The following is a 57,671-nucleotide window of genomic DNA, read 5'->3' on the forward strand; positions in this document are numbered from 1 at the left end:
TGCCTTAACCAGACTGTCTTTGGTGTCCTGACTCAAATCAACTGCATAGTCCGTAACATTGTTGGCATCAGGTGTTCCTGCCGTGACGGTCACTGCATTTGACCCTGCTGACGCAGTGGTTCCTTGTGCATTTACCGTATAGATGTCCTGACCGTTACTGCCTGTCGTTTTAACTACATCGGCAACATTAGTGCCCGCTGCAACTTCCGTTCTTGATGCTGCTGTTTGGCTATCCACATAGGTTTTATTGGTGATGTGATCACCTTCGGTAATTGGACCCGTGTAGTAACTGCCACCGTTATTGACCGTGAAGCTGTCACCTAACTTGGTTTCTCCTGTCGCAGTCAGGTTGGTGGTGTTCACCGTATTGAAGCTCACATCCGCTGCCGTACCCACCGTGATACTGCCATCCGCATTCGCTGTTAATTCAACATTGTCTCCCGTCACAAAGTTAACCTTGTTGTCATCCTTGTTCACGGTCTTCACATCGACACCGTCAATCTGTGTCACCACACTTTGTAATGCCGTGTCTGCCTTAACCAGACTGTCTTTGGTGTCCTGACTCAAATCAACTGCATAGTCCGTAACATTGTTGGCATCAGGTGTTCCTGCCGTGACGGTCACTGCATTTGACCCTGCTGACGCAGTGGTCCCTTGTGCATTCACGGTATAGATGTCCTGACCGTTACTGCCTGTCGTTTTAACTACATCGGCAACATTAGTGCCCGCTGCGACTTCTGTTCTTGATGCTGCTATTGCTGAATCAATTGTATTTTGGCCAGTACCACCAATATTACTTATTGAAAGCGTACCGTCACTATTTAAACTCGCATTGCCCCCTAGAATATTTTGTGTACTATTAGCAACGTTACCTAATACGCTATTCGTTGCATATAACTGACTACCATTGATCGCATCTGTACTCGTAGCGGAAATATTCCCTGAACCTACATTTTTAATTTGACGTTCTGCTCCCTCAGAACCAACTGACAATTGCATCCCTGTATTTGTAACTTGTCCCGCAAAATCCCCATAAGTCAACCCATTTAAATTTGCCTCTGCTTCTTGTGTTGCATCTGTATTAGTATTTGCATTTGCACCTAAAGCAATTGAATTCTCTTTAGTAGCTCGAGTATTTGTTCCTATACCTACAACATTATTAGTATTTACACCTATATTAGAATTTGAACCTAGAATTACATTGTCGTTACCAACTGCTGAGTATGCTGCACGATTTCCAATTGCAATATTATTATTTCCTTGTAATCCAAAAGCTGCATAATTACCAAATACAGAATTATTGCTCCCTATTAGATTTCTACCTGCATTCAAACCAGTTAAAGTATTATTATCTCCCTCTAAGGCTCCACCTGAACCAGCACCAATAGCAGTGTTATTACTACCAGTAGAATTTAAAGTATTACTAATCCCTACTAGTGCATTACTACCCAAAGCGGTATTAAGGCTCCCAGTTCGCCATCTTGCTGCATTTTGCCCAACATAACTATTGTGTTGCCCAATACTATTACGACCAGCTTCATCACCAATATAGGTCGCATATAAATATTGAGAATTACGCCCAGCTTGGCTGCCTAACATAACACTATCTGAACCAAAATTATTTTTAACACCATCATCATAGCGTTGTGCATTTTGAGCAGCATTATTACCAATAATAACTTCGCTGCCCCCTACTGAGCGAGCATTTAGACCTATTGCTATAGATCCAGATAGGCCATTCACATCGTTAACATGGCTTCCCACAATTACTTGTGCATTATCGCCAATAGCAATACCGCTATTCCGACTATTTACTGTCGCATTAGGACCAAGAGCTACTGCAGTTCGTGCAGAAGTTACTGAACTTCCAAAACCTTGAGCAATTGACTCATAAGAGTTTTCATCCACATAAGACTCGCGACCCAAAACTAATGATCCAAAAGCTAATGCTTGAGCATAATCACCCAGTGCAATCGCTGCATCTGCATCAGCATTTGCAACACGTCCAATTCCAATCGCACTCCATCCATGAGCTTTTGCACCATCACCAATAGCTAATGCGGCATTACCAACAGCATCAGCAGTTGAACCTAAGGCTACTGCTCGATTTCCATTTGCAGAACTACTGTCCCCTAGCGCAATAGTGCCACTTCCAATAGCATTATTTATCCGACCTACTGCAACTGCACCATCACCCTCAGCTGTATTAGATGAGCCTATCGCTACAGCCCCGACACCATTAGCATCCTCACCATAACCAATAGCTACGGCACCTCCAGAACCTACAGTATATTGACTACCTTTTGTACTAGCTATACTGTTAGATCCAATCGCTACATTATTAGATAGGTCTTCATTTATATCAGAGTTATCTGCCGTAATATTTTTACCAATAGCAACTGAGTTTTTACCTAACGCATTAGCAGTTTCTCCAATTGCCACACTATTCGTGCCCGAAGCGGTTGTATCAATAAAACCAATTGCAATTGCTTCTTGCCCAGAAGCTCTTGCATCTAGATTTGTCTGAGCAACGTTTTGCGCATTGGCCTGCACACCATTTATGAGGGTAAAACCGCCTGTTGCAGTCTGACCAAGACATGTCCATGGAACAACACTAGTAAGATTGGTTGCCGCTTGACTCACACAGCTATTGCTCGGTCCGATAGCCGCAGTTATTGTTGGTATTCCTATGTCTGCATTACCTGCAGCAAAAGCACCAGTTGATATTAAAGCGCCAGAAAAGAGAGCACTCCTAGAAAAAACAATAAATTGATTATGTTTAACTTTACTAGATGTATGACTAATACCCACATTTGTAATATTGCTACCTGAACTACGCTTGCCTTTGGCTTTAGATAGCTCAGATGCAGTAACCCAAATTCCCAAAACCTCATTCCAGATTAACCGATATATCTTATTCATTTTAATTTCCTTTTTTGCATATGTTGGTTGGAAATATCCTTGTGCTTGAGTTAACTGCAAGAGGTATAACAGCCATAACTACAGCAACAATTTTTCTATTAGTGTGATCAAATTATCACCAAGTCTCAAAATGTGCAATATGCACATTAAAATTAAATCAAACTATAATTATCCTTTTAAAAATCAATATCGTATTGATTTAAAAATAATTTATTATTTTTAAATTTTAGTAATCAAGGACAAGTTTTAATAAATTCTTTTAATTCCCCCTCTAGACTTTGAATTACAAAATGCTTTCAAAATCTAGGGGGGTGGACTCTATCTAATAATTAAATTGTAGGACTATCTAAAGTTATAATTTTCTAGAGATGAGCAAAACACCAATACCCTTACCTTGGATTTATATAATAAAAATAAGTGGTTATTATAAAAAGTAAAGAAAAAGAAAGGATTAAATAAGTGTTTACAGTATTAAAACTTTTAATAAATTTCCAGATATTCATAAATTTACCCAGTTACCATACAAAACTACAGACGAAAAAAAAGCTCATAGCATTCGCATTGAGCCGTGCATAATACATGCAATATAGACCACACTATGCCTGAACAATGTGATTCTCATTTTAAAATACCAAAAAATGTTTAATTTGTACATAATTTATAAATTAGAAATAGATGTACTTTAGATGTCCTCTCGTGTACTAGTATTTCATGATAGTACTCTAAATGTACTGCCGACCTTCTAAAATTATCGTACTCACCTAACAGGTTATGTATTAATTGAACAAATAGATCCATATCAATAAAATTCTTATAAGCGAGTTTAACTGCGACTACATTTTTAACAAATGCATTAAACCCTAATATGTAGCTTTACAAGTTGATCACAGTGTCATGATACTAATGAAACGATATACGAAGTAAATTAATTCAGATGAGAATAAGAGAGGATTACTAAAATTTAGAATACTCCCAAAATTGCAATAAAAAAACGGAACCAAATTATACATTTGATTCCGTTTAAAAAATTTTGGCGGAAGCGGTGAGATTCGAACTCACGGAGGACTCACACCCTCGTCGGTTTTCAAGACCGGTGCATTAAACCGCTCTGCCACGCTTCCAACGAGCGCTATAATATAAATAAAAATTGAAGTTGGCAAATCTTTTATTTAATTTTTAATTCAACCGCTCAAAATAAACACAAATCTGTTTAAATTTCTGAGTTTTCCGTCTTTTCATAGCGAATTGTATTGATATACCACAGCTTTTTTCCAGATGGCGTGTGTACTTCAATCTCATCATCAACTTCTTTGCCGAGCAATGCGCGAGCCATAGGTGACTCAATCGAGATATGTTGAGGGTGATGATCATAAATTTCATCGATTCCCACAATACGTAAAGTTTTTTGCTCACCTTCTTCGTTTTCAATCTCGACCCAAGCGCCAAAATAAACTTTGCCGTCTTGCTCAGGAGAGTAATCAACAATTTTTAATTCTTCTAAGCGTTTTCCTAAATAGCGTACGCGTCGATCAATTTTTCGAAGGAGCTGCTTATTATATTGATAATCCGCGTTTTCACTGCGGTCACCTAAGCTTGCAGCCCAGTTTACTTTTTTAGTGATTTCCGGTCGTTCTTCATGCCAAAGTTGTTTTAATTCAGCAACTAATTTGTCATGTCCTGACCGAGTGATTAAGTTAGATTTCATGATAAAAAACCACTGTTCAACAACATATCGCTTACAAGATGTAGCATTTTATACCCTATTTTCTCACATCAGAAGTGTATAAATTTTCTTCCTTAAGAAATTCATGTGTTTATGATGATATATCGAAGTTTTAATTGTACAAAATTTGACATTACTTTTTTTCAATATTATGATGCGCGCAGTTTAAATGTTGAGCATTTTTTAACCCACTCGAAAACTATGTAGATTTTCTACACAGTTTGTTTTTTTCATTTCATGTCATTTTGAATGACGTCATGACTGCCCACCCCTTATTGAATTTATCAACTTTTAGAAGTTATGGCAGCTTTTTGTCTGACTTTTAGGGCATAAATTATCTGTAGCGGAGACAACATGCACAGTAATTCAAGTTCTGGGTCGAGGCTTTGCCTTAACTCTTTATTTTCTTCTCTCCCGTTAAAAGCTCTTGCACTCAGTACTATACTTCTCCCATTTCATAGTCTTAATGCAGGAAAAACCCTACAGTACAATACTGTAGTTAACACAAATACTTTAACTGTTGTTGCGGTAGAAAGCCCGACAACCGTTTTCAAAGAAGATCAGTTTTTACATGGTTTTGGTTACGACTTAGCACGTAACTATGCACAGAACCTAAATGTAAAGCTGGACTTTAAAATCGTGGCAGACAATGCCACTGCACTTAGATGGGTTCAGCAAGGTAAAGCAAACTTTGCGATGACTACAGCAGGTTTAAGCACAATCGAAAACAAAGGTTTAATGTCGTTTTCTGCAAGTTGTGGTGACACAGCAAACTTGCAAAAAAATGGCTTAAATCCTGAGTTAAGTTGGGTATTTAAACAGGCTGATGACCCACTCACACAGACCGCCAGCGGCTTTGTATGCCAAAGTAAGCAAAATGGTGTGACCCAACAACTTGCCTCTTTTTATAACCGCAATGTGGTGAAACCAGAAGCATGGTCAACCATTCAACGTGACTTAAGCACACGTTTACCGATTTACAAAGCGAGCTTTAAGCAAAGCGCAGCGAAGTATGATCTAGATTGGCATTTACTTGCTGCAATTGGTTATCAAGAATCATATTTAAAGCCAGAATCTGTTTCTCCCACAGGTGTGCGTGGCTTAATGATGTTAACCAATAGTACTGCTCGAGCAATGGGTGTAAGCAATCGTAGCGATCCTGCTCAGAGTATTCAGGGCGGCGCGAAGTATTACGATCTGATGCTAACCGAATTTGATAATATTCCGTTCCCTGATCGGAACTGGTATGCGCTTGTGGCCTATAACATGGGACCAGGTGCGGTAAGTCAGATTCAGAAGCGCTTGCAATCTCAAGGGAAAGATCCGAACAAATGGGTCAACCTCTATGACTATTTGCAAAGCAATAAAACGCGAAATGGTCGATATAAGCAAGCAGTTCAATATGTCACTCGTATCCGTGCTTATCTTGAACATATCAAAACGGCGCAAACACGAATCAATATCTAATTTTTATTTTTAAAAGTTGATAAATTCATTGTTTGTACAAATAAAAAGCTTACCTCTTTGGGTAAGCTTTTTATATGAATTCTTTTAAGTTTAAGCAGTATGCTCTAATACTTTCTTAAACAAATCTTTTTGTTCTTGGCTTGGCTTAGCTGTTTGTAAAGCCATTAATTGAGACATGTCGCCTTGAACTTTAATTTTACCAGTCATGAATGCCTGCATGGCAGCAGCCATATCAAACTCTAAGAATACTTTACGTAAAGTCTCAGCATCCATATTTAAAGTTGTTTTGGCATTTGAAGACAAACCTTTTTGGATTTTACCCCCATCTAAAGCTAATTCGGTATTTCCAGAAGCATCTGTCACTACTAAATTAATTGCCAAGTTCGCAAGAGCGGGCGGCAAATTAAGATCACCTGCTTCAGCAGTTAATTTTTCGACAGTCGCAAACCAATCTTCAGTTAAAAATGCAGGCATGATTCTTCCTCAAATTTATTTGTTCAATTTCTCTGGTTGTCTATCCAGACAACATCATGTGAAGCAATTCTGCTTGTGGCTTGTTATAGCATGTAATTTAAATTTTGGGCTATGACTTTTTGTACGGAACATTCATTTTTTAGTATTTTGATACATTAAAGGCACTTGTTTATAAAGTGCCTTTAACATTCTTGATGCTAGCGTTTATTCAGCAGCGAAGCTTAAGTTCACGACATCTAAACGGTTCTTAAGCTCTTCCGGATCTTTAATATCCAACTCGCGCTGAGAATCTAGAGCCTCGAAATCAAACAATTCGCGGTCTGCTAACTGAGACGGAGATACGTTTTGTAATGCCCCGAAAATGCTGTGTAAGCGTTTCGGATATTGTTTATCCCATTCACGTAGCATTTCATTAAGCATGGCACGTTGTAGGTTTTCCTGTGAACCACAAAGGTTACATGGAATGATTGGGAACTGACGAATCTCGGCATATTTAATAATGTCTTTTTCTTCAACATATGCCAAAGGACGAATCAAAATGTTCTTTTTATCTGACGATAAAAGCTTTGGAGGCATCGCCTTTAAGCTACCGCCATGGAACAAATTCAAGAAGAATGTTGCAATGATGTCATCACGATGATGACCTAAAGCAACTTTAGTCGCACCAATCTCTTGTGCAAAGCCATATAAAGAACCACGGCGTAAACGTGAACACACTGCACAGTAGGTTTTACCTTCAGGTGTTAAACGTTTAGTAATGGTATAGGTGTCTTTTTCTAAAATGTAATATGGAATGTTGTTCTCTTCCATATAACGAGGCAAAACATCTTCAGGAAAGCCTGGTTGTTTTTGGTCAAGGTTAACCGCAACCACCTCAAAATTAATCGGTGCGATACGCTTAAACTGCAACAAAATATCGAGCAAGGTATAACTGTCTTTACCACCAGACACACACACCATGACCTTATCGCCATCTTCAATCATATTGAAGTCACGAATAGCATGCCCAACTTGACGGCGAAGCTTCTTGAGCAAACGGTAATAGGCCGAGCTTGTTGGAAGTTCAGGCTTAAAATTAAATCCCTGATTGGACTCAACTGGCGCGTACATAGACGAGATATACCCATAAATAAAAATACCGCGCAATTTTATATGATTCAGAAGAGAATCGCATCAAAAGAATAGTTTCAATTCTTGAAGTCGTCACATTGCTCGTGCATGATGCAAAACACATGCTCTATTTTGACTGAAGCGTTCAAAATTTGTGCAAAATGCTTACTTTTTGGACTTTTCCACAGTTTTCCACAAAACCTGTGGATAAAATTGTGGATTTCTTCGTACTTGACAAACTGTTTTGGCCTTCTGTTAAGGGTTTTCTTTAAATTGATCATTTTTTAACCAATGTTTTTTGTTATTAATAATCAACAAGTTAACCATGTCAATAGAATCATTTTAAAAAAATTTTTTAATTTTTTTTGATGAGCATTCGAACAAATCAGCTTGATTTTTTGAAAGAGTCGAAATAAAAAAAATTACACAAATCTTCTTTAAGTAATATTTTTTGATAAACTCTTTTGCAAGTTTTGAGTACCTAAAAATTGTGAATAACATAAAATGAAAAATTCGGTTCAATTTCTTGTTTCTTGTTTGCTGGGGATGACCACTTTTACGGTCGGCACAACTTCGAGTTCAGCGGGTCAAATGTATATTTACCAAGATAAAAACGGTAGTACATTGCTCACCAACCGAAAAAGCTATGACCACTCTCTTAAAAAAGTAAAAGTGACCTATTACCCTGATAGTAATATTCATAGTTATACAAACTGGGGAGCATCAGAAGCTTCTGTTCTGCCAAGCTACAATAAAAATAAGAACGCTTTCGACCACATTATTAGACAAGCTGCACAACAACATGGTGTTTCAGAAGGTCTAATTAAAGCCGTTATGCACACCGAGTCAGGATTTAACGTAAGAGCTCGTTCGCCAGTAGGTGCTCAAGGGTTAATGCAGCTCATGCCTGCGACTGCCCGTCGTTTTAATGTCTCTAACGCCTATGACCCGCAACAAAATATTTTTGCAGGCGCTAAATATTTAAGTTGGTTGCTCAAGCGTTTTAATGGAAACACGCAAATGGCGCTTGCGGCTTACAATGCCGGGGAAGGTAATGTCGACAAATATGGCGGTATTCCCCCTTTCCGTGAAACACAAGATTATGTGCGCCGTGTAACAAGTCGATACCAAAACCTATATGCATCGGGTTCAGGTTTTTCATCTTTTACGAATGCTTCAGTACAAACCGTTTCCCATCCTTCTAATTTGGCAGAAAACACAACAGCTCAAATCACGACTCAATCATCTAAATATTCATCTTCTCGTCAAATCGTGACTTTATCTGACGGTACCTATACCGATGCACCAACTGGCACCTATGTCACCAATAATGCCACTGCAATTGCCCATATAAGAATTGAATAAACAGTAAAGAAGAACGGCGGCTCGCAGTTCTATTTAGGTTAGTTCAGATGTTTTAAATTGTAATGATCTATTACCTGATCTTTACCATTTTGACGAATTTAGCCAATTATTCTTTAAATTTAGGCACATTCTGCTAAATGAAAGAATGTATCAATTCCTTATTTTTTTCTTGAATTTTTTCCCCAAGCCCCGCATATTAGCTTCATGATTTCGAATTTGTAAATCAGATAACATTTTATTTATAAGAGGATTTTCTCAATGATGCGGATTGGTTTGTTTTTGCTTACCAACCTCGCGGTACTGGTTGTAGCTGGCATTATTTTGTCACTCTTCGGTGTCGGTAGTTACCATGGCGCGGGTGGCTTGAATCTAGGCAACCTTTTAGTGATCTGTTTTGTGTTTGGTATGGTGGGATCTTTAATCTCGTTATTCATGTCAAAATGGATGGCTAAGAAAACGACCGGTACAGAACTGATCGACCCGAATGCTCCTCGTAACCAAGCTGAAAGCTGGTTATTGCAAACAGTCGCTGAACTTTCTCAACGTGCTGGTATTAATATGCCAGAGGTTGGTATTTTTCCATCATATCAATCCAATGCCTTTGCAACAGGTTGGAACAAAAATGATGCCTTAGTTGCCGTTTCATCTGGTCTACTTGAACGTATGAACAAAGATGAGCTACGTGCAGTGCTTGCGCACGAGATTGGTCACGTTGCGAATGGTGACATGGTTACCCTAGCGCTCATCCAAGGTGTTGTGAACGCCTTTGTTATGTTCTTTGCTCGTGTAGTTGGTGACTTTATCGACCGTAATGTCTTTGGTCGTCAAGACGATGAAGCCCCTGGTATGGGTTACTTCATTATTACCATGGTATTGGATATCGTCTTTGGTATTCTCGCTTCTGCCATTGTGATGTGGTTCTCTCGTTATCGTGAATACCGTGCTGATGAAGCAGGTGCACGTTTAGCAGGTAAACAAGCAATGATTTCTGCATTATTACGTCTCCAAGCTGAGACAGAAATGCCAGATCAAATGCCAAAAGAAATGAAAGCCTTCGCAATTGCGGAAGGTAAAGAACAAGGTTTCAGCTTAGCTGCTTTGTTCCAAACCCACCCAACAATTGAACAACGTGTGGCAGCTTTACATCAATTAGATTGCCCATAAAACGTTTAATGTAAAAATAAAGCCTCCAAATGGAGGCTTTATTTTTTATTACATGGTTTGATAGAGACTCCAAAGATAGCTTGCGCCCCACCAAACAGCTAATCCAATTAAAAGCAGTACAAGCGCACCTACTAAATCGGGAATATGCAACCATAACCAACTGACAACAGGATTTCTCCAGAAAGCTGAGTTCTGCTGCTTCTTTTCGAGCTTTTCATGTAAGTAGGGATGAACGACATGAATATCACTTTGGATCTTATATTCTTCGCGTATATGCGTATGAACTACATCTAGTGCTTTTCGACTTGGTCTTATAAAAATATCAAAAATAGTCCCAGCCACAGGAACAAATCCGACTACAGCATCTACAAAGGCAAGTTTGATGACTGGAGTCAATTTATGCTGAGGCACACCAATTTGTTTAGCTTTATAGATGGCATAACAGGTCAATGCGAAACCAGCGACATCACCTGCAATTGGAATAGTACTCAGTGCAGCATCAGCACCAATGCCCTGCTTTGTAAAAGGTATGCGAACTGCACTGTCCATCATGGTTGCAAACTTGGCCAGATCTCGTTCTAGTGCGATAACCTGTTGCTCTGTTAATTTTTTTTCTTGAGGCATTTAAATCAAATATATAAAGAGAAAGTTAATCTTAATATACTTGATTTAAATGCCTCTTTTTAAATTGTTTACTTTTAACTAGTAGTTTTCGATCTAAATAGTGAACGTAATAACACATACATAACTGGAATAAAGAATAAAACCAGCACCGTACCAAACATCACGCCACCTAAAATACTAATACCGATTTCTTGACGGCTCACAGCCCCTGCACCTTGAGCAAACACAAGAGGAATCACACCTGCACCAAAAGCTAAAGATGTCATTAAAATCGGTCTTAGACGCAAGCTAGCGCCCTCTAAAGCTGCCTGAATGGCATTCCTACCCTTTTCTTGAGCCAAGGCTGCAAACTCAACAATTAAAATTGCGTTTTTACATGACAGACCAATTGTGGTTAACAGTGCAATCTGGAAATACACATCATTTGGTAATCCGAAAATATAAGAGAAAATGACACTTCCTCCCACACCAAGCGGAATAGAGGTCATCACAGCGGCTGGAATACTCAAGCTTTCATATAGAGCAGCTAAACATAAGAAAATAAAGCCTGCCGAAATTAAATATAACCAGACGGCCTGATTTGTCGACTTCTGTTCTTCAAAAGATAGACCTGTCCATGCCAAACCAACGTCTTTTTGCTGATTTACGAGTTGTTCAACATCTTTCATTGCCTGACCTGAACTGCTGCCGCTTGCAACATCGGCTTGAAGCTGTAAGGCACTATAACCCATATAACGTTTTACAATTTCAGGAGCACCACCCCAACTGAAATTAGCAAATGAGCTAAAAGGTACCATTTCATTTTGGTTATTACGTACAGACCAATTATATAAATCTTCCGGTTTTGATCTGAACTGGGCATCACCTTGAATCATAACGCGCTTGATACGACCACGGTCAATAAAGTCATTTACATACGTTCCCCCCCATGCACTCGACAAAGTATTGTTAATCGCGGGTAGCTCTAATCCATTTGCTAATGCTTGTTTCTGATCAATTTTGATATTGAGGTTTGCTTTACTATTAGTAGATTGCTTATCAAAGTTTTCAAAACTTGAATAGTTTTTGCTCTGTGTTTGCAACTGACGGAAGGTGTTATCTAGAAAATCTTGCCCTTGCCCATTCAAATCTTGAATCCATAAATCCAGACCATCGGTTTGACCCAAACCATTGACTGAAGCGGGTAATGTCACATTAATTTGTGCATTATTGAATTGACTAAAATATTTCATCGCACGCTTTTGTATAGCGTCAGCCGAATTTTCTTTACCTGTACGCACATCCCAAGGTTTTAAGGCAATAAATCCTTGAGCCAAGTTTTGGCCAGTACCAGAATAATTTCGGCCATAGCGAATCAAAACCAGATCTACATTCTTATCTTCTTGGGTTAAGAAATACTGACGGACTTGTTCTCCAATTTTCTGACTTTGCGAGATTGGCGCACTATCAACAAGTTTAATTTGAACACTTAAAATGCCTTGATCTTCTTTAGGAATAAATCCACTTTTTAAACCACTATAGAACAGTGCAAAAACAGCAATCAAAGCCACAAAAATCACGATAACCGATTTACTATAACGGATGCTTGTTTGAACGATCTTGATATATTGATTTTTAAGTTGATCAATTTTTTTATTAAACCAAACTGCCCAGCGCATAGGCTCTGGATTCGGTTTTAAAATTAAAGCGCATAACGCAGGTGTTAAGACTAATGCCACGACGAGTGATAATGCCATAGCCGCAACTAAGGTAATGGAAAACTGACGGTAAATCACGCCAATTGAACCACCTAAAAACGACATTGGAATAAAAACAGCAGTTAAAACCAATGTAATTCCGACTAAGGCACCACTAATTTCTCCCATCGACTCAATGGCTGCTTCTTTCGGTGTTAAATGCTGTTCATGCATGAGCCGTTCAACATTCTCAACCACCACAATCGCATCATCTACTAGCAAACCAATGGCGAGCACCAATGCAAAAAGCGTTAAGGTGTTAATACTAAAACCGAGCACATATAAAACAGCAAAGGTTCCTAAAATAACAACAGGAACGGTAATACTCGGAATGAGTGTAGCGCGCCAGCTTTGCAAGAACAGGAACATCACCAAAATAACTAAAATAATGGCTTCAATAAGCGTCTTTACAACTTCTTTAATAGACTCTTGAACAAACGGCGTATTATCTCGTGGATAAACAATTTTATAGCCAGCAGGTAGCTTGGTTGTAAGCTGATCTAGAGTTTGATGGATGAGTTTAGAGGTCTGAATCGCGTTTGCACCAGAAGATAGTGAAATGCCTAAACCAGCGGCCGGATAGCCATTAATAGTGTTAAAAGACTGATAATTTTCTGCACCCAACTCGACTCTAGCAATATCTTTTAAGTAGACATAGCTCGCTGTTTGATTTGCTTTCACTACAATATTTTTAAAATCTTCGACTGTTTTTAGTCGAGACCCTGCGGTGACTTTCGTATTTAAATATTGTCCATCAATGACAGGTAAATCACCGATTGCACCTGCGGCAACTTGTGTATTTTGAGCAGTGATTGCATTCGCTACATCACTTGGCATTAAATTATATTGTTTTAATTTCTCTGGATTTAGCCAGATTCGCATCGCATATTGCGAACCGAAAACATCAGACTCACCCACCCCTTCAATACGGTTCAGATCATCTACCACATGCGTAGTTAAATAGTCCGATAGCTCAATATTGCCCGATTTACCTGTAGAGTCATATAAGCCTACCACCATAAAAGTATCGCCGAGTGACTTACTCACGGTCACCCCTTGGCGTTGTACTTCATCGGGTAAACGTCTTATGACACCACTAATACTATTTTGTACTTGGACCTGTGCTGTATCTGGATTTGTTCCATTATCAAAACTAATGGTAATTCGGCTACGTCCTGATGAATCACTGGTAGAGCTGAAATAAAGTAAATTATCAATACCTTGTATTTGTTGTTCTAAAATCTGAGTAACACTTTGCTCAACCGTTTGTGCATCCGCACCGCTATAACTTGCCGAGACTGTAATTTTAGGAGGGGCAATATCAGGATAGCGCTCTACGGGTAAATTCAGCACCGAGAAAATACCAAATGCCATAACAATAATTGCGAGTACACTGGCAAAAATGGGACGCTGAATAAAAAATTTAGATAGCATGGCTGCTCAGAATTAGGTCGTCAATTAACAGATGGCAATACCAAATTTGCCCTCTTGATCATCAACGAGCGATATAAAAAAGACAAGTAGAATTAACACAATAAATGCAATTAGAACAAAAACAAAGCAAGAACTGGCATTTCCTACAAACCCATAAACAAGGTTTTAACAAGTGTCACTGAAAATTCATGAATTCTTCATGATCACGTCAAGTTCAATCATCAGACTAAATACGTTTCGACTAAAACAATATGAGTAGAATTATGTTTAAAAGAGCACTTTTATGCTTAAGTTTAATTAGCTTGGTTGGTTGTAATGATGACGATAAAACTGAAAACTCACCAACCACACCAGAATATCAACTTCCTAAAATTTTAGTAGTAGGACATCGCGGCGCGAGCGCTTTGCGTCCTGAACACACGTTAGCTTCATATCAAAAAGCGATTGATGATGGCGCAGATTTCATTGAACCTGATCTAGTCTCTACAAAAGATGGCGTATTGGTTACTCGCCATGAAAATGAGATTGGCGGAACAACCAATGTAAGCACTTTAAGCCAGTTTGCAGATCGTAAAACAACAAAAAATATTGATGGTAAAGACTTAACAGGCTGGTTTACAGAAGACTTCACTTTAAGTGAATTACAACAGCTTAAAGCGCGTGAACGCATTCCAGAGTTCCGACCAGCAAACACAGCCTATAATGACCTCTACCCTGTCCCGACTCTAGAGCAAGTGATTGAACTGGCTGAAGCAAATTATAAGAAAACGGGAAAAATTATTGGTTTATATATTGAAACCAAACATCCGACTTACTTTAAAAATCAGAAACTGGCAATGGAAGATACCCTTCTTAAAACCTTAGCCAAATACGAATATACACGTGATATTGCACCTGTCTATTTACAGTCTTTTGAAGTGAGTAATCTAAAATATTTAAAAGATCAGCTCGACCTTCATAAAACGATTAAACATGCACAAATCATTCAATTATATGATGCTAAAACCTCTCAACCAGCCGACTTCGTTGAATCTGGCGAAACTAAAACTTATGCCGATTTAGCCACAGCACAAGGCTTAAAAGACGTGGCTAAATATGCAAACGGTGTAGGGCCAAGTAAAGGCTATATTCTTAACTTTAATGACAGTGGCTCGGTTCAAACGACTTCGTTTATTACTGATGCACATACAGCTGGCTTGAAAGTACATCCTTATACTTTCCGCCCAGAAAATAATTATTTACCAACGCCTTTAAAGTGCAGTCAAGATAAACCAGCAGAGCGCTGTCCATCTGGTGCTTTAAAAGAGTTTGAAGCCTATTTTAAAGCTGGTGTTGATGGAGTCTTTACAGATGACCCGGCACTTGGCCGTGAAGCCGTTATTAATTATGAAAAAGCCACAAAATAAATAAAGTTTTTAATAAAAAAACAGGGCAATAAATGCCCTGTTTTTTTATTTCTCTACAACATTATCAAAATAGAGCGGGATCCACTGATATTGCTCAGCATTTACTTTATAAACATGGCCAATGCCCGGAAATGGTAAATGTGGTGCGGCAACCCATTGTTGCTTATTTGAAATTTCAGCAAACATTTTTAGACGGGTATTAATTGCCTGCTCAGAATTCACATCAAAATCTACCCCAGTTTTTGGAGCATCAAATTGCAATGAATGTGAGTGGACAATGTCTCCAACAAAAATGATTTGCTGATCATTACTTTTTAAGCGGAAGCTATGATGACCTGGTGTATGACCACGAGTATCGATTACCTCAAAACCTTGAATGACATCGCCGTCTTTAAATGTCTTGAATGCTTTTTTTGCTTGGTATGGAGCAAGAGCAGTTTTTACGTTTTTAACAGTACCCAAATAATTTTCTTTTTTGTCTGCTGGTACTGTTTTTTCAGAAGCTGGATTTAACCAGTAATCAGCTTCACGCTCATGTGCATATACAGTTGCATTTGGAAATACGGCTTTTCCATTTTGAGCAATACCGCACACATGGTCTGGGTGTAGATGAGTAAGTAAAACAGTTTTTACATCAGCAAGCTTATAACCAGCCAATTCAATATTTTTTGCAATCGAGCCAAGTTGCGGGCCAAAACAACTTGCTGCACCACTGTCTACAAGCGTTAAGCTTTTTCCATCATCAACTAAAAATGCATTTACCGAGGTTTGAATCCCTTTTTCATTAACAGCAGCATATTTCGTTAAGATTTTAGTTTTCTGGGCCTGATTTAAATTTTTGAATAAATCAGGATTTAAATAAATCGTACCATCAAGTAAAGAGGTTACGCGGTAGTTTCCAAATTGATGGTGATAATATCCTGGTACTTGCGGGGTTGCTGTTGGCTCAGCATAACTTGCATGGATACTTCCAATTGCAAGGCCCAACGCTACACATAATTTTTTCATCTTTTCTTCTCTATTAAGTTATAAAGTCGAAATCTTTAAAAAAGATTTAATAATTTTTTAAGACCCAAATTATATAATGCATGAAAAGTGTCAGAAATATAAGTATATGAATAGCTATTCTCCCTATAAGGGTAAAAGCGGTCTTAAGCGCATATTAAATGCAACGGGCTACTCTATTTCAGGATTTAAAGCAGCTTATAAAAATGAGGCAGCTTTTCGCCAAATTGTTTTGATTAATATTATTTTGATTCCGGTTAGTTTTTTTCTTGATGTGAGCCGTAGTGAGCATGTACTACTGATTATTGTATGTCTTTTTGCAATGATCGTTGAACTATTCAACTCTGCTATTGAGGCTGTGGTTGACCGAGTCTCCCTTGAAAAACATCAGCTTTCTAAAAATGCAAAAGATATGGGAAGTGCTGCGCAATTTGTTGCACTCTCTATCATTGCTATTACATGGTTAATTATTTTATTAGGCTAAAAAAAACCATGCCTACAAGTAAATAAGCATGGTTGTAACAAAAGAGGAACTTCTAGCTGCTGTTCCTGTTTTTAATATAAATAATGGAACTTAATTATTTCTTAAAATTACGTGAAAAATAAAAAAATCCCTGCATAAGCAGGGATTTTTTGGTTAAAGCGTTGATGCGTTATTACATCATGCCGCCCATACCACCCATACCGCCCATATCTGGAACAGCTGGTTTATCTTCAGGAATGTCAGTAATCATACATTCTGTAGTTAACATTAAGCCAGCAACAGAAGCTGCATGCTCAAGTGCAGAGCGAGTTACTTTAGCTGGGTCAAGGATACCCATTTCTAACATATCGCCATATTCACCAGTTGCAGCGTTGTAACCAAAGTTACGTTCACCACCTTTAACTGCATTGATCACTACAGATGGCTCATCACCAGCGTTTGCAACGATTTGACGAAGTGGAGCTTCGATCGCACGGCGTAAAATGTTGATACCTGCTGTTTGATCTTCATTAGCGCCTTTTAAGCCATCTAATGCATTAACCGCACGTACTAGAGCAACACCACCACCAGCAACAACACCTTCTTCAACTGCTGCACGAGTTGCATGAAGCGCGTCATCTACACGGTCTTTCTTCTCTTTCATTTCAACTTCAGTCGCTGCACCGATTTTAATTACAGCAACACCGCCTGCTAATTTAGCAACGCGTTCTTGTAATTTTTCACGGTCATATTCTGAAGTAGATTCTTCAATTTGAGCACGGATTTGTTGAACACGCTCAGCAATACCAGCAGCATCACCAGCACCATCAACAATAACAGTGTTTTCTTTAGAAACAGTGATTTTGTGCGCAGTACCTAAATCTTGAAGAGTTGCTTGCTCTAAAGACATACCAACTTCTTCAGAAATAACAGTTGCACCAGTCAAGATTGCGATATCTTGAAGCATTGCTTTACGGCGGTCACCGAAACCAGGAGCTTTAACAGCACACACTTTAATAATACCGCGCATGTTGTTTACAACAAGTGTAGCAAGCGCTTCACCTTCAACATCTTCAGCGATGATAAGAAGTGGTTTACCAGTTTTTGCAACTGCTTCTAAAACAGAAATCAATTCACGGATGTTGCTGATTTTCTTGTCAACAAGAAGAATGAACGGATTTTCAAGTTCAGCAGTTAAAGTATCTTGTTTGTTTGCGAAGTACGGAGAGATATAACCACGGTCAAACTGCATACCTTCTACAACGTCTAAAGCGTCTTCGAAGCCAGAACCTTCTTCTACAGTAATTACGCCTTCTTTACCTACTTTTTCCATCGCTTGAGCGATAAGTTTACCAACAGTAGTATCAGAGTTAGCAGAGATAGAACCTACTTGCTCGATCGCTTTGAAATCGTCAGCTGGTTTTGCATTTGAACGGATATTTTCAACTACAGTTTTTACTGCGATATCAATACCACGTTTTAAATCCATTGGGTTCATACCTGCGGTTACAGATTTGATCCCTTCATTTAAAATTGCTTGAGCAAGTACAGTTGCAGTTGTCGTACCGTCACCAGCGATGTCGTTAGTTTTGCTAGAAACTTCGCGAACAAGTTGAGCACCCATGTTTTCAAACTTGTCTTTTAATGAAATTTCTTTAGCAACAGTTACACCGTCTTTAGTAATGTGCGGAGCACCGAAAGAACGATCGATAACAACGTTACGTCCTTTAGGGCCTAAAGTCACTTTAACCGCATCTGCAAGTACGTTTACGCCTGCAATCATTTTTGAGCGAGCTGAATCACCAAATTTTACGTCTTTAGCTGACATATTAAACTCCGAATCTTTTTAAATACTGAATCTGATAATGAATTGAGTTATGGATTGATTAGCCTTCCAACACAGCTAAAATGTCTGACTCTTTCATGATTAAGAGTTCTTCACCACTTACTTTCACTGTTGTACCTGCATAAGTACCAAACAATACTTTGTCACCAACTTTAACATCCAAAGCACGTACGCCATTCTCAGTGATTTGACCATTACCTACTGCAATTACTTCACCTTGAGATGGTTTTTCAGCAGCAGAACCTGGAAGTAAAATACCACCAGCAGTTTTGGTTTCTTCTTCTACGCGACGAATTACAACGCGATCATGTAATGGACGAATGTTGCTCATAATTAACTCCATCAGACTAAGTCTTTTTGATTAATCGTTATTGCTTTAATCCAGAGCAATAACAAAATATTTAGATGTCACTTTTGTGGGGATGAAAAAAAAGGCTTCAAGGGGAAAATGAAAAAAAACTTATCTTTTTTGGTCATTTTTTAACAAGTTGTGAAGAGTTTTTATTAAATTTAAAGCACAAAATAAAAGAGGCTATTTTCATAGCCTCTTTTATAAAGATAAATATTAATGTTAAACAAAGAGTTGCTGGTTATTTAACAATTCATCTAATGTTGTATTTACCTGATTTAAAGTTATCAATGAAACACTACTAAACATTGTACCTTCACCATCTCGGTCAAGACTAATAGTCGTGTTTCCAGCATCTTGCTCTACAGTAATAAATTTCGCTAATGTGCTCACGTCTTTAGAATAGTCAATTAATAGTTCACTTAAATCGATTTTGTCTGCTTGAGTATCAGTTCTTACATCACCTAAAGTAAAATCTAACACCGTATCATGTCCATTCCCACCAGTCGCATCTTGGCTATTTAGCAATTGGAACAGTATGGAATCAGTACCTTCATTAGTCATATAGGTATCGTTACCTTCACGCCCATTCAAAACGTTATTACCAGAGTTACCTGTTAAAAGATTATCTAAAGTATTACCTGTTGCATTTAGATGAGCAGAACCAACCAGCTCCAAATCTTCAACATAACGCCCGCTTTCTAGACCTGTCGACCAATCAGAATATCCAACCAGACTATAACTCACAGAGCTAACTATTTTATCGTGTCCACCAAAATCGACATCTCGGTAGCCTGATTCGATAAGCTGGTTCTCCCAATAGCCACTTTCTACCCAAACATCTTCATAGTGGCTAGTATCTACCCAAACATCATCATAACGGCTAGCATCCACCCAAACATCTTCATAATGACTTGTATCAAAATAGATATCTTCAAAATGACTAGTATCAACCCAGCCTTCTTCTGAACGTATATAGGTCAGTTCGTAGCCTTCTTGCCATTGTTCATTTACAGCATCATAATGTTGTTCTACATATCGACTATAGTCGCTCTCTGCCGTACCATTATCTATATAAGTTATATTATCTTGATTTATATATATTTTTTGTATAGTCGAATAACCACTTATGATCCACTGCTTTTCATAATATACATCTGTTATTAATTGTTGTTCATAATATCCATCAACAAGCCATATCTGTTCATAATGCCCTTCATTAATCCATTCTGGATACATATAGCTATTATCAATCCAAACATCTTTATATGTTGCATACGGCTCAACAGTATATTCTTCAACAAAATCACTTATGTGATCAACTATATACGTATTATCCGTAGCATCACCTTTAAATTGATCGACAGTGATTGTAGGTAAATCATTAATCGCTTTGCTGATAGTTTCACTACGATTTCCTGCACGATCAATAATGGTAAGGTCAAATGACATTGCAGTCCCATACACATAAGTAGAGAAAGTTCCATCTGCCATGACCGTAGTACTCGTTACGGAAGGTTCTTGATCAGCAAAATAATATGTAATTTCAAGAGTAGCCTTACTTTCTGCGTGTCCCGTGAGCTCTCCCCATCCATTTATGGCAAGCTGGGTGACCACTTTCGGTGCTGTTGTATCATTTGTAGCAATAATCGTTGTACCTACACTCACATTTTGATTGGCATCAACTACTTTTACCGTCAATGTTTCACCATGCCAATATTGTGACCATAAGTATGTTGTGAAACTTCCATCATTTCTGACAGTAGTTTGACCAACTAAATTATTATTAGCATCAAAAATATTAACTGTTGAATATGCTTCCGCTTGTCCTGAAAGTACATTTCCATCTTCTAAGACAAGCTGAGTTGCTGCATTTGGTGCGACAGTGTCTATAGGTGCCTTAATTTCGGTGTAAGCGCTTTGATAGCCATTTTGCTCCACAACAATGCGTAAAGTTTGCCCATTCGCCTGAGGTGAGTATAACTGGATATTAAAATGCCCTGTTTCATCTACAGAACCACCACCAATATAATTACTATACACATCAAAAATACGCACCTCACTATTGAGCGAAGCAGTTCCCTCAATAAAGAAACCGTTTTCAGATACAACGACCTGATCTGCTGTTGGTGGTGCATTAGTGTCTGGATTAAAAGTAATATTAAGTGGGGTACTTATATTTTTAGCTAAATCTATTGCCGTTATAAATAACTGCTCTCCACGTAATAATGGTGGATAAATACTAGCATTGAAATATCCAGCTTCATCCGATTGAAATTCTGCTCTAAAATCTCCATCCGCATCCATTACTTTAATGGTTACTTTCGGATCAGCTTGTCCCGTAATACCATAACCGTCATTACTAATCACCACATCATTAATTATTGGAGCAATATTGTCTAAAGGCGCAATAATTTCAGAGATTAGGCTATATTGATTCGTATTCTGGTCATAAACTCGAACTTGTAATGTCTGTCCCTGTAGATAGTAATCAATTAACTGAATAGCAAAACTACCATCTTCATTCACAACATTATTCCACCCTCCATTAATGATCTGACCATCAGTAGATGTAACAACAATCGACATTCCTGCTGTTGCCTTTCCTGTTAGAATATGACCATCTACATCCAGTTTTAGCTCTGTTGCAGTAATTGGTGAGTTCGTAAATACAGGTACTAACTGATGAGCAACTTCGCTTCGGTTGCCAGCAATATCTTTGACAACAATACTCAAATTTTGTGTCTGGTATTGACTCAGATTAATCCATTGATTAAATGTGCCATCGTACCAAACATAAGTTGTTGCGATAACTGCACCATATTGATCAATAATTTCAATCGTTGCATTTGGCTCAGCCTCACCAAAAAGCAATCCGTCAGAGGTTAATGTAATATTTGAAGCAGCTGATGGTGCAACATCATCAATTAAAGCATTATGTTTAACCTCAATACTTCGGTTACTTGCTTGATCAATTACAACAAATATAAGCTCTTCTCCATGTAAATAGACTTGATTAAAATAACCTGACACGTTACCAGTACTATCTACATAACCATAGCCTACAACCTCACCCGTAGCATTTTTGACTTCAATCCGAGTATTTACTTCTGCTTGCGCAGTAAAGTTTTGACCGTTTGAGTCGAGCACAATATTTTCAATCGGATTTGGCGAGATATCATCAATTAAGGCATTCTGTTTGACCTCTGTACTGCGGTTACCAGCTTGATCAACTACAACAAAAGTAAGCTCCTCTCCATGTAAATACACTTGATAGAAGTAACCAGAAACATTACCCATGTTATCGGTTGAACCAGATCCTACCACCTCACCAACAGCATTTTTAACTTCGATTCGACTATCTGCTTCCGCTTGCGCTGTGAAGTTTTGACCATTTTCATTTAAGACAATGTTTTCAATCGGATTTGGTGCAATATCATCAATCAAAGCATTTTGCTTAAATTCAATACTTTGATTACCTGCTTTATCTATAACGATAAAAGTGAGTTCCTCACCTTTTAAATAAACCTGATTGAAATAGCCTGTCACATTACCAGTGCTATCGGCATAACCATAACCGACAAACTCACCCGCAGCATTTTTGACACCAATAAAACTATTGGCTTCTGCTTGTGCTGTAAAATTTTGCCCATTTTCGTCAAAGATGATGTTTTCAATCGGATCTGGCGTAATGGTATCCACCAAAGCATTTAACTTAAGTTCGACACTGCGGTTACCTACTCGGTCTATAACAACGAACGTTAATTCTTCTCCTTGTAAATACACTTGATAGAAGTAACCTGTCACATTACCAGTGCTATCTGCATAACCATATCCTATAGATTCACCAGCAGCATTTGTGATTTCTATCCGACTATTTGCTTCCGCTTGTGCTGTAAAGTTTTGACCGTTCGTATCAAGTACAATATTTTTAATCGGATTTGGCGCAATATCATCAAATGGAGCCTTAACTGAAACAGCTTCACTCACATTTCCAGCTCGGTCTTTAACAGTGACTGTGAACTCTTCACCATGTAAATTGTAAGTACCGAAAGAAATAGTGAATGTACCATCAGCGTTTACTCTATAATCCCACGTATTCATCTGCTGACCATTTTGATCAAATATCTGGATGAAGGTATTTGGCTCAGCCACACCAGAAAGGGACGAACCATCTTCATTGAATGTAAGATTACTTGCAGCCGCGGGAGCAATATCATCAAGCGGTGCTTTTACAGTAACCCCACCACTCATATTACCAGCCCGATCTACTACAACTATCTTAAACTCTTCGCCATGCAAGTAGTTACTGTATAAAGAGATGTTAAATGTTCCATCCCAATTAACATTATTATTCCACTGATTTACCAATTGACCATTCTGATCAAATATTTGAATCGTAGCATTTGGCTCAGCCATACCAGTTAGATATGAACCATCTTCGCTAAATACTAAATTAGTCGCATTTTCCGGTGCCGTATTATCAAGAAAGGCTGTTTGTTTTACTTCAACGCTACGATTACCAGCTTGATCAATCACAACAAAAGTGAGCTCCTCACCTTTTAAATAAACTTGATTCAAGTAACCCGAGACATTACCAGCACCATCCACATAACCAAAACCTACAACCTCACCCACAGCATTTTTAACTTCAATCCGAGTATTTACTTCTGCTTGCGCTGTAAAGTTTTGACCATTTTCGTTAAAGATAATGTTTTCAATCACATTCGGAGCAATGTCATCAATCAAGGCATTCTGCTTGACCTCTATACTGCGGTTACCCGCTCGGTCAACGACAACAAAAGTGAGTTCCTCTCCATGTAAATAGACTTGATATAAGTAACCTGAAACATTCCCCATGCTATCGGTTGAGCCAGATCCTATGACTTCACCAGCAGCATTTTTGACTTCAATTTGAGTGTTTGCTTCTGCCTGAGCTGTAAAGTACTGTCCGTTCGCATCAAGTACAATATTTTCAATTGAATTTGGTGCAATATCATCAGTTAAAGCGTTTTGCTTGATCTCTGCACTACGGTTACCCGCTCGGTCAACGACAACAAAAGTAAGTTCTTCTCCATGTAAATAGACTTGATATAAATAACCTGACACATTACCAGCGCCATCTACATAACCTGAACCTATGACCTCACCTGCAGCATTTTTGACTTCAATTTGAGTGTTTGCTTCTGCTTGCGCCGTAAAGTTTTGACCGTTTGAGTCGAATACAATATTTTCAATCGGATTTGGTGCAATCTCATCAATCAAGGCATTCTGCTTAACTTCTGTACTACGGTTACCTGCTCGATCTACTACAACAAAAGTGAGCTCTTCACCATGTAAATGTACTTGATACAAATATCCTGAAACATTGCCCATGCTATCTGCGGAACCATACCCGATGACATCACCATTGGTATTTTTAATTTCAATCTGACTATTTGCTTCAGCCTGAGCTGTAAAGCTCTGACCATTGATATCTAATACAATATTTTCAATCGGATTTGGTGCGATATCATCAGTTAAAGCACTCTGCTTGACCTCTGCACTACGGTTACCCGCTCGGTCAACTACAACAAAAGTAAGTTCCTCACCATGTAAGTAAACTTGCGGGAAATAACCAAATACATTACCTAAGCTATCGGTATAACTAGTAGTAATCTTATTTCCATCCTGATCTAATATTTCAATAGAGCTTCCAGCTTCTGCCTGAGCTGTAAAGCTTTGGCCATCTTCGTTGAAGATGATATTTGCAATCGGATTTGGTGCAATGGTGTCAATTAAAGCATTTTGCTTAAATTCGACACTGCGATTACCAACTCGATCTATGACAACAAAAGTAAGCTCTTCACCATGTAAATAGATTTGATTGAAAAAGCCTGAGACATTACCAGCACTATCTGTAGAGCCCCAACCCGTCTGATTACCTAATGAATCAAAAACTTCAATCTGACTATTTGCTTCTGCTTGTGCTGTAAAGTTTTGACCGTTTGCATCAAGTAAAATATTTTTAATTGGATCCGGTGCAATATCATCAAGTGGAGCATTTATTGAAACAGCTTCACTCACATTTCCAGCTTGGTCTTTAACTGTGACCGTGAATGCCTCTCCATGTAAATTATTGCTACCTAAGAAAATAGTAAATGTACCATCTGAGTTTATGGTGTTATTCCATATATTCACGAGCTGACCATTATGATCAAAAACCTGAATCGTAGTATTCAGTTCTGCTACGCCTGTAAGATATGAACCATCTTCTGAGAAAACTAAATTGCTGGCTGGTGTAGGAGCAACCGTATCAGCGGTAATTACAGTATCGGTGCTTACTTGCCCACGAGCATCCTTAATTGATAAGAAAAACTGCTCACCATTAACAAGAGGGCGGTCAAGCTGGAGTTTAAAATAACTTGATCCATTCCAACCGTTATCTTCACCGACTTTAATTTCAGCTACGACTTCACCTTTGGCATCTTTAACAATAAGAGTACTATTATTTTCAGCTTGTCCACTTATCACTCCGTCCGAAGTAAAGCTATCTACATGGGGGGCAAAAGCATAATTAGGCGCCTGTATCTGCGCTGCTAAACTTACATTTCCATTCACATCGGTAGCCGTGACATAAACCGTCTCAGCATTAGTTAAAAACATACCTAGTTCTATCGAAAAACTTCCACTCTCATCAGTCCAGTTATTCCAGAACCATTTATTAAGAATGTTTCCTTGCCCATCTTTAACTAAAATTTCAGAGAAAGGTTCTGCATGGCCATAAACTAAATCACCAGCATCATTGAAATTTAAATCTGTTGGAACAGGTGGAGGAGTCAGATCTACAATGATATTCTGCTCAGGACTCATCAACCCTTTATTATCAATAATTTGAACGGAAATTTGCTCTCCATCAATTAAAGGTCGGTTTACACTCAAGCTAAAATGACTAAATTCATTCCAACTATTGTCATCACCTAATGTAACCTTTCCTAATTCATTACCGTCAGCATCACGCACGATTACTGTACTATTATCTTCAGCAAACCCAGAAATTAAGCCTTCTTGTGTAATACGTTCAACATATGGAATATAAGCAAAGTTTGGAACTTCGATTAGGGCTTCACTCGTATTTTGATTTTTATCTACTACTTGTACGGTAACCGATTCACCTTCTTTTAAAAATTGGAACACCTGTAAACTTGCAAAGCCTTGTTCATCGGTAAAACCTGTAGCAATTAAATTGCCCTCTCCAGAAAATGCACGAATAAAGCTGTTCGGCTCATTAACATGTACTGATAAAGTTTCACCACTGATATCAAACTGTGGAGTTTCTAAAAATACTGCGGGCGTATAGTCTGCAGTAATATATTGTGGATGGCCTGAAATATTATCTTTATCTGTAGAAATAATAATTTGAGTACCTTCCTCCAAAGGTTGGTCGAGAGACAAAGTAAATGGTCTGACTTCACCTAATGCCATTGCATTAAAAGGAGTAATACCTGAACCCTCAAATGCAATGGAGTTAAACTCTTGCAGAATATTTCCATTCTGATCTTTTACAATAAAATGACTGCCTTCGGTCGCATAACCAGTGATCACACCTTCTGGACTAATTCTTGTAATACTAATTGCAGGAACTTCAGTAACTTGGCCAATTGACGAATTTTCACTGCTGTATCCATTATAAGTAGCGACAGCATAAACTTCTTGATTTGAGTTAATTGAAAGGTCTTGTAAAGTAAATTTACCTTCGTCATTAGTTATGGTACTTGCAAGCCAATCACCACTTTTATTGTAAATATCAACTTTACTTCCTTTATATGCGCTACCTGAAATGATAGCTCCATCTATATTATTGAAAGTTAGTGAATCTAGAGTTGGCGAATTTGGAGTATGATCTACATTATAATTTTGGGTCTGTTTAATAATGGCTGTATTGCCAGCTTGATCAGTAAGACTAATATCAATTGATATATTGGTTTGCGATTCTTCTGACCACAAAAACTCTGCTGGAATTTCAGTAACCCACTCTTGGGTAACTTCATCAAAATGAAAGTTATACACAACATCGTTTAGAGTCGTATTTACTGATGTCAGTGAGCTATTTAAATCTGTTGGTAGATTATCTACTTCCAGTCTTATAGAAATAACTTGATCTTTTTCAGCTAGGCTTATTGTATTGTCTTCAGTAATCGACTTTACAGTTACTGTAGTTGATTCAATATTTAAAGAATTATCTATAATTACCTTTTCCACACCAGTTTCTGATGTGTTGCCTGCAAGATCCGTTACTACGGCTTTATAGAGATAACTACCATCAGCTAAATCTTTTTGTTCAGCTGTTGTCTCCTGCCAAGTTTTTCCTTCATCGGTAGAGACTTCATAGTGGTCTAATAAAGCAGCTTGCTCTCCGATTACAATCGGTTGAGCTAGCTTCAAAGTAAAATTATTATCTTGCGTAATTTGATCGGTTGCTGAAACACCTGTATCACTCAAATCAGATAAAGTTAGTTCACCTGCTTGTGGTGCGGTAGTATCTACAACGACTTTTTGTATAGCGGTTTCTGATGTATTACCTGCAATATCTGTAACTATAGCTTTATATTGGTAAACACCATCGGTTAAATCTTTTTGAGCTACTGTTGTTTCCTGCCACGTCTTTCCATCATCTTTCGATATCCAATAAGTGATTTGGCTATTTACTTCTTGTCCGCTAATCTTTAAATCAAAAATTTTATCTTGCGTAATCTGATCGGTTGCCGAAACACCTGTATCACTTAAATCAGATAAACTCAGTTCACCTGCTTGCGGCGCTGCTGTATCCACAACGACTTTTTGTATAGCAGTTTCTGAGGTATTCCCTGCAACGTCTGTAACTATAGCTTTATATTGATAAATACCATCAGCCAAATCTTTTTGAGCTACTGTTGTTTCCTGCCACGTCTTTCCATCATCTTTCGATATCCAGTAAGTGATTTGGCTATTTATTTCTTGTCCGCTAATCTTTAAATCAAAAGTTTTATCTTGCGTAATTTGGTCGGTTGCTGAAACACCTGTATCACTCAAATCAGATAAAGTTAGTTCACCTGCTTGTGGTGCGGTAGTATCTACAACGACTTTTTGTATAGCGGTTTCTGATGTATTACCTGCAATATCTGTAACTATAGCTTTATATTGGTAAACACCATCAGCCAAATCTTTTTGATTTACTGTCGTTTCCTGCCATGTCTTTCCTTCATCTTTTGATATCCAGTAAGTGATTTGGCTATTGACTTCTTGTCCACTAATCTTTAAATCAAAAGTTTTATCTTGTGTAATTTGATCAGTTGCCGAAACACCTGTATCACTTAAATCAGATAAAGTCAGTTCACTTACTTGTGGTGCGGTAGTATCTACAACGACTTTTTGTATAGCGGTTTCTGATGTATTGCCTGCAACGTCGGTTACTACAGCTTTATATTGATAAACACCATCGACCAAATCTTTTTGAGCGACCGTTGTCTCTTGCCAAGTTTTTCCTTCATCGGTAGAGACCAAATATGTTACTCGGCTGCCACTTTCCTGTCCCTCAATCTTTAAAGTGAAGTTTTTATCTTGAGTGATCTGGTCGATTGTAGAAGCCCCTGAATCCAAAAGATTTTTGAGATTCAAAGTACCTGGCTCAGGAGGCGTCGTATCTTTAGAATCGTTCCGAGACAATAAAGCAATTGTTCCTGCTCCTGCTAAAGCGCTGACTACCCACGACCAGAGGGGTACAGAAGATGGACTATCAATAAGCTTTGGCGTATCTTTTAATTCTAAATAATTAACAGTGGTCTGTCCGCTAGCATCTTCTCCCAGATTAGCAGCCCAATAACTCTGCCCTTCATTTAAAAGAATTTGCGGGTTTTCACTAATAAAATAGTTTTCTAAAACAATTTCAGTTCCATCTTTTAGATGAACAATTGCACTGTTTCCTTCTCTTGTTATTGAAGAAATTTTTTCTGGGTTTATATCGATTTTTGCGACTTCTTTAGGATTTAATACAATATTTTTTGTCTGGCCTACATTAATATCAACTGTATTATTTTTTGAAGCATTATTTGCCATTAATGATACTTGTACCATTTTTCCACCATGAAATTTTAAATATTATTAAGTTATTCTAAAATATTAAGATAAATAGATACTCATTTTAATTAAATATTATTAACTATCATAAAACACTAAACCCTTATTGTAGCTACTTTAAATCGCGGCTTTTTATATAGTTAAAAATTTTTTATGTATCCATTAATATTATTTTTAAAATGATAAAACATTTAGAATGTTTTCCTATTCCCCATATATAGAATTTAAAGCTTAGGCATTGTAATGGATAAAATTTTATCAATCTACTCTTAAGTTAAATGTCTTATAGAATTTTTATAAATTAAATTAATTGAAAAATCTTTAAATCGTAATTAAACCAATAATGATTAATTTTTCCTTCATTTGAAATGACATTAAAACTATTCGGAACATGATAATGCAAACGGCTAGAAGTCGCTGTTCCTGCATGAATATCATAAATAGGATGATCTATCTTTAACTGATAAATTTGCGTTAAATCATATACAGCAGTTTTATGTAAATGCCCGTGTAACATTCCAAATAGTCCCGTTGTACTCCATTTTTCGAGTGCCATTTTTCCTAATACAGGACAATCTTTAATACCATGCTCATCATCAGGTGGAGTATAAAAAGGTTGATGGAAAACAACTAATTTGATTTTATCCGCTGGCGCTTGCTGTAATCGCTCATATGTAGTTTGAATTTGCTCAATCGAAATATGTCCACGAGTATGATAACGACGGCGAATACTATTCACCCCAACAATATAAAAATGTTCAGTTTCTAAAGTTGGTTCAAGCTGGCCAAAAAAATATTGGTAGCGAGTAAATGGTGAGAAAAAACGGTTCCAGACATGGTACAACGGAATATCGTGATTACCAGGAACAACAAGATAAGGAATATTAAGGCTATCTAAAAACTGACGGCATTTATAAAACTGTTGATATCGGGCACGTTGAGTAATATCACCACTCACCACAATGACTTCAGGTTTATGTTGAGTGCAAAAAAGTCGGATTGCATCTAAACATGCCTCAACTTCTGTTCCAAAATGCAGATCAGACAGATGTAACAACATTTGGCACCATAATATTTAAAGCATTCTTTTCTACAGAGAAATTTAAAGGTGCTTTCATCTCTAATATTTCACCATCTAAAGCTACTGTAAGTTTTGATCTTTTTGCACAATCTACCACCACATGATCTGCACAAAAACTATAAACATCTTGTGTCTCTTCTACTTTGCCTTGAATCCACTGCCACAACATGTTTAATAAACTAAGCCTATCACTTTTCGTAATGACCACTCCAGCGACTCGACCTTGTGCTGCACATTCGGCAATTCTTAATTTCATATCACACAACTGCAACTGGTTATTACCAAAGAAAATTAGAGGGGTTTTGACTGGATATTTCTTCCCATCAACTGTGACGGAAAGTTTCATGGATTTATTTTCTCTTAATAAAACATCCAGCGCTGAGGTATAGGCATGCAAAGGTAAGCGTCCTAAGTATTTATTATAAAGCTCACGTTTTTTTATAAATAATGGATAAAGTCCTAGACTCGCATTATTTAAATAAACATGGTCATTAATTGTCGCAATATGTACAGAGCGTGGTGTACCTGTAGCGATGACTTCAGCAGCTTCTAACAAATCTAAGGGAATATCTAAAACTTTAGCGACATAATTAAAAGTTCCCAAAGGTAAAATTCCCATAGGGATATGAGTATGTCTAAGTTTTGATGCTACCGCATTTAATGTTCCATCCCCACCCGCTGCAACAACAACACCTAAGTTTGCATTTTGGCTATGCCGATGAATTACTTGACTCATCAAATCATCAAAAGAAACATCTTCCGCTAATTCAAAAACTTGTATTTCAAAACCAAATTCGGTGAACACGGTCATTAACTGTTCATACATATCTTCATGTTTTGACGCATGAAAACCCGACTTTTGGTTATAAATGATAGAGAGAGGTTTTAAAGTCCGCATTTTTATTATCATAGAGGGATTCATCCTGAATATTGTATATAAAAACGCCTAATAAAAGTCTCTTTATGTAAATTTTGAATGAAGATCATTTGTTTAATCAATAATAATTCTCAAGAAAAAAATAAGAATCAAGCTATTGATTTTTAAGGAAATAAATAATATAAATAACATACATACAACATAAAAATATTGAGAATAAGATATTGTAAAAAACTACAAGTTAATGATTTAAATAAGAAAAATACAAAAAAGTAAAATATCTATTTCTTAGTCTTTAGTCTTATTTTTTTTATGATTTTGTGCTTTAATACAGCCACTTTTTTATTTGATCTTTCATTGTACCTCTCAATGAATGACTTGTACGTTGTACATATTTTGAATAGGCCTCACCATGACCACAGTGAACGCACCAGAATTCGTTCGTCATCCTAAGCTTATCGCATGGGTTGAAGAAATTGCAAACTTAACCAAACCAGCAAAAATCGAATGGTGTGACGGAAGCGAAGAAGAGTATCAACGTCTAATCGACTTGATGATCGCTAACGGCACCATGCAGAAATTAAACCAAGAAAAACATCCTGGTTCTTATCTTGCAAATTCTGACCCATCTGACGTTGCACGTGTTGAAGACCGTACTTACATCTGCTCTCAAAATAAAGAAGATGCTGGTGCGACAAACAACTGGGAAAACCCAGCTGTTATGCGTGAAAAATTAAATGGTTTATTTGAAGGCTCAATGGAAGGCCGTACAATGTACGTTGTTCCTTTCTCAATGGGTCCTTTAGGTAGCCATATTGCTCATATCGGTATTGAGTTAACTGACTCTCCTTACGTTGCTGTTAGCATGCGTAAAATGGCACGTATGGGTAAAGCAGTTTATGACGTATTAGGTACAGACGGCGAGTTTGTTCCTTGCGTACATACAGTAGGTGCTCCACTTGCTGAAGGTCAACAAGACGTTGCTTGGCCATGTAACCCTGAAAAATATATCGTTCATTACCCAGAAACTCGTGAAATCTGGTCTTTCGGTTCTGGTTACGGCGGTAACGCATTACTTGGCAAAAAATGTTTAGCTCTTCGTATCGCTTCTGTCATGGGACGCGAACAAGGTTGGTTAGCTGAACACATGCTTATTCTTGGTGTAACTAACCCTCAAGGTGAAAAACACTACATCGCTGCAGCATTCCCGTCTGCATGTGGTAAAACAAACTTTGCAATGTTAATTCCACCAGCAGGTTATGAAGGTTGGAAAATCGAAACTGTAGGTGACGATATTGCTTGGATCAAACCAGGTGAAGATGGTCGTTTATATGCGATTAACCCTGAAGCTGGTTTCTTCGGTGTAGCTCCTGGTACAAACACCAAGACTAACCCGAACTGTATGGCAACTCTTCATAAAGATGTTATCTATACAAACGTAGCGGTAACTGAAGATGGTCAAGTATGGTGGGAAGGTCTTTCTAAAGAAGTTCCAACAAACTTAACTAACTGGAAAGGTCAACCTCACGTAAATGGTGAAAAAGCAGCGCATCCAAATGCTCGCTTCACTGTTGCAGCTGGTCAATGCCCTTCTATCGATGCTGACTGGGAAAATCCAGCAGGCGTTCCAATTTCTGCATTTATCTTTGGCGGTCGCCGCGCAGATACAGTTCCTTTAGTTTCTGAAGCTTTCGACTGGGTTGACGGTGTATATAAAGCGGCAACTATGGGTTCTGAAACTACTGCTGCTGCTGTTGGTCAACAAGGTATCGTTCGTCGTGACCCATTCGCGATGCTTCCATTTGCTGGCTATAACATGGCTGACTACTTTGATCACTGGTTAAGCCTTGGTCAACAAGTAAGCACAAAAGCTGAAGCGGCTGGTAATAAATTACCAAAAATCTTCAATGTAAACTGGTTCCGTCGTGATGCTGAAGGCAACTTCGTATGGCCTGGTTTCGGTCAAAACATGCGTGTTCTTGAGTGGATCATTGATCGTTGTGAAGGTCGTGCAAACGCTGTTGAAACACCAATTGGTCTTGTTCCAACATATGACGACTTGAACTGGGAAGGTACTGAATTCTCTAAAGAAGAATTTGACCTAATCACAGCTCAAGATAAAGATCAGTGGATTACTGAAATTGAAAGCCACACTGATTTATTTAATAAACTCGGTGATCGCTTACCGAAAGCATTAAAAGAACGTCAAGCAGCTTTACTTGAAGCTGTAAAAACTGGCTTCTAATTGCTATATATAAAAAAGGTCGCTATATGCGACCTTTTTTTATTATGCGGCATCATCTTTTTGTCGACGCTCAGATAAATAAACTTCTAATACTTTTATTTGTTTTTCATCAAATACCAGACCTAGTTTTGTTCTACGCCACAATATATCCTCAGCAGTAGTTGCCCATTCATATTCACATAAGTATTTGACTTCGCATTCAAATAAATCATGTCCAAAATTCTGGCCTAATTGCTCTATTGCATTTCTCTCTTGGAGCATATTCCAGACTCTTGTGCCGTATGCATGCGCCCAACAGTTAGCAAGTGATTCAGACACTCCACTTACACGTGAATAAATCTGATGCGTTAAATCATCTAGTGTTGTCCAGTTTTCAGCGCCAGGTAATGGTTCATCTGCAGTCCACTCCTCTGCCATATTACTAAAAAACGGGGATAGATCTTCTAAAGCAGCCTCTGCCAGTTTCCGATAAGTCGTGATCTTGCCGCCAAATATAGATAACAAAGGTGCTTTTTTATGTTCAGCCTGTAATGCCAAGGTATAGTCACGTGTAATCGCTGAAGGATTATCAGATTCATCGTCACATAAAGCACGCACACCGGAGTACTGGCTTACAATATCAGTTCGAGTTAACTGCTTTTTAAAATGTGAATTGGTCACTGTTAAGAGGTAATCAATTTCTACCTCTGTGATCTCTACCTTTTGTGGATCACCTGTATATTCCTGATCTGTCGTACCAATCAGTGTATATTTTTCTAAATACGGAATTGCAAACACGATGCGTCGATCTTCGTTTTGCATAATGAAGGCTTTATGGCAGTCATATAATTTTGGTACAACAATATGACTTCCTTGGATCAGCCGAATTCGATAGGGCGATTTTAGCTTCAGATTTTCACTAATAATTTCTTCAACCCAAGGACCAGCTGCATTCACCAAAGCTCTTGCACGTACCTGATAAAACTCTGCTCCGCTTTGTAACTCCAGATGCCACAGCTCTTGTTCCCTATAAGCTTTAATACAACGCGTACGTGTTACGACTTTGGCACCTTTCTCTTTGGCCTGTAATGCATTTAACACTACAAGACGTGCATCATCTACAGTACAGTCAGAATATTCAAAGCCACGTGTGATAGCTGGTTTTAAAGGACTATCTTCTTTGAAGTAAATAAGATTTGAACCTAATAATTTTTCTCGTTTTCCCAAGTGATCATAAAAAAACAGCCCAGCACGAATCAACCATGCAGGGCGTAAATGTGGTCGATGAGGCATAATAAAGCGCATGGGTTTAATAATATGTGGAGCTTTAACCAATAGCACTTCACGCTCTGCTAGAGCTTCTCTAACCAATCTAAATTCTTTATGTTCTAAATAGCGCAGACCACCATGAATTAATTTGCTGCTAGCAGATGAAGTGTGACTAGCTAAATCATCTTTTTCACATAAAAATACCGATAGTCCACGGCCTGCAGCATCATTAGCGATACCAACACCATTAATACCGCCACCGATCACGGCAATGTCATATATTTTTGAATAATCATTAGGCTGTATTTTCATTTCTCATTTTCTTTTTATTGTTGATCTTATAAAAATTAAAACACCAAATTGAAGAAACAACAATCAAAAAAGTAGAATAATCAATTTTAAATAACCAAGTATTTAACCGTTAATTAATTACCCTACTATTGAATTCAACCAGTTAAAGAACGAATTAATCCTCAGCCCAACTTTGACTACGCTTAACTGCCTTGAGCCAACCCTTATAAATCATCTCAGATTGTTCAGAAGACATTTTTGGCTCAAATACCTTTTCTATAGCAGATTTATTCCTTAACTCATGTAGATCTTGCCAGAAACCCGTCGCCAGTCCAGCAAGAAAAGCTGCACCCAAAGCTGTGGTTTCTTTCATTATTGGACGTTCTACTGGTGTTGCTAAAATATCAGCCTGAAATTGCATTAAGAAATTATTTTCCGTCACTCCCCCATCAACACGGAGTGTACGGAGCTCTTCTTCTGCATCTTGCTGCATTGCATCTAAAACATCTCGGGTTTGAAAAGCAATAGACTCTAAAGTTGCACGAATAATATGTTCAATACTAGCCCCACGCGTAAGTCCAAAAATAGCTCCACGCGCTGTTGGGTCCCAATACGGTGCGCCTAACCCTGTAAAAGCAGGTACAACATATACACCGTTACTGTCTTTCACCCGTGTTGCATAAAGCTCAGAGTCTTTAGCATTCTTAATGACCTTTAATTCATCGCGTAACCACTGAACGCAAGAACCACCATTAAACACAGCACCCTCTAAGGCATAGTTCACCTCACCATTCGCACCACATGCAATAGTAGTTAGTAATCCATGTTCTGAGCGGACAATCTTCTTACCTGTATTCATTAATAGAAAACAGCCTGTGCCGTAGGTATTTTTTGCCTGACCAGACTCAACACACATTTGACCAAACAGTGCGGCTTGTTGATCACCTGCGATTCCTGCGATTGGAATACCAACTTCTTGCCCACTAATGGTATGTGTATATCCATAAACCTCAGATGAGCTACGTACTTCGGGTAACATTGCTCGAGGAATCTCTAAAACTTGTAAAAGTTTTTCATCCCATTCAAGCTTTTCGATATCAAAAAGCATGGTTCGTGAAGCATTGGTAAAATCAGTGACATGGACTGCGCCATTGGTTAGTTTCCAGATTAACCAAGTGTCCACCGTACCGAACAACAACTCTCCTCGCTCAGCACGTTCACGGCTTCCTTCTACATGGTCCAAAATCCATTTAATTTTGGTGGCAGAAAAATATGGATCAATCACCAAACCCGTTGTTTTACTTATGTATTCTTGCCATCCTGCTTTATGTAGTTGATTGCATATCTCAGTCGTTTGTCGACTTTGCCAAACAATCGCATTGTAAATCGGCTTGCCCGTTTTTTTATCCCAAACAACTGTAGTTTCCCGCTGATTGGTAATCCCAATTGCTGCAACTTGTTCACTCTTAATGCCTGCTTGAGCTAATGCTTCTACCCAAACAGCACTTTGCGTAGCCCAAATTTCCATAGGGTCATGCTCAACCCAGCCAGGCTGAGGATAAATCTGAGTAAATTCTTTTTGAGCAATACTTACAACGTTAGCATCATGGTCTAAAACAATTGCTCTTGAGCTTGTTGTTCCCTGATCAAAAGCAACAATATATTTTTTCGGGCAATTTGACATCTGAATGTCCCTTTCATTATTCACACACATCTAGTCCACAATGCCAAGACATCATGCCTAACTATATTTACTTAAAATTTTCTTTGGAATATATCATTATTTTTAAGGGGTATAGGTTTTCTTCGCCCAAACTCTACTCATTCTTTATCAATTTTTACTACTTGGAAAAAAATAATATGCCAAAGATCCCAACAATATTATAAACGTGAGCTGATCGGCTAATTTGAAATCACATAAATATTCAACTTATTCCTTTGCTTAAATAATAAACATTGTTTTACAGACATAAAAAAAATAAAGTGAAATACTCCTCTAGAAAATATGTAAAAACGGAATAAATCTTCTCTTTTTTAGCATTCAACCCAAGCGAAACATGGAGCGACTCATGGTTGATCAACCTTCTACCGCAACAACTCCACATTCTAATTTAGATACAAAAACTCGTCTAAAATCAATTTTGGGCGGTTCTGCCGGTAACCTTGTCGAATGGTACGACTGGTATGTATATGCCGCATTTACGCTCTATTTTGCTCATGCTTTTTTCCCAAAAGGTAGCCAGACGGCTCAACTCCTTCAAGCGGCCGCAATTTTTGCTGTAGGCTTTTTAATGCGCCCGATCGGTGCATGGATTATGGGGATCTATTCCGACCGTAAAGGACGCAAAGCGGGTCTCACCCTTTCAGTCACTTTAATGTGTATAGGTTCGCTGCTTATTGCCGTGACGCCAAGTTATGAAAGTATTGGTGTATTTGCCCCTCTTCTTTTAGTTGTCGCCCGTTTAATTCAAGGCTTAAGTGTAGGCGGTGAATATGGTGCTAGTGCTACCTATTTAAGTGAAATGGCTGAAAGAAATCGACGTGGTTTTTTCTCTAGCTTCCAATATGTAACATTGATTGCTGGCCAGCTCACAGCCCTATGTGTTCTATTAATATTACAAATGGTATTAACCGAAGAACAACTACATGATTGGGGATGGCGTATCCCATTCTTTATCGGGGCTTTACTCGCGATTGTAGTTTTCCGTATTCGACGTGGCCTATTAGAAACTCAATCTTTTAAAAATGCTCAGGCAGAAACAGACCAGCCAAAATCAGGCATGTTTGCTTTATTTAAACATTATCCGAAAGAAGCGTTCACAGTATTGTTTTTAACCGCTGGCGGGACTTTAGCTTTCTATACTTACACGACTTATCTGCAAAAATATTTGGTCAATACTTCTGGATTCACCAAACCTGAAGCCACTCAAATTACAACTTTAGCGCTATTTATTTTTATGTGTCTACAGCCTGTAGCGGGTGCTTTATCAGATCGCATTGGTCGAAAACCCCTTATGATTTTCTTCGGAATAACAGGTGTTTTATTCACATACGTTCTATTTGATGCACTCGCAAATACACATAACTACTGGACAGCTTTCTGGTTATGTTTTGGGGGTCTCGTAATGGTGACTGGTTATACTTCAATTAATGCTGTAGTTAAAGCTGAGCTCTTCCCTGCACACATTCGCGCTTTAGGTGTTGCATTACCTTACGCGATTGCCAATACGTTATTTGGCGGAACAGCAGAGTTCTTTGCTTTAAGTTTTAAAGAAGCTGGGCATGAATCTTGGTACTTTATTTATGTAAGTATCATGATCTTCATTTCTCTGATTATTTATATTTTTATGAAAGATACCAAGCATCACTCAAAAATTAAAGAACACTAATATTTTATCAATAAGGGCTAATATCGTTCGCCGATGTTAGCTCAAATCATGCGATTAAGCCCTAACAACCTTTGTATTTTATGAGATACTAGCTATAAGAAAATAAGGACGATACTGATGAATAGAAGTATTTTATGCTTGGCATTAAGTAGTATGTTTGTTTTAACTGCTTGTCAGACTACCCCTCGACAATATAATGGCTCAACTGGATACCAGATTGAAAACAAAACAGAAACTTCAGCGACTTTAGCTTACACTTTAGCGGGTCGTAGTAACCAGCAACTCGACGAGCGTAAATTGCAACGTGCTTGTCAAAATGTACTAGGTGCTCAGAAAGTTTATAAATTATCAATTTTGAGTATCAACGAAATTCCTAATCCAGCGAAAGATGAGCATTATGGAATTCAACTCGGCGAAACTCGTGCTTCTTTTGGTTTATCAAACACACCTAGCTTAAATAATGGAGAGGACTATGCAACTCGCCAAGCGCTTGAAGCACGTCCAAGCACATTAAAAGTTGTTCGTTATACTTGTTCATAAAATAAAAAAAGACGCTGTTCTTTTACAGCGTCTTATAAAAACTTACATTTCTAAACTCTTTAGCTTCATCCAGATCAGGCCATGTAGAAGCACTTCTTTCTTCAATTTTTTCATATTTGGGATGACTAAAGTTTTTAACACGACTATCAGCCACCCAGACTTCTGGTGCAAACTTTAAAAATTCATCTAAGAAAAAGCGGTTACATTGATCATATAAAACATCAGCTGCTAGCAAAACATCAACTTGCTCAGCCTTATATAAATCATCTAAATATTCTAGCTCAACATTATTAAGTAAAGCGTTTTCGCGGCAAGCATTCAAACTAACTTGATCAATATCACAGCAGATAACTCGTTTCGCTCCTGCCATTTTTGCAGCAATTGCGACTACACCCGAACCCGCTCCAAAATCCAAAACAACTTTATCCTTAACATGGTGCGGCTCTGCAAGTAACCACTGCGCCATCGCCAAACCAGATGCCCAACAGAAAATCCAATACGGCGTGTCATTCCAAATACGGCGAATAACTTCATCATCTAAGCGATCAGTTGGGAAAACGGGTGGAATCAACCATAAAGAAATAGGCGTTTCTGGTAATTGTTGTACCATCAACTCACAATTGGGAATAACTTCATGTAAGGCTTGAAGTAAATGTTCAGGGGCTTTGGACAGTTGAAAGGTGCAGCTCATCAGATTTCTTTTAATTCATTTTTATAACAAGCATAACAGAGTCATTCCATTATGATTTGAATTTTTAGAATAACCTTCGGTTGGACCTACTTTTCTTTCGGGAAAAGTAGGCAAAACCATTGTCATCCGCAAAACTCGGCAGATACTCTCTAGAATCGAAAGCATCGCAGAAACATTAAATTTTTAACGTATTTCTGCCTCAAACAATTGCGGATGACGGTTACGCGTATCAAATAACAGCCTAGCGTTAATTAAATTAACCTAAAGCTTTTTCAGCAGCTTCTACAGTTTGACGAATCAAAGTTGTAATAGTCATTGGACCAACACCACCCGGTACTGGTGTGTAAGCAGAAGCAATTTCTTCAATACCTTGTAGTTGAATATCACCTACACCACCGCCATCACGAGGATGGAAACCAGCATCTACAACCACTGCACCTTGTTTAATCCAATCTTTTTGGATAAGTTCAGCTTTACCAACTGCACCGACAATAATATCGGCTTGTTTCACAAGCTCAGGTAAGTTTTGTGTGCGTGAATGGCAAATCGTTACTGTTGCATTCGCTTGCAAAAGCATCATTGCCATTGGTTTACCTAAAATTGCTGAACGACCGACTACAACCGCATGTTTACCAGCAATTTCGATATTGTTTTCTTTTAAAATGGTCATGATGCCTGCAGGAGTCGCTGAACCATATGCAGCTTCACCCATAGCCATACGGCCAAAACCAAGACAAGTTACACCATCAACATCTTTAGCTAATGAGATTGCATCGAAACATGCACGCTCATCAATTTGCTCTGGAACTGGATGTTGTAAAAGAATGCCGTGTACATCTGGGTTAGCATTAAGTTTTTCAATTTCAGCTAATAATTGTTCTGTTGTCGTTTCTTGTGGCAATTCAATTTTTAAAGAGTCCATGCCTACTCGACGGCAAGCATTTCCTTTCATGCGTACATAAGTTGCAGATGCACCATCATCCCCAACTAAAATAGTCGCCAAAATTGGGGTACGACCTGTTTTAGCTTTTAAAGCTTCAACACGTACTGACAAATTTTCTTCAATTTGCTTTGCTAATGCGCGACCGTCTAAAACCAATGCCACAGCACATCTCCAAGGTAGACATGAATTTAATGTGCCAATAATACATGATTATTTGGACAAATTTATTCTAGATGTTGCTTTTATGTTCATCTTATCTCAAAACAGTATTGTTTTTTTTGTAAAGGTTGCTAATATGTGCATCACCAAATGTAGGCGGGGTGGCAGAGTGGTCATGCAGCGGACTGCAACTCCGTGGACGCCGGTTCGATTCCGACCTCCGCCTCCAAATTTGGTAAAGCCCGGGTGGTGAAATAGGTAGACACAGGGGATTTAAAATCCCCCGCCCACAAAGCGTGCCGGTTCGAGTCCGGCCCCGGGCACCATTTTCTAGTACAGAAATTGGTGTCGTAAAGAATCCAGCGAAAGCTGGTTTTTTTATGTCTAAAAAAAGGATACTTATTAGCATCCCTTTCTCGCCCCATATATTTAAGCAGTTTTTTGCTTATCTTTTTCAGGTGTTAAATTCGCATCCAACACCAATTGATAACCTCGACTAGAATCTACTTTATATTCTGCATTTTTAATTGAATCTACAAAAATCCAATCCGACAGCACCTGCTTATCATCTAGTGTAACCATCAAATAACCCCGCTGATTTAAATTACAATATGCCAATTCATCGATAAGCGTCGTAAAGGCAAATTCAAATTGCTGCAACTGAGCTAGCGGAATACTTAAATATTTTTCAAGACCCGGTGAAGAAACCGAACTTGTCGCCAGTTCAACCCCGACATATTCACCCTTTTGGCTATATAAGTAAGATGTCCACGCATTATGGGTATCGCCTGCCAAAACAATAATTTTCTTATTAAACTCTGCCAATTTAGTGTAAAAGAACTCTCGCTCAGCATAGTAACCATCCCAAGCATCAAGGTTATATGGAACTAAAGTTGTGACTCGAGCTTTTTCTTGAACAGTTAAAGTTGGATCACCCTGCTCTAATCGTAATTTTAATGTGACTAATTCTGTAATTTGCGCATTCATTTTAGCTAACGTATCTGGCGATGTTCCGCCTGAAGTAATTTGCCCCAGCGATGCCAACAACTCAGCAGGAATCCACATTTTACTCATTAAGACTTGCTGTCCCACAACATTCCATGTTGCAGTTGAACTTTGTAAGACACCTACTATATTTTTCTCTTTACTACCTAATAACCACTCACGCTGAGTTTCACCCATTAAGGTCCGCATTGGATTAGTCAAATCTGCTTGGAATTTTGCAATATCCAAACCATTTGCTGTTATATACTTGCCATAATCCAACTGCTCATCACGGGCAATAATGCGAGTATCTAACATCATTAAATTGACAAGCCCCCCAAAATCAAACCGGCGATAAATCTTAGTATGCTGATCATCGATAGGACGGATAGGCATCCATTCAAAATAAGCTTGTAAAGCCGCTAGCTTTCTTTCTAAAAACTTACCTTCATTCTTTGCTTTTGGAGTTTCTTCCGTATGATTCTCAGCCCCTTCACGCCAAGTATCATTTGCTAACTCATGGTCATCCCAAATTACAATAAAAGGATGACGCTGATGAGCGGCCTGTAAGTCTTTATCTTGACGATAGAGCGCATAACGTTTGCGATAACCATCTAACTCAATAATTTCTTTATTATTATCGGACGGTAAAGTACGGCCCAGCTTTGCAGCATCTTCTGTCGCATAGCCATCAGCCCCATATTCATAAATATAATCGCCCAAATGAATCACTACATCCACGTTCTGTTTTGCCATTTCACGATAAACGTAAAAATAACCCGCAGGATAATTAGAACAAGAACATACTGCAAAGCTAACCTTATTAGTAGTTACAGGTAAAGTTTTAGTTTGCCCTATTGGCGAGACTTTACTACCAAATCGAAAGCGATAATAATAAGTCGTACCTGCTTGTAGACCTGTTGCATCCACCTTCACGGTAAAATCGTCAGTTTTAGTCGTTTGAACCGTACCAGTCTTTAAATTCTGCTTGAACTGATCATCGGTAGCAATTTCCCAAGTCACCTTAAGAGGTGCACTAAGGTCTACTGGTGTTAAACGCGTCCATAAAATTACTTTATCCTGCAATGGGTCACCACTTGCTACACCATGAAGGAAATCTGCTTGTGCTTCTGGACTTTCATCATCGGAACCATCATTACACCCCGTAAAAGCTACAGGCAAAGATAGCGCCCCAAAACCGAACAGACTTTTTTGAATTAATTCTCGGCGTGAAATTTTCTCTGACATAAAATTACCTAAGTTTTAAGCAATGAGTGTCTTAAATTTAGGTAGATAAGATGAACAACTGATCTCAGTTTAATGAACAAATCATGACACAAATTGGTTAATTTATATAAATACCAACAAGAACTGATTGAAAATAAAGCAAACTCTCTGATTTTCTCTTGCCAATCGCGCACTTGTCCTCTATTATTGCGCACATGCCCGGGTGGTGAAATAGGTAGACACAGGGGATTTAAAATCCCCCGCCCACAAAGCGTGCCGGTTCGAGTCCGGCCCCGGGCACCATTTTCAAATATTGAATTTGGTGCTACAAAGAATCCAGCGTATGCTGGTTTTTTTATGCCTAAACAAAATGAATTTTATGATAAGAATATTATTACTCTTTTACACTACCCTTTTTTATAACAAAGGTTTACGCCACAGATCTTTTCTCTGGTACCCTTTCTTTCAAAGACAACCATTGGTATTTTTCACGTTGCTCTATTACCAAAGATGATTATTTAGTTAAAGCACCCGAACAGATAATAGATAAATTTAAAACGCTGGAACAAAAAAGAGAAACTTATTGGGTCAGTTTATTAGCGGACGCAGATTATCAAGAGAATGGTGTTTTAGTTTTAAATGTTAAAGAAATAGACGAAATACATTTAAAGGCATCTTGCCACTTGTTAGATGCATTTGAAGATATTGAAAATCGAGAGTAATCACCACTCTCGATTCATAACCAGCTCTTCCATTTCCAGATCTAAATATCCAGCTTCCTGTGCCACCATCATCATTGCTTCAGCAATATAGTCAGCAGCACTATCATCTAACGAAGAATCTAGATCTTCGAACTGAGGTTTCATCTCATTAATTTCAATTACAGTTTGATGAGCATATCGATAGATATCCTGCTCAGCTAAGGCAGGCTTCTGAACTTTTTTAGCAAATTGTTCAATGAGCTGCTTGAGTTCAGCGACCAAAATATCTGGATAATATTCATCATCAAACATCGGGAGAAGTAAGTCTTCGAACATACAAAAGTTTACACAACAGCAAAAACTTGCCGCTTATAACATATTTTCAAAAGAATAACGATATTTTTCCCTGACTCAATCATCTAGCTCATCAAATTAATGAGCTACTACCTGATTTTTATAAAAGCCTACTTTACTAAGCTTGTATCATCGCCTTCCAAACTAGAATTGCATCGGTCATTGCTTTCACGTCATGTGCTCTGACAATGGATGCTCCTTGCTGAATACTAAGTAAATGCCCCGCAACGCTTCCTATTGCGCGCTGATCTGCAGTTGCACCTTTTAATGCTTCACCAATAAAACGTTTACGAGAAAGGCCAGATAAAATTGGATAACCCATTTCACCAAGCTTCCAAAATTCTTTTAGTAATCTTAAATTTTGCTGCGCATTTTTTGCAAAACCAAACCCAGGATCAATAATAATATTATGTTTTTTCACACCTGCATTTAAAGCTTCATTCACGCGCTGCTGGAGCTCCGCTATAACATCTAAGGTTACGTCCGTATATTGGTCTAACTGATTCATTGTAGTGGGCTCACCACGCATATGCATGATCACTACAGGTATATCCAGATCTGCTGCCGTTTTTAAAGCATTGGGACGAGTAAGCGCACGTACATCATTCCAAATATGTGCTCCTGCTTCTTTCGCTGCACGAATAACATCAGGCTGACTCGTATCAATTGATAAAACAATATTATGTTTAGCTAAAGCTTCAACTACGGGCACAACTCTTCGTATTTCTTCTTCTACGCTTACTTCAGATGCCCCTGGTCGGGTAGACTCCCCACCAATATCAATAATGGTGGCACCTTGCTCTATCATGGCTAGCGCATGAACAATCGCTTTATCTACTTGATTATGCTTTCCACCATCACTAAAAGAATCTGGTGTAACATTTAATATGCCCATAACGTGAGGCTGTGATAGATCTAACTGAAACTGTCCACACTGTAAAATCTGTTGAGGCAAAGGCATTAGTTGCATAAAAAGCTCCAGTTTAAAATCTGGCAGTATTTTAACAATTATCAGCCATCTATAGTGTTGATTTGTTTTCAGCTTTTAACAAACTCAAGCCCATAAAAAAAGCCACATGACTGTGGCTTTTTTAATTAACTAACTATTAGTTCATTGCTGGCAATGGTGGCGGTGTAGATGGACCATCTTTTGGTGGTTCAAATGCAGCCACTGGATTTTCAGCAACATATACTTTAGGCGGTTGTGGCTCACGGCCTTCCATAATGTCACGGATTTGATCACGATCAATAGTTTCCCATTCCATCAAAGCTTTTACCATCGCATGTGCAATATCTTTATTACCTTCTAAGATATTACGTGCAACTTTATATTGCTCATCAAGAATACGACGTACTTCTTCATCAACTAACTGTTGAGTTGCTTCAGAAATCGTACGGCTTCCTACATTACCAAAGAAACCATTTTGGTTTTCATCTTCGTAAACCATTACACCCATTTTGTCAGACATACCGTACTTCGTAACCATTGCACGCGCCATTTTAGTAGCTCGCTCAAAGTCATTTGAAGCACCAGTAGATTGCTGTTGGATAAATACTTCTTCGGCAATACGACCACCAAACAAAATTGCAATTTCGTTTAGCATCTTGTCTTTATAGTGGCTAATTTGGTCTTGTTCAGGTAACTGCCAAGTTACACCTAAAGCCCAACCACGCGGCATAATCGTTACTTTATGAACAGGATCTGTACCCGGTAAAATCTCGGCAACAATCGCATGACCAGCTTCATGATAAGCAGTTGCACGACGTTCTTCTTCACGTAAAACCATCGATTTACGCTCTGGTCCCATGTAGATTTTGTCTTTTGCATCTTCAAAGTCATGCATGTCGACAGTGTTCTTATTACGACGTGCAGCAAATAATGCAGCTTCGTTAACAAGGTTTGCCAACTGTGCACCAGAGAAACCTGGAGTACCACGAGATAGAACTTTAACATCCACACCCGTAACTGAAGGTAATTTTTTCAAATGTACATTCAGAATCTGCTCACGACCACGAATGTCAGGTAAACCTACCATTACTTGACGGTCAAAACGACCTGGACGTAATAATGCTTTATCTAAGACATCAACACGGTTCGTCGCAGCAATTACGATTACACCTTCGTTACCTTCAAAACCATCCATTTCTACAAGCATTTGGTTCAAGGTTTGTTCACGTTCATCATGACCACCACCTGTACCTGAACCACGGTGACGACCTACTGCATCAATCTCGTCAATAAAGATAATACAAGGCGCATGACGCTTCGCTTGCTCGAACATATCACGGACACGGGACGCACCCACACCCACGAACATTTCGACAAAGTCAGAACCTGAAATACTGAAGAAAGGAACTTTAGCTTCACCAGCAATTGCTTTGGCTAATAACGTTTTACCAGTACCCGGAGGACCAACCATAAGTACGCCACGAGGAATGGTAGCGCCCAAACGTTTGAATTTTGCAGGGTCTTTTAAGAAATCTACAATTTCAACAACTTCTTGTTTTGCTTCATCACAGCCGGCAACGTCAGAAAAATTAACTTTGATTTGGTCTTCAGAAAGCATTTTTGCTTTCGACTTACCAAAACTCATCGGTCCATTTTTTCCGCCTGCACCACCACCCATGTTACGCATAAAGAACATGAATAACAGAATGATTAACAGTACAGGGAAACTAGCAATGAGAAGTTGCATCAAAATGCCTTGACGTTGAGGAGCTGTTCCCTCTACAACAACATTTTGCTTATTTAAGCTCGGCATAAGCTCAGTGTCTTCAACTTGCGGACGAACAGTTTCAAACTGTGATCCGTTAGTTTTTTCACCATTAATATTTAAACCGTCAATTGTGACTTGCTTAATTTGGCCAGCATTCACCGCTGCAACGAAATCTGAGTATTTCATCGCAGTAGGCTTATTGCGGTCACTGATATTACTGAAAATTAAAATCAGAACACCAAGTATTATTAGCCACAATACGGCATTCTTGAAGTAATCGCTCAAAGCTTTATTCCCATATCGATCTAATTTGATCATGCCCAATCTTGGCTGATCGTCATAAAAACAGCAACTGTATTGCTTGCGGATAACCTAAAAGTACAAAATGCACAATTTTTAGGAGCTTGGCAAGTAAACTTTATTGCAATGCTTTCTTACGCCCTTGTCCAACCAAAAAAACTTCTTTAGAGCGCGCCCGAGAAGCTGCTGGTTTTGCTGTCTTTAACACATCAAAACTATCAACCACTTGTTTACGAAACTCATCGAATCCTGCGCCTTGGAACACTTTAACCACAAACTGTCCATTAGGTCCAAGAACCTTTTGAGCAAAATCTAAAGCCAGTTCACATAAGTAAATCTGTCTAGGTTGATCAACAGCCCTATTACCAGATGTATTGGGGGCCATATCAGAAATTACAATGTCTACTTGTCGCCCATTTAAAATATTTAACAATTTTTCAAATACAGCTTCTTCTCTAAAGTCGCCTTGTAAGAAAGTGACATCAGGCAAAGCATCCATGGGCAAAATATCGGAAGCAATCACTAAACCTTTGCTACCCACAAGTTTTCCAGCAATTTGAGACCAGCTACCAGGAGCTGCACCCAAATCGACTACCGTCATGCCTGGCTTGATCAACTTATATTTTTCTTGGATTTCAAGAAGTTTATATGCTGCTCGCGCACGATACCCTTCCTTTTGTGCTTTTTTTACAAAAGGATCGTCTAGATGTTCCCTCATCCACGCACGACTACTTTTCGACAATTTCTGGTTTGTAATGCGTGTTGCCATAACTCACTAAATATCAAAAAAACTTCTGATCGTTCATTGTACGTGAAAATTACTCTCATTACAGTACGGATGTAGCGTAATCTCACCAAGTTTTACAGTTTTTTTCCAATAATGTTGATCGATTATTTATACAGTTTTTCGTACATCTGAATTTAAGTTTTTTGCTATACTAAGTCGTTTTTAAAATCAGGTATTTTTAATGGCCGCTTTATCTATCCATGAACGTAAACGTTTACGTCAAATTGGTCATGTGCTTAATCCGGTTGTCATGATTGGTGGACAAGGCTTAACAGATGCTGTTATCGAAGAAACTCTTCGTGCTTTAAACGACCACGAACTTATCAAAGTTAAAGTTGCTGGTGAAGACCGTGAAGCACGTACTGCTGTAATTGATGCAATTGTAGAAGCGACTGGCGCAGAAGCTGTGCAAAAGATTGGTAAAATTGTTTTACTTTACAAAAAAGCAGCTAAGCAAAACCAGCATTTGTCTAATCTTGTTCGCCACGCTCATTTAGCAAACTAAGTTGATTTGACAAACTATGGCAAGTTACGAACTTTCAGCGTTTGATCGTTTTCATGCTGTTTCTGTTGTTGGCGCAATTGAACAGCAAGTACCGCACACCTTAAATGTCGGTTTTTGGATTCGTGATCCAAATCAACTCATTGTCTGGCCCCAAGAAGTCGCGGCTCATCCTCGTCAGGATTTTTTGTGGGAAGAAACTTGTTTCGAAATTTTTGTTGGCGTGCATGATGAAGATTATTATCGGGAAATTAACCTTTCCCCTTCTCAAGCATGGCAGTCTTATCAGTTTGAAGAATATCGCTATCCAGAAAGTATGCCTCCCCTTGCTGCTTACGATATTGAACTGAACCATCTCAAGCGTACTCATTATGGCGTAAATGTTAGTCTTGATTTGGGACAATTTATGCAACAGCATCGCTTGAAATGGGCAAACCTTTATTTAGGTTTAACTGCAGTTTTAAAAACCAAAGAAGGTATGCAGTACTATGCAATGCAACATAGTGGAAAAAGTGCAGATTTCCATAATAAGCGTGACTGGTTACATCAGTTTTAAAAGTAAAAAAGCGAGAAATTAATTCTCGCTTTTTTATAGCTGGCTAAAAGCTAAGATCATTAGTTATCTCGTGCTTTATTCCAAGCTTCAACTGCATTATTTTTAGTACGCTTAATACTTTCACTTAAAGAATCTTTGTGCTTCAAAGAAATCTGGCTAATATCACCTTTAAGTTCTTTACTGACTTTAGTCAAATCTTCGATAAGTGCGTTAATTTCTGCTTTCAAAGCATTTTTAAGTTCAGATAGTCCTTCTTGTGAGGTGCTAAACTGAGCTTTAATCACATCAAAACGTTGTAGAATATCTTGTTTGATTTGAACAAATTGATTTTGAATATTCTTGTTTAACTCATGAGTTTCAGCTTCAATTTTTTCTTGAGTTTCGCTTAAAACTTCTTTGACCTGCTCTTGAGTTTCAGTGATAGCTTCTTTCACCTGAGTTTTCGCTTCTGTAGCAACTTCTTTAATCTGCTCAGTTTTCTCGGCAACATTTTCTTTTACTTGCGCAGTTTTAGCAGTTACTGTTCTTTTCGCTTTAGTTGTAGTAGCAGCTACGGTTTCTTTCACTTCATTCACCTCAGCTTTTACTGAATCAACGACTGCTTGAGCTTTCTCGCTCACATCTTTTGAAACTTGATCATTACTCATGCTATTTCCTCATATTGTTTATTTTTTAACTAGCAATACAATAAATCCAGTTCTAAAAATTCAGCCAGCAAATTGTTAGACAATTTATCAAAAGTAACTGATTCGGATGAGCGGATAATTTTTTTGTAAAAATCAAGCAATGAATTATGTTTTTTAGCAGAAAATAAATAGACTTTTTGAGGTTCCATGCGTATAATGCGCTGTTAAGTTACAAGCGAGCAGACCGATAGGGAGGGGCATGTTTTATCACAACATCGCCTATCTTTTTTGGGTCTACTCGCTTTTTTACAGCCGAAATTCAGGAGCTTTGGTTTGAGCACCCCCGCCATTTTAGCCCTCGCAGATGGAACGATCTTTAAAGGAACGTCAATCGGCGCAACGGGAAGTACGACTGGAGAAGTCGTTTTTAACACAGCCATGACAGGCTATCAAGAAATTTTGACTGACCCAAGTTATGCACAACAAATTGTGACATTAACTTACCCTCATATCGGAAACACTGGCTGCAACGCAGAAGACGTTGAATCTGGTCGTATCCATAAAGTATGGGCGAATGGTTTAATTATTCGTGACCTTCCTCTACTACACAGTAACTTCCGTGCTGAGCAGTCTTTGAGTGAATATTTGCAAGAACACAATGTTGTTGCAATCGCGGATATTGATACACGTAAATTAACACGTATTTTGCGTGACAAAGGTGCACAAAATGGTTGCATCCTTGCTGGCGAAAATATTACTGAAGAAGAAGCAATTGCCAAAGCTCGTGCTTTTGGTGGCTTAAACGGTTTAGACCTTGCAAAAGAATGTTGTGATCCAACTGGTTTTGAATGGTCTGAAGGTTCATGGACTCTAGGCCAAGGCTTCTCTCAACCTGAATTAAAATATCATGTAGTTGCATACGATTACGGTGTCAAAACCAACATCTTGCGTATGCTTGCAGACCGCGGTTGCAAATTAACCGTTATACCTGCAGAAACTCCGGCTGAAAAAGTATTGGCACTTAATCCGGATGGCGTATTCCTTTCAAATGGCCCTGGCGATCCAGCTGCTTGTGATTATGCAATCGAAGCTGTAAAAACTATTGTTGAAACCACAACATTACCTGTATTTGGTATTTGCTTAGGCCACCAAATCTTGGCACTCGCTTCTGGTGCAAAAACTGTAAAAATGAATCATGGTCACCACGGTGCTAACCACCCTGTACAAAATCTTGAAGATGGTACAGTGATGATTACTTCACAAAACCATGGTTTCGCTGTAGATGCTGAAACTTTACCGGCTAACTTAAAAGCAACGCATAAATCATTGTTCGATGGCACCTTACAAGGGATTCACCGTACAGACAAACCAGCTTTCAGCTTCCAAGGTCACCCTGAAGCAAGCCCAGGTCCACATGATTGTGCCCCATTGTTCGATCATTTCATCGAACTTATCGAAGCATCTAAACAGTAATTAAGGAGCGAATAATGCCTAAACGTACGGATATTAAAAGCATCTTAATTATTGGTGCTGGCCCGATTGTGATTGGTCAGGCATGTGAGTTTGACTACTCAGGTGCTCAAGCGTGTAAAGCACTTCGTGAAGAAGGCTACCGTGTTATTTTGGTTAACTCTAACCCAGCAACCATTATGACAGACCCTTCAATGGCTGATGCAACTTATATTGAGCCAATTACTTGGCAAACAGTTGCACAGATTATTGAAAAAGAACGTCCAGATGCAGTATTGCCAACTATGGGTGGCCAAACTGCGTTGAATTGTGCTCTTGCACTTGATGAGCACGGCGTTCTTGAGAAATATAATGTTGAATTAATTGGTGCAACTAAAGACGCAATTGAGAAAGCCGAAGATCGTAAACTCTTCGATATCGCTATGCGTAAAATTGGCTTGGAATGTCCAAAAGCTGCCATTGCTGAAACAATGGAAGAAGCTTTAGAAATCCAGTCACGCTTTGGTTTCCCAGTAATTATCCGTCCATCATTCACAATGGGTGGTTCGGGTGGCGGTATTGCATATAACCGTGAAGAATTCCTTGAGATTTGTGAACGTGGTTTTGACCTCTCTCCTACTCACCAGTTATTGATCGATGAATCTTTAATTGGTTGGAAAGAATACGAAATGGAAGTTGTTCGTGACAAAAACGACAACTGTATTATCGTATGTGCCATCGAAAACTTCGACCCAATGGGCGTACACACTGGTGACTCAATTACTGTAGCACCAGCTCAAACATTAACTGACAAAGAATACCAATTGATGCGTAATGCTTCAGTTGCAGTTCTTCGTGAAATTGGTGTTGAAACAGGTGGTTCTAACGTCCAGTTCGGTATTAACCCGAAAGACGGACGTATGGTTGTGATCGAGATGAACCCTCGTGTATCTCGTTCATCTGCACTTGCTTCTAAAGCAACAGGTTTCCCGATTGCTAAAATCGCAGCAAAACTTGCTGTTGGTTATACCCTTGATGAATTGAAAAATGACATCACTGGTGGCGTGACTCCTGCAAGCTTCGAACCATCAATTGACTATGTTGTAACGAAGATTCCTCGTTTTAACTTCGAGAAATTCCCGCAAGCTGAACCAGTTCTTACCACTCAGATGAAATCTGTTGGTGAAGTGATGGCAATTGGCCGTAACTTCCAAGAATCTGTACAAAAAGCATTACGTGGTCTTGAAGTTGGTGTAAGCGGTTTTGATGAAAAAATCGAAGCTGGTGCAACAAATGCAAAAGAAATTATTCTAAAAGAACTTAAAGTTCCGGGTCCTGAGCGTATCTGGTATGTAGCGGACGCTTTCCGTCATGGTTTCTCTTTAGATGAAGTTTTTGAAGCGACTAAGATTGACCGCTGGTTCCTTATCCAGATTCAAGACATCGTTAAAACTGAAGCTCAAGTGAAAACTTTAGGTTTTGGTGACTTAAACGCTGACAACATCCGTTCGTTCAAGCGTAAAGGTTTATCTGACCTTCGTATTGCTCACCTCATGGGCATTTCACAAAAGCAATTCCGTAAACAACGTTGGAACTTGGGTGTTTATCCAGTTTACAAACGCGTTGATACATGTGCAGCAGAGTTTGAATCTGGTACTGCATACATGTATTCAACTTACGATGAAGAATGTGAAGCAAATCCATCAAACCGTGACAAGATCATGGTCATTGGTGGTGGTCCAAACCGTATTGGTCAAGGTATCGAATTTGACTACTGCTGTGTACACGCTGCATTAGCTATGCGTGAAGACGGTTACGAAACAATCATGGTGAACTGTAACCCTGAAACTGTTTCTACCGACTATGACACATCTGACCGTCTATACTTCGAACCTGTAACACTTGAAGATGTACTTGAAATCGTACGTACAGAGAAACCTAAAGGCGTAATCGTACAGTACGGCGGTCAAACTCCGCTTAAATTGGCACGTGCTTTAGAAGAAGCAGGCACTCCAATTATCGGTACATCACCAGATGCGATTGACCGTGCTGAAGACCGTGAACGTTTCCAACAAATGATTCAACGTTTACAGCTTCGTCAACCAAACAACAGCATTGTAAAATCTGCTGAAGAAGGTATTTCTGAAGCTGCAAAAGTAGGTTATCCGCTTGTTGTTCGCCCATCTTATGTATTAGGTGGTCGTGCAATGGAAATCGTATATAACGAAGAAGAACTTAAACGTTACCTTCGTGAAGCAGTTCAAGCATCTAATGAAGCCCCTGTTCTTCTTGACCGTTTCCTAGATGACGCAACTGAAGTTGATGTTGACTGTGTATCTGACGGTAAAGACGTTGTGATCGGCGGCATCATGCAGCATATCGAACAAGCGGGTATTCACTCAGGTGACTCTGCATGTTCAATTCCTCCTTATTCTTTATCTAAAGAAATTCAGGATGAAATGCGTCGTCAAACAATTGCGATGGCGAAAGAACTTGGCGTTGTTGGCTTGATGAACGTTCAGTTCGCTGTAAAAGGTGACGATATTTACGTTCTAGAAGTTAACCCACGTGCTTCACGTACAGTTCCATTCGTATCTAAGTGTATTGGTGATTCTTTAGCGAAAGTTGCTGCGCGCTGTATGGCAGGTCAATCTCTTGAGTCTCAAGGATTTACTAAAGAAATCATTCCAACTCACTTTGCTGTGAAGGAAGCCGTTTTCCCATTCGCTAAATTCCAAGGCGTAGACCCTATGCTTGGACCTGAGATGAAATCTACAGGTGAAGTGATGGGCGTAGGTAAAACATTTGGTGAAGCATTCTATAAAGCTGTTTTAGGCTCAAATGAACGCTTACCTGGTTTACCAACTGAAGGCGAAGTAAAGCATGCTTTCTTATCAGTACGTGAATCTGACAAGAAATATATCGCTGATATCGCTAAGAAATTAGTTGAATATGGCTTCAAGCTTGTTGCAACAGGTGGTACTTACCAAGTGCTTAAAGAAGCAGGTTTAGAATGCGAATCTGTAAATAAAGTTACTGAAGGTCGTCCACATATTGTTGACCGCTTGAAAAATGGTGAAATACACCTTATTGTCAATACCACTGAAGGTAAACAGGCTCAATATGACTCTGCAATGATTCGTCGTGCTGCCCTACAAGGCAAAGTGTATTACACAACGACCATCAATGGCGCAGAAGCTGTTTGCCAAGCCTTTGCTGTGAAATTGCCAATGGATGTATACCGCTTGCAAGATTTAACTGTAGGTTAATTTTTTTACCGATAAGTCCCGTCACCTTATCGGTGGCGGGATTTTTTCATTTTTTTAACTGTGTTTTCTCAACTTAAGAGGGACCGAAATGCAACGTTATCCAATGACCCCTGAAGGTAAAATCGCCTTAGAGAAAGAATTACAACATCTGAAATCTGTTGAACGTCCACGTATTACTCAAGCAATTGCTGAAGCACGTGAACATGGGGACTTAAAAGAAAATGCAGAATACCATGCTGCTCGTGAACAGCAAGGTTTCTGTGAAGGACGCATCCAAGATATCGAAGGAAAATTGGGTGCTTCACAAGTCATCGATGTTAAGGACTTAGAACAAAACGGTCGTGTTGTATTCGGTGTTACGGTAACGATTGAAAACCTTGATACTGAAGAACGCAAGACTTATAAAATTGTTGGTGATGATGAAGCTGATTTTAAAATCAATAAAATCTCAGTGAACTCACCAATCGCACGTGGCCTTTTGAGCAAGAGTGAAGGTGATGAAGTAAAAATCGTTACTCCTCAAGGCGAAGTGGAATATGAAATCGTAAGTGTAGAATATCTTTAATTTATAAATAGATATACTTAAACTATAAAACCCCTCAATTGAGGGGTTTTTTATATTTCAGACAAATATTAAAAAAGTTCACTATGCATTTTTTAAAAAGCCTGATGCAAAGATTTTAAAAGCATTTAAGGCTTCAGGAAGTACCTGTTCAGGATATTCACTAGAAGCCACCCATAATGCAGCGTTCATGGCAGCCCCATTTAAAAGCACTGCTGCCGCTTCTGGGTCTACAATTTTAATTTGTTCTGCTGTCAATAGCTGTTCAACACACTCACGGGTAGACTGCAGACATCTATTTTGACTTGGCCAATGCGCTGGATCGCCCAGCACTGCAGGTCCATCACGTAACACAATACGCTGAAACTCAGGATTTAAAGCATTTTGAATATAGGTCTGCCCTTCAAGTAGCAATCCTTCCCAAAGATCACCAGGCTGCTCTAAATGCTGCTGGGCATATTCTGCCATCTGTGAATCAATTTGATCGACCACTGCAGCAAATAAACCACGCTTGTCACCAAAATGATGGTACAGCGCCCCACGGGTCAACCCTGCTTCTGCCGTGAGTTTATCCATTGAAGTATCTGTATAGCCATATTCAGCAAATGCATGACGTGCTACTTCAATCAGTTTCTTGCGGGTTTCCGCCATCTTTTGTTCACGAACAGACATGTATTTCACCAGCTAATCATCACAAAAAATTTTAATTGACATACGCCTCGTATGTCAATTATGTTTACATACGAGGCGTATGTGAAACCTGAGCGACATTTACTGATTGGTATTTAAATACTGAAGGAGAACAAACCTGATGAGAACTGCAATATTTCCTAAAGACCGCCATGCCTTATATGAACAGCATGGTTATTCAGCCGCAATTCAATCGAAAGATTTACTCTTTGTTTCAGGACAGGTTGGTAGCCTTGAAGATGGTTCACCTATACCTGATTTTGAAAAACAGGTAATCCAAGCTTTTAAAAACTTAGCAGAGACACTGAAAGCAGCTGGTTGTACTTTCGATGATATTATTGATGTCACCACCTTTCATACTGATCCAGAACGGCAGTTTGAAAGTATTATGAAAGTTAAAAATCAGATCTTTACACAAAAACCTTATCCCAACTGGACCGCTGTGGGCGTAACCTGGCTAGCGGGTTTTGATTTTGAGATTAAAGTTATTGCACGTATTCCTCATAATAATTAGTTCAAATTAGCACTTACTTTAATATTCGATTCATTGGCTGAGCTGAGATTATTGGTTCAGCTTGAATCGCAATTCGGTATAATGGTGTATTGCCTTTTTTATATCTCCATTATGGCTGAAAAGTTAATTAGCTCCCCTGTTCGTCATTGGTGCGAATTTGAGTTTATTTCCAAAACTGTGAAAAATCCCAATATCCATATTAAAGGAAATTATTCTTACTATTCAGCTTATTGGGATCAAGGCTTTGAACGTTGTGTAGTACGTTATTTACATGACAAAGCTTCAACGCCAGAGAAACCGATTGACCAACTTTATATTGGCAATTTTGTTTGTTTTGGCGCTGAGTGCGTGATCATGATGGGTGGCAATCAGCTTCATAGACCCGACTGGATTTCAACTTTCCCTTTTGATACTCGTAGTTTTTTGGCGGCTGGTGATACTATTATTGCTGATGGCTGCTGGATTGGTAGCCGTGCAATGATTATGCAAGGTGTCAAACTAGGTGAAGGTGCAGTGGTCGCCACTGGAGCCGTGGTAACTAAAGATGTTCCTCCTTATGCAATTGTAGGTGGAATGCCTGCGAAAATTATTAAATATCGCTTTCCTCAAGAACAAATCGACAAACTACTTGCTTTAAAACTTTATGATTTAGATGAGAAGCAAATTTTGAAAATACGTGAATATCTTCAAACTGACGATATTGATGCTTTATCTACACATATAAAAAATTTGCGCAATTTATAAAAATTTATCTAAAAAATTTGTCGTTATAAAATCACAAATGATTACGTGCTTGAATTTAAATCGTCAAAAAATAGGTATAAAGTATTAATAAATAAGCATCATTACAATAAGGAAAATACTCATGTTATATCAACATATTCTGGTTCCAATTGACGGTTCTGAAACTTCTATGGTCGCCATGAAAGAGGCCATTAAGCTGGGAAAAGTGTTAAATAGTAAAATTACAGTTGTACAAGTGATGGCACTTGATCCTTTTATTGCTGATGTCTACGTAAAAACTGGCCAAACTAATGAGTTGATTGAACGTACAAGAACTTATTTGCTCGACATTTTAGAAAAAGCAAAACAAGAATTTGCCAATGAAGGCATTACTGTTGAAACCAAACTGTTGGAAGGCTTTGTTGTACACGAGGAAATCATTCAAGCTGCTCAAGACTTAAATGCAGATCTGATTGTCATGGGTTCTCATGGCCGCACGGGAGTCCGAAAACTCGTGTTGGGAAGTGTTGCACAAAAAGTTTTAGGGGAAAGCCATATTCCTGTGTTAATTGTTCGCTAAAGTGAGAATGCCTGTCTGGCTAAAGTGAGCAAGATAGGCTTCTATTTCTTAAAAGGCATAACCTCTTCACGCGATTGCTCAACCGTTATTGTTTTTTTACTTTTGAAAGCTTCCCAAGAATAATTTTTATAATTTAATTGCCATAAATAATATGGTTGTCCCACATCTTTAAATTGAATGTTTAGTATCATCCATGCCTCATCATGACAATGGGGCGATTTTTTATAATCTTGTTCTGAAAAACATGCTCGAATCATTTCTCGTGAAGAAAAAGCAATATCTTTTAGTGCAACTTGATACTCCCCATGAGGTTTGAGCTTAATGAAGTCAGCATTTTCTTCAAAACGCCCTCCTCCTGAGTAACCCGTAAACCATCTATTAACTACTGCGATTGCAAACTCATTTTTATTTAAGGGATATAAAGCTGGAAAGATTTGTAATCCATCTGGTCCCAAATCATCGGTATGAGGCTCTTTATTATGA

39 protein-coding genes, 4 tRNA genes and 2 pseudogenes (1 of these 45 running past the window's edge) are annotated in these 57,671 nt (G+C 38.6%); 19 read left to right on the plus strand and 26 right to left on the minus strand.

What is annotated here, in order from left to right; all coding sequences use genetic code 11:
• The 3 genes from ACTJJH_RS17135 to greB form a co-directional block, all read right to left on the minus strand.
• Positions 1-2,922, minus strand: a 2,922-nt coding sequence (locus ACTJJH_RS17135; protein WP_440601504.1) for an ESPR-type extended signal peptide-containing protein, incomplete at its 3' end; no start/stop codon positions are given.
• A gap of 1,031 nt (positions 2,923-3,953) precedes the next feature.
• Positions 3,954-4,043: transfer RNA gene (locus ACTJJH_RS17140), tRNA-Ser, on the minus strand.
• 89 nt (positions 4,044-4,132) lie between these two features.
• Positions 4,133-4,627: a transcription elongation factor GreB gene (gene greB, locus ACTJJH_RS17145; protein WP_002118865.1), complete on the minus strand. Its 495-nt coding sequence runs from the start codon at positions 4,625-4,627 to the stop codon at positions 4,133-4,135.
• Positions 4,628-4,999: 372 nt separating this feature from the next.
• On the opposite strand from greB, the gene ACTJJH_RS17150 reads away from it, so the two are divergent.
• Positions 5,000-6,112 carry a transglycosylase SLT domain-containing protein gene (locus ACTJJH_RS17150; RefSeq protein WP_032057444.1) on the plus strand — a complete coding sequence of 371 codons (1,113 nt, stop codon included), beginning with the start codon at positions 5,000-5,002 and terminating at the stop codon, positions 6,110-6,112.
• A gap of 90 nt (positions 6,113-6,202) precedes the next feature.
• Here the strand turns inward: ACTJJH_RS17150 and ACTJJH_RS17155 are convergent, their stop codons facing one another.
• Complete coding sequence (locus ACTJJH_RS17155; RefSeq protein ID WP_002118641.1) at positions 6,203-6,586, minus strand: SCP2 sterol-binding domain-containing protein; 384 nt, start codon at positions 6,584-6,586, stop codon at positions 6,203-6,205.
• Between the two features lie 204 nt (positions 6,587-6,790).
• Complete coding sequence (gene ttcA, locus ACTJJH_RS17160) at positions 6,791-7,696, minus strand: tRNA 2-thiocytidine(32) synthetase TtcA (RefSeq protein ID WP_002118895.1); 906 nt, start codon at positions 7,694-7,696, stop codon at positions 6,791-6,793.
• Positions 7,697-8,269: 573 nt separating this feature from the next.
• Here ttcA and ACTJJH_RS17165 point away from each other — a divergent pair.
• A pseudogene (locus ACTJJH_RS17165) lies at positions 8,270-9,061 on the plus strand (lytic transglycosylase domain-containing protein); the annotation flags it as partial.
• A gap of 258 nt (positions 9,062-9,319) precedes the next feature.
• On the plus strand, positions 9,320-10,225 hold the full coding sequence (gene htpX, locus ACTJJH_RS17170; protein ID WP_002118851.1) for a protease HtpX: 906 nt from the start codon (positions 9,320-9,322) through the stop codon (positions 10,223-10,225).
• 48 nt (positions 10,226-10,273) lie between these two features.
• On the opposite strand, the gene ACTJJH_RS17175 is transcribed toward htpX, so the two are convergent.
• Positions 10,274-10,849: a DUF4112 domain-containing protein gene (locus ACTJJH_RS17175; protein ID WP_032007032.1), complete on the minus strand. Its 576-nt coding sequence runs from the start codon at positions 10,847-10,849 to the stop codon at positions 10,274-10,276.
• Between the two features lie 74 nt (positions 10,850-10,923).
• Positions 10,924-14,019: a multidrug efflux RND transporter permease subunit gene (locus ACTJJH_RS17180; protein ID WP_320124759.1), complete on the minus strand. Its 3,096-nt coding sequence runs from the start codon at positions 14,017-14,019 to the stop codon at positions 10,924-10,926.
• 263 nt (positions 14,020-14,282) lie between these two features.
• Here ACTJJH_RS17180 and ACTJJH_RS17185 point away from each other — a divergent pair, with 263 nt between their 5' ends.
• Positions 14,283-15,425 (plus strand): glycerophosphodiester phosphodiesterase, encoded by a 1,143-nt coding sequence (locus ACTJJH_RS17185; RefSeq protein ID WP_119684975.1) that lies wholly within the window; start codon positions 14,283-14,285, stop codon positions 15,423-15,425.
• 45 nt (positions 15,426-15,470) lie between these two features.
• Here ACTJJH_RS17185 and ACTJJH_RS17190 read toward each other — a convergent pair whose 3' ends face one another.
• Positions 15,471-16,433: an MBL fold metallo-hydrolase gene (locus tag ACTJJH_RS17190; RefSeq protein WP_017385783.1), complete on the minus strand. Its 963-nt coding sequence runs from the start codon at positions 16,431-16,433 to the stop codon at positions 15,471-15,473.
• Between the two features lie 106 nt (positions 16,434-16,539).
• Here ACTJJH_RS17190 and ACTJJH_RS17195 point away from each other — a divergent pair, with 106 nt between their 5' ends.
• Complete coding sequence (locus ACTJJH_RS17195) at positions 16,540-16,914, plus strand: diacylglycerol kinase (RefSeq protein WP_002118962.1); 375 nt, start codon at positions 16,540-16,542, stop codon at positions 16,912-16,914.
• Positions 16,915-17,086: 172 nt separating this feature from the next.
• On the opposite strand, the gene groL is transcribed toward ACTJJH_RS17195, so the two are convergent.
• From groL to ACTJJH_RS17220, 5 genes are all read right to left on the minus strand, one after another.
• Positions 17,087-18,721, minus strand: coding sequence for a chaperonin GroEL (groL, locus tag ACTJJH_RS17200; protein WP_440601505.1), 1,635 nt, complete (start codon positions 18,719-18,721; stop codon positions 17,087-17,089).
• A gap of 58 nt (positions 18,722-18,779) precedes the next feature.
• The gene (locus ACTJJH_RS17205; RefSeq protein WP_002120604.1) at positions 18,780-19,070 is read right to left on the minus strand and encodes a co-chaperone GroES; all 291 of its coding nucleotides are present in this window, start codon (positions 19,068-19,070) and stop codon (positions 18,780-18,782) included.
• Between the two features lie 240 nt (positions 19,071-19,310).
• Complete coding sequence (blp1, locus tag ACTJJH_RS17210) at positions 19,311-29,180, minus strand: biofilm-associated Ig-like repeat protein Blp1 (RefSeq protein WP_440601506.1); 9,870 nt, start codon at positions 29,178-29,180, stop codon at positions 19,311-19,313.
• 304 nt (positions 29,181-29,484) lie between these two features.
• Positions 29,485-30,243, minus strand: a complete 759-nt coding sequence (locus ACTJJH_RS17215) for a metallophosphoesterase family protein (protein ID WP_057070362.1) — start codon at positions 30,241-30,243, stop codon at positions 29,485-29,487.
• Positions 30,224-31,162 (minus strand): diacylglycerol/lipid kinase family protein, encoded by a 939-nt coding sequence (locus tag ACTJJH_RS17220; RefSeq protein ID WP_002115559.1) that lies wholly within the window; start codon positions 31,160-31,162, stop codon positions 30,224-30,226. Before ACTJJH_RS17220 ends, ACTJJH_RS17215 begins: the two co-directional genes overlap by 20 nt.
• A 391-nt stretch (positions 31,163-31,553) precedes the next feature.
• Between ACTJJH_RS17220 and ACTJJH_RS17225 the strand changes: the two genes are divergently transcribed.
• Positions 31,554-33,386: a phosphoenolpyruvate carboxykinase (GTP) gene (locus ACTJJH_RS17225; protein WP_002115528.1), complete on the plus strand. Its 1,833-nt coding sequence runs from the start codon at positions 31,554-31,556 to the stop codon at positions 33,384-33,386.
• 42 nt (positions 33,387-33,428) lie between these two features.
• On the opposite strand, the gene glpD is transcribed toward ACTJJH_RS17225, so the two are convergent.
• On the minus strand, positions 33,429-34,946 hold the full coding sequence (gene glpD / locus ACTJJH_RS17230; RefSeq protein WP_440601507.1) for a glycerol-3-phosphate dehydrogenase: 1,518 nt from the start codon (positions 34,944-34,946) through the stop codon (positions 33,429-33,431).
• A gap of 154 nt (positions 34,947-35,100) precedes the next feature.
• Positions 35,101-36,609, minus strand: coding sequence for a glycerol kinase GlpK (glpK, locus tag ACTJJH_RS17235; RefSeq protein ID WP_320562116.1), 1,509 nt, complete (start codon positions 36,607-36,609; stop codon positions 35,101-35,103).
• Positions 36,610-36,982: 373 nt separating this feature from the next.
• On the opposite strand from glpK, the gene ACTJJH_RS17240 reads away from it, so the two are divergent.
• Positions 36,983-38,314 (plus strand): MFS transporter, encoded by a 1,332-nt coding sequence (locus ACTJJH_RS17240; RefSeq protein ID WP_005803945.1) that lies wholly within the window; start codon positions 36,983-36,985, stop codon positions 38,312-38,314.
• A gap of 117 nt (positions 38,315-38,431) precedes the next feature.
• Entirely contained in the window at positions 38,432-38,854 is a 423-nt protein-coding gene (locus ACTJJH_RS17245; RefSeq protein ID WP_320562115.1) for a hypothetical protein, read from the plus strand.
• A 22-nt stretch (positions 38,855-38,876) separates the two neighbouring features.
• Here the strand turns inward: ACTJJH_RS17245 and ACTJJH_RS17250 are convergent, their stop codons facing one another.
• Complete coding sequence (locus ACTJJH_RS17250; RefSeq protein ID WP_032057429.1) at positions 38,877-39,545, minus strand: class I SAM-dependent methyltransferase; 669 nt, start codon at positions 39,543-39,545, stop codon at positions 38,877-38,879.
• A gap of 256 nt (positions 39,546-39,801) precedes the next feature.
• The gene (folD, locus tag ACTJJH_RS17255; protein ID WP_002115552.1) at positions 39,802-40,650 is read right to left on the minus strand and encodes a bifunctional methylenetetrahydrofolate dehydrogenase/methenyltetrahydrofolate cyclohydrolase FolD; all 849 of its coding nucleotides are present in this window, start codon (positions 40,648-40,650) and stop codon (positions 39,802-39,804) included.
• A gap of 152 nt (positions 40,651-40,802) precedes the next feature.
• Here folD and ACTJJH_RS17260 point away from each other — a divergent pair.
• Positions 40,803-40,876: transfer RNA gene (locus tag ACTJJH_RS17260), tRNA-Cys, on the plus strand.
• A gap of 11 nt (positions 40,877-40,887) precedes the next feature.
• Positions 40,888-40,973 (plus strand) — tRNA-Leu (locus ACTJJH_RS17265).
• Between the two features lie 103 nt (positions 40,974-41,076).
• On the opposite strand, the gene ACTJJH_RS17270 is transcribed toward ACTJJH_RS17265, so the two are convergent.
• Positions 41,077-42,879 carry an alkaline phosphatase D family protein gene (locus ACTJJH_RS17270; protein WP_002115536.1) on the minus strand — a complete coding sequence of 601 codons (1,803 nt, stop codon included), beginning with the start codon at positions 42,877-42,879 and terminating at the stop codon, positions 41,077-41,079.
• A 196-nt stretch (positions 42,880-43,075) separates the two neighbouring features.
• Here ACTJJH_RS17270 and ACTJJH_RS17275 point away from each other — a divergent pair.
• Positions 43,076-43,161, plus strand: a tRNA-Leu gene (locus ACTJJH_RS17275).
• Between the two features lie 419 nt (positions 43,162-43,580).
• Here ACTJJH_RS17275 and ACTJJH_RS17280 read toward each other — a convergent pair.
• The 4 genes from ACTJJH_RS17280 to rlmE all read right to left on the minus strand — a co-directional run bounded on the left by ACTJJH_RS17280 (position 43,581) and on the right by rlmE (position 47,699).
• Complete coding sequence (locus tag ACTJJH_RS17280; RefSeq protein ID WP_005067609.1) at positions 43,581-43,895, minus strand: DUF5713 family protein; 315 nt, start codon at positions 43,893-43,895, stop codon at positions 43,581-43,583.
• A gap of 136 nt (positions 43,896-44,031) precedes the next feature.
• Entirely contained in the window at positions 44,032-44,883 is an 852-nt protein-coding gene (gene folP / locus ACTJJH_RS17285; protein WP_320124764.1) for a dihydropteroate synthase, read from the minus strand.
• Positions 44,884-45,019: 136 nt separating this feature from the next.
• The gene (ftsH, locus tag ACTJJH_RS17290) at positions 45,020-46,915 is read right to left on the minus strand and encodes an ATP-dependent zinc metalloprotease FtsH (RefSeq protein WP_005803954.1); all 1,896 of its coding nucleotides are present in this window, start codon (positions 46,913-46,915) and stop codon (positions 45,020-45,022) included.
• A gap of 133 nt (positions 46,916-47,048) precedes the next feature.
• Complete coding sequence (rlmE, locus tag ACTJJH_RS17295) at positions 47,049-47,699, minus strand: 23S rRNA (uridine(2552)-2'-O)-methyltransferase RlmE (protein WP_000235573.1); 651 nt, start codon at positions 47,697-47,699, stop codon at positions 47,049-47,051.
• Between the two features lie 199 nt (positions 47,700-47,898).
• Here rlmE and yhbY point away from each other — a divergent pair, with 199 nt between their 5' ends.
• Together yhbY and ACTJJH_RS17305 are read left to right on the plus strand one after the other, a co-directional pair.
• Positions 47,899-48,222 (plus strand): ribosome assembly RNA-binding protein YhbY, encoded by a 324-nt coding sequence (yhbY, locus tag ACTJJH_RS17300; RefSeq protein ID WP_002115576.1) that lies wholly within the window; start codon positions 47,899-47,901, stop codon positions 48,220-48,222.
• Between the two features lie 16 nt (positions 48,223-48,238).
• Positions 48,239-48,775, plus strand: a complete 537-nt coding sequence (locus tag ACTJJH_RS17305; RefSeq protein ID WP_057062921.1) for a DOMON-like domain-containing protein — start codon at positions 48,239-48,241, stop codon at positions 48,773-48,775.
• A gap of 59 nt (positions 48,776-48,834) precedes the next feature.
• On the opposite strand, the gene ACTJJH_RS17310 is transcribed toward ACTJJH_RS17305, so the two are convergent.
• Both ACTJJH_RS17310 and ACTJJH_RS17315 read right to left on the minus strand, forming a co-directional pair.
• Positions 48,835-49,422 (minus strand): hypothetical protein, encoded by a 588-nt coding sequence (locus ACTJJH_RS17310; protein ID WP_440601508.1) that lies wholly within the window; start codon positions 49,420-49,422, stop codon positions 48,835-48,837.
• Positions 49,423-49,451: 29 nt separating this feature from the next.
• Positions 49,452-49,610, minus strand: a complete 159-nt coding sequence (locus ACTJJH_RS17315; RefSeq protein ID WP_002115567.1) for a hypothetical protein — start codon at positions 49,608-49,610, stop codon at positions 49,452-49,454.
• Between the two features lie 124 nt (positions 49,611-49,734).
• Between ACTJJH_RS17315 and carA the strand changes: the two genes are divergently transcribed.
• The 3 genes from carA (at position 49,735) to greA (ending at position 54,684) form a co-directional block, all read left to right on the plus strand.
• Positions 49,735-50,874 carry a glutamine-hydrolyzing carbamoyl-phosphate synthase small subunit gene (gene carA, locus ACTJJH_RS17320; RefSeq protein WP_017480488.1) on the plus strand — a complete coding sequence of 380 codons (1,140 nt, stop codon included), beginning with the start codon at positions 49,735-49,737 and terminating at the stop codon, positions 50,872-50,874.
• 14 nt (positions 50,875-50,888) lie between these two features.
• Positions 50,889-54,119 (plus strand): carbamoyl-phosphate synthase large subunit, encoded by a 3,231-nt coding sequence (carB, locus tag ACTJJH_RS17325; RefSeq protein WP_005067595.1) that lies wholly within the window; start codon positions 50,889-50,891, stop codon positions 54,117-54,119.
• An 88-nt stretch (positions 54,120-54,207) separates the two neighbouring features.
• On the plus strand, positions 54,208-54,684 hold the full coding sequence (gene greA / locus ACTJJH_RS17330; RefSeq protein WP_002115570.1) for a transcription elongation factor GreA: 477 nt from the start codon (positions 54,208-54,210) through the stop codon (positions 54,682-54,684).
• A 68-nt stretch (positions 54,685-54,752) separates the two neighbouring features.
• Here greA and ACTJJH_RS17335 read toward each other — a convergent pair.
• Positions 54,753-55,353: pseudogene (locus ACTJJH_RS17335) on the minus strand (TetR/AcrR family transcriptional regulator).
• A gap of 139 nt (positions 55,354-55,492) precedes the next feature.
• Here ACTJJH_RS17335 and ACTJJH_RS17340 point away from each other — a divergent pair.
• The 3 genes from ACTJJH_RS17340 (at position 55,493) to ACTJJH_RS17350 (ending at position 57,188) form a co-directional block, all read left to right on the plus strand.
• Positions 55,493-55,885 carry a RidA family protein gene (locus tag ACTJJH_RS17340; protein WP_005072948.1) on the plus strand — a complete coding sequence of 131 codons (393 nt, stop codon included), beginning with the start codon at positions 55,493-55,495 and terminating at the stop codon, positions 55,883-55,885.
• 111 nt (positions 55,886-55,996) lie between these two features.
• Positions 55,997-56,629, plus strand: a complete 633-nt coding sequence (locus ACTJJH_RS17345) for a CatB-related O-acetyltransferase (protein ID WP_440601509.1) — start codon at positions 55,997-55,999, stop codon at positions 56,627-56,629.
• Positions 56,630-56,750: 121 nt separating this feature from the next.
• Complete coding sequence (locus ACTJJH_RS17350) at positions 56,751-57,188, plus strand: universal stress protein (protein WP_014207464.1); 438 nt, start codon at positions 56,751-56,753, stop codon at positions 57,186-57,188.
• Positions 57,189-57,229: 41 nt separating this feature from the next.
• Here ACTJJH_RS17350 and ACTJJH_RS17355 read toward each other — a convergent pair whose 3' ends face one another.
• Positions 57,230-57,671: the 3' portion of a hypothetical protein gene (locus ACTJJH_RS17355; protein ID WP_063099502.1), read on the minus strand. 308 nt of this gene lie beyond the right edge of the window; 442 of the gene's 750 nt are visible here — the last part of the coding sequence; the start codon falls outside the window, past its right edge — the gene reads right to left on this strand; the stop codon is at positions 57,230-57,232.

This window comes from Acinetobacter sp. 22301, assembly GCF_052045285.1.
GTDB classification, from domain to species: Bacteria; Pseudomonadota; Gammaproteobacteria; order Pseudomonadales; family Moraxellaceae; genus Acinetobacter; species Acinetobacter pittii.

What these genes read in the sequence shown, in the direction of transcription:
- greB (WP_002118865.1), bottom strand. Translation starts at nt 4,627, where the DNA reads ATGAAATCTAACTTAATCACTCGGTCAGGACATGACAAATTAGTTGCT.
- ACTJJH_RS17150 (WP_032057444.1), top strand. Translation starts at nt 5,000, where the DNA reads ATGCACAGTAATTCAAGTTCTGGGTCGAGGCTTTGCCTTAACTCTTTA.
- ACTJJH_RS17155 (WP_002118641.1), bottom strand. Translation starts at nt 6,586, where the DNA reads ATGCCTGCATTTTTAACTGAAGATTGGTTTGCGACTGTCGAAAAATTA.
- ttcA (WP_002118895.1), bottom strand. Translation starts at nt 7,696, where the DNA reads ATGTACGCGCCAGTTGAGTCCAATCAGGGATTTAATTTTAAGCCTGAA.
- htpX (WP_002118851.1), top strand. Translation starts at nt 9,320, where the DNA reads ATGATGCGGATTGGTTTGTTTTTGCTTACCAACCTCGCGGTACTGGTT.
- ACTJJH_RS17175 (WP_032007032.1), bottom strand. Translation starts at nt 10,849, where the DNA reads ATGCCTCAAGAAAAAAAATTAACAGAGCAACAGGTTATCGCACTAGAA.
- ACTJJH_RS17180 (WP_320124759.1), bottom strand. Translation starts at nt 14,019, where the DNA reads ATGCTATCTAAATTTTTTATTCAGCGTCCCATTTTTGCCAGTGTACTC.
- ACTJJH_RS17185 (WP_119684975.1), top strand. Translation starts at nt 14,283, where the DNA reads ATGTTTAAAAGAGCACTTTTATGCTTAAGTTTAATTAGCTTGGTTGGT.
- ACTJJH_RS17190 (WP_017385783.1), bottom strand. Translation starts at nt 16,433, where the DNA reads ATGAAAAAATTATGTGTAGCGTTGGGCCTTGCAATTGGAAGTATCCAT.
- ACTJJH_RS17195 (WP_002118962.1), top strand. Translation starts at nt 16,540, where the DNA reads ATGAATAGCTATTCTCCCTATAAGGGTAAAAGCGGTCTTAAGCGCATA.
- groL (WP_440601505.1), bottom strand. Translation starts at nt 18,721, where the DNA reads ATGTCAGCTAAAGACGTAAAATTTGGTGATTCAGCTCGCTCAAAAATG.
- ACTJJH_RS17205 (WP_002120604.1), bottom strand. Translation starts at nt 19,070, where the DNA reads ATGAGCAACATTCGTCCATTACATGATCGCGTTGTAATTCGTCGCGTA.
- blp1 (WP_440601506.1), bottom strand. Translation starts at nt 29,180, where the DNA reads ATGGTACAAGTATCATTAATGGCAAATAATGCTTCAAAAAATAATACA.
- ACTJJH_RS17215 (WP_057070362.1), bottom strand. Translation starts at nt 30,243, where the DNA reads ATGTTGTTACATCTGTCTGATCTGCATTTTGGAACAGAAGTTGAGGCA.
- ACTJJH_RS17220 (WP_002115559.1), bottom strand. Translation starts at nt 31,162, where the DNA reads ATGCGGACTTTAAAACCTCTCTCTATCATTTATAACCAAAAGTCGGGT.
- ACTJJH_RS17225 (WP_002115528.1), top strand. Translation starts at nt 31,554, where the DNA reads ATGACCACAGTGAACGCACCAGAATTCGTTCGTCATCCTAAGCTTATC.
- glpD (WP_440601507.1), bottom strand. Translation starts at nt 34,946, where the DNA reads ATGAAAATACAGCCTAATGATTATTCAAAAATATATGACATTGCCGTG.
- glpK (WP_320562116.1), bottom strand. Translation starts at nt 36,609, where the DNA reads ATGTCAAATTGCCCGAAAAAATATATTGTTGCTTTTGATCAGGGAACA.
- ACTJJH_RS17240 (WP_005803945.1), top strand. Translation starts at nt 36,983, where the DNA reads ATGGAGCGACTCATGGTTGATCAACCTTCTACCGCAACAACTCCACAT.
- ACTJJH_RS17245 (WP_320562115.1), top strand. Translation starts at nt 38,432, where the DNA reads ATGAATAGAAGTATTTTATGCTTGGCATTAAGTAGTATGTTTGTTTTA.
- ACTJJH_RS17250 (WP_032057429.1), bottom strand. Translation starts at nt 39,545, where the DNA reads ATGAGCTGCACCTTTCAACTGTCCAAAGCCCCTGAACATTTACTTCAA.
- ACTJJH_RS17270 (WP_002115536.1), bottom strand. Translation starts at nt 42,879, where the DNA reads ATGTCAGAGAAAATTTCACGCCGAGAATTAATTCAAAAAAGTCTGTTC.
- ACTJJH_RS17280 (WP_005067609.1), bottom strand. Translation starts at nt 43,895, where the DNA reads ATGTTCGAAGACTTACTTCTCCCGATGTTTGATGATGAATATTATCCA.
- folP (WP_320124764.1), bottom strand. Translation starts at nt 44,883, where the DNA reads ATGCAACTAATGCCTTTGCCTCAACAGATTTTACAGTGTGGACAGTTT.
- rlmE (WP_000235573.1), bottom strand. Translation starts at nt 47,699, where the DNA reads ATGGCAACACGCATTACAAACCAGAAATTGTCGAAAAGTAGTCGTGCG.
- yhbY (WP_002115576.1), top strand. Translation starts at nt 47,899, where the DNA reads ATGGCCGCTTTATCTATCCATGAACGTAAACGTTTACGTCAAATTGGT.
- ACTJJH_RS17305 (WP_057062921.1), top strand. Translation starts at nt 48,239, where the DNA reads ATGGCAAGTTACGAACTTTCAGCGTTTGATCGTTTTCATGCTGTTTCT.
- ACTJJH_RS17310 (WP_440601508.1), bottom strand. Translation starts at nt 49,422, where the DNA reads ATGAGTAATGATCAAGTTTCAAAAGATGTGAGCGAGAAAGCTCAAGCA.
- ACTJJH_RS17315 (WP_002115567.1), bottom strand. Translation starts at nt 49,610, where the DNA reads ATGGAACCTCAAAAAGTCTATTTATTTTCTGCTAAAAAACATAATTCA.
- carB (WP_005067595.1), top strand. Translation starts at nt 50,889, where the DNA reads ATGCCTAAACGTACGGATATTAAAAGCATCTTAATTATTGGTGCTGGC.
- greA (WP_002115570.1), top strand. Translation starts at nt 54,208, where the DNA reads ATGCAACGTTATCCAATGACCCCTGAAGGTAAAATCGCCTTAGAGAAA.
- ACTJJH_RS17340 (WP_005072948.1), top strand. Translation starts at nt 55,493, where the DNA reads ATGAGAACTGCAATATTTCCTAAAGACCGCCATGCCTTATATGAACAG.
- ACTJJH_RS17345 (WP_440601509.1), top strand. Translation starts at nt 55,997, where the DNA reads ATGGCTGAAAAGTTAATTAGCTCCCCTGTTCGTCATTGGTGCGAATTT.
- ACTJJH_RS17350 (WP_014207464.1), top strand. Translation starts at nt 56,751, where the DNA reads ATGTTATATCAACATATTCTGGTTCCAATTGACGGTTCTGAAACTTCT.